Source organism: Nocardioides luteus (genome assembly GCF_015752315.1).
Classification (GTDB): Bacteria; Actinomycetota; Actinomycetes; order Propionibacteriales; family Nocardioidaceae; genus Nocardioides.
Window position 1 is genome coordinate 227,868 of record NZ_JADOVJ010000001.1, and the last position, 57,671, is coordinate 285,538.

At 69.5% G+C, this 57,671-nt stretch carries 50 protein-coding genes and 1 tRNA gene (2 of these 51 cut by a window edge); 34 read left to right on the top strand and 17 right to left on the bottom strand.

Annotation, left to right across the window (positions count from 1 at the left end):
• Positions 1–705, top strand: the 3' portion of a protein-coding gene (locus HD557_RS01080; protein ID WP_307785730.1) for a restriction endonuclease subunit S. It extends 420 nt beyond the left edge of the window; only the last 705 of its 1,125 coding nucleotides appear in the window; its start codon lies beyond the left edge, outside the window; its stop codon occupies positions 703–705.
• Positions 706–707: 2 nt separating this feature from the next.
• Positions 708–1,661, top strand: a complete 954-nt coding sequence (locus HD557_RS01085) for a restriction endonuclease (RefSeq protein ID WP_196872522.1) — start codon at positions 708–710, stop codon at positions 1,659–1,661.
• 7 nt (positions 1,662–1,668) lie between these two features.
• On the opposite strand, the gene HD557_RS01090 is transcribed toward HD557_RS01085, so the two are convergent.
• Positions 1,669–2,244 (bottom strand): PIN domain-containing protein, encoded by a 576-nt coding sequence (locus tag HD557_RS01090; RefSeq protein ID WP_196872523.1) that lies wholly within the window; start codon positions 2,242–2,244, stop codon positions 1,669–1,671.
• Between the two features lies 1 nt (position 2,245).
• Positions 2,246–2,728 carry a helix-turn-helix domain-containing protein gene (locus HD557_RS01095; RefSeq protein WP_196872524.1) on the bottom strand — a complete coding sequence of 161 codons (483 nt, stop codon included), beginning with the start codon at positions 2,726–2,728 and terminating at the stop codon, positions 2,246–2,248.
• A gap of 602 nt (positions 2,729–3,330) precedes the next feature.
• Here HD557_RS01095 and HD557_RS01100 point away from each other — a divergent pair.
• From HD557_RS01100 to HD557_RS01125, 6 genes are all read left to right on the top strand, one after another.
• Positions 3,331–6,699, top strand: a complete 3,369-nt coding sequence (locus HD557_RS01100) for a DEAD/DEAH box helicase family protein (protein WP_196872525.1) — start codon at positions 3,331–3,333, stop codon at positions 6,697–6,699.
• 41 nt (positions 6,700–6,740) lie between these two features.
• The gene (locus HD557_RS01105) at positions 6,741–7,979 is read left to right on the top strand and encodes an amidohydrolase (RefSeq protein WP_231380131.1); all 1,239 of its coding nucleotides are present in this window, start codon (positions 6,741–6,743) and stop codon (positions 7,977–7,979) included.
• A 2-nt stretch (positions 7,980–7,981) separates the two neighbouring features.
• The gene (locus tag HD557_RS01110) at positions 7,982–8,488 is read left to right on the top strand and encodes a hypothetical protein (RefSeq protein ID WP_196872527.1); all 507 of its coding nucleotides are present in this window, start codon (positions 7,982–7,984) and stop codon (positions 8,486–8,488) included.
• Positions 8,472–9,206 carry a VIT1/CCC1 transporter family protein gene (locus tag HD557_RS01115; RefSeq protein ID WP_196872528.1) on the top strand — a complete coding sequence of 245 codons (735 nt, stop codon included), beginning with the start codon at positions 8,472–8,474 and terminating at the stop codon, positions 9,204–9,206. Before HD557_RS01110 ends, HD557_RS01115 begins: the two co-directional genes overlap by 17 nt.
• Before the next feature lie 33 nt (positions 9,207–9,239).
• The gene (thpR, locus tag HD557_RS01120; protein ID WP_196872529.1) at positions 9,240–9,800 is read left to right on the top strand and encodes an RNA 2',3'-cyclic phosphodiesterase; all 561 of its coding nucleotides are present in this window, start codon (positions 9,240–9,242) and stop codon (positions 9,798–9,800) included.
• A gap of 86 nt (positions 9,801–9,886) precedes the next feature.
• On the top strand, positions 9,887–10,420 hold the full coding sequence (locus tag HD557_RS01125; RefSeq protein WP_196872530.1) for a DoxX family protein: 534 nt from the start codon (positions 9,887–9,889) through the stop codon (positions 10,418–10,420).
• 24 nt (positions 10,421–10,444) lie between these two features.
• On the opposite strand, the gene upp is transcribed toward HD557_RS01125, so the two are convergent.
• Positions 10,445–11,086, bottom strand: coding sequence for a uracil phosphoribosyltransferase (gene upp, locus HD557_RS01130; protein WP_008354663.1), 642 nt, complete (start codon positions 11,084–11,086; stop codon positions 10,445–10,447).
• 81 nt (positions 11,087–11,167) lie between these two features.
• Here upp and HD557_RS01135 point away from each other — a divergent pair, with 81 nt between their 5' ends.
• The 4 genes from HD557_RS01135 (at position 11,168) to HD557_RS01150 (ending at position 15,100) form a co-directional block, all read left to right on the top strand.
• Complete coding sequence (locus tag HD557_RS01135; RefSeq protein ID WP_008354661.1) at positions 11,168–11,680, top strand: tRNA adenosine deaminase-associated protein; 513 nt, start codon at positions 11,168–11,170, stop codon at positions 11,678–11,680.
• A 26-nt stretch (positions 11,681–11,706) separates the two neighbouring features.
• Complete coding sequence (locus HD557_RS01140) at positions 11,707–12,174, top strand: nucleoside deaminase (RefSeq protein WP_040754557.1); 468 nt, start codon at positions 11,707–11,709, stop codon at positions 12,172–12,174.
• Between the two features lie 10 nt (positions 12,175–12,184).
• Positions 12,185–12,272 (top strand) — tRNA-Ser (locus tag HD557_RS01145).
• A gap of 182 nt (positions 12,273–12,454) precedes the next feature.
• Entirely contained in the window at positions 12,455–15,100 is a 2,646-nt protein-coding gene (locus tag HD557_RS01150; RefSeq protein WP_196872531.1) for a VWA domain-containing protein, read from the top strand.
• An 8-nt stretch (positions 15,101–15,108) separates the two neighbouring features.
• On the opposite strand, the gene HD557_RS01155 is transcribed toward HD557_RS01150, so the two are convergent.
• The 4 genes from HD557_RS01155 to HD557_RS01170 form a co-directional block, all read right to left on the bottom strand.
• Positions 15,109–15,966 carry a fructosamine kinase family protein gene (locus HD557_RS01155; RefSeq protein WP_196872532.1) on the bottom strand — a complete coding sequence of 286 codons (858 nt, stop codon included), beginning with the start codon at positions 15,964–15,966 and terminating at the stop codon, positions 15,109–15,111.
• Positions 15,963–16,424 carry a low molecular weight protein-tyrosine-phosphatase gene (locus HD557_RS01160; RefSeq protein ID WP_008354653.1) on the bottom strand — a complete coding sequence of 154 codons (462 nt, stop codon included), beginning with the start codon at positions 16,422–16,424 and terminating at the stop codon, positions 15,963–15,965. The genes HD557_RS01155 and HD557_RS01160 overlap by 4 nt, the downstream gene beginning before the upstream one ends.
• Positions 16,425–16,487: 63 nt before the next feature.
• On the bottom strand, positions 16,488–16,880 hold the full coding sequence (locus tag HD557_RS01165; protein WP_008354652.1) for a phage holin family protein: 393 nt from the start codon (positions 16,878–16,880) through the stop codon (positions 16,488–16,490).
• Between the two features lie 90 nt (positions 16,881–16,970).
• Positions 16,971–17,642: a GntR family transcriptional regulator gene (locus tag HD557_RS01170; RefSeq protein ID WP_196872533.1), complete on the bottom strand. Its 672-nt coding sequence runs from the start codon at positions 17,640–17,642 to the stop codon at positions 16,971–16,973.
• A 125-nt stretch (positions 17,643–17,767) separates the two neighbouring features.
• Between HD557_RS01170 and HD557_RS01175 the strand changes: the two genes are divergently transcribed.
• The gene (locus HD557_RS01175; protein WP_196872534.1) at positions 17,768–18,658 is read left to right on the top strand and encodes a dimethylarginine dimethylaminohydrolase family protein; all 891 of its coding nucleotides are present in this window, start codon (positions 17,768–17,770) and stop codon (positions 18,656–18,658) included.
• 11 nt (positions 18,659–18,669) lie between these two features.
• Positions 18,670–19,749 carry a histidinol-phosphate transaminase gene (gene hisC, locus HD557_RS01180; RefSeq protein ID WP_196872535.1) on the top strand — a complete coding sequence of 360 codons (1,080 nt, stop codon included), beginning with the start codon at positions 18,670–18,672 and terminating at the stop codon, positions 19,747–19,749.
• Between the two features lie 88 nt (positions 19,750–19,837).
• On the opposite strand, the gene HD557_RS27945 is transcribed toward hisC, so the two are convergent.
• Positions 19,838–20,410: a hypothetical protein gene (locus HD557_RS27945; protein WP_231381682.1), complete on the bottom strand. Its 573-nt coding sequence runs from the start codon at positions 20,408–20,410 to the stop codon at positions 19,838–19,840.
• A gap of 672 nt (positions 20,411–21,082) precedes the next feature.
• Here HD557_RS27945 and HD557_RS01190 point away from each other — a divergent pair.
• From HD557_RS01190 to HD557_RS01230, 9 genes are read left to right on the top strand one after another with little or no spacing between them, the layout of a single operon-like run.
• The gene (locus HD557_RS01190) at positions 21,083–24,409 is read left to right on the top strand and encodes a transglutaminase family protein (RefSeq protein ID WP_196872537.1); all 3,327 of its coding nucleotides are present in this window, start codon (positions 21,083–21,085) and stop codon (positions 24,407–24,409) included.
• Positions 24,406–26,874 (top strand): circularly permuted type 2 ATP-grasp protein, encoded by a 2,469-nt coding sequence (locus tag HD557_RS01195; protein ID WP_196872538.1) that lies wholly within the window; start codon positions 24,406–24,408, stop codon positions 26,872–26,874. The genes HD557_RS01190 and HD557_RS01195 overlap by 4 nt, the downstream gene beginning before the upstream one ends.
• Before the next feature lie 15 nt (positions 26,875–26,889).
• Positions 26,890–27,465, top strand: a complete 576-nt coding sequence (locus HD557_RS01200) for a hypothetical protein (protein WP_008354635.1) — start codon at positions 26,890–26,892, stop codon at positions 27,463–27,465.
• A 10-nt stretch (positions 27,466–27,475) separates the two neighbouring features.
• Positions 27,476–28,375, top strand: coding sequence for a transglutaminase family protein (locus HD557_RS01205; protein WP_196872539.1), 900 nt, complete (start codon positions 27,476–27,478; stop codon positions 28,373–28,375).
• A gap of 16 nt (positions 28,376–28,391) precedes the next feature.
• Positions 28,392–28,874 carry a hypothetical protein gene (locus HD557_RS01210; protein WP_196872540.1) on the top strand — a complete coding sequence of 161 codons (483 nt, stop codon included), beginning with the start codon at positions 28,392–28,394 and terminating at the stop codon, positions 28,872–28,874.
• Positions 28,875–28,881: 7 nt separating this feature from the next.
• The gene (locus HD557_RS01215) at positions 28,882–29,883 is read left to right on the top strand and encodes a zinc-binding metallopeptidase family protein (protein ID WP_008354629.1); all 1,002 of its coding nucleotides are present in this window, start codon (positions 28,882–28,884) and stop codon (positions 29,881–29,883) included.
• Positions 29,884–29,937: 54 nt separating this feature from the next.
• Positions 29,938–30,549 carry a CDP-alcohol phosphatidyltransferase family protein gene (locus HD557_RS01220; protein WP_196872541.1) on the top strand — a complete coding sequence of 204 codons (612 nt, stop codon included), beginning with the start codon at positions 29,938–29,940 and terminating at the stop codon, positions 30,547–30,549.
• Positions 30,546–31,007, top strand: a complete 462-nt coding sequence (locus tag HD557_RS01225; protein WP_196872542.1) for a hypothetical protein — start codon at positions 30,546–30,548, stop codon at positions 31,005–31,007. The genes HD557_RS01220 and HD557_RS01225 overlap by 4 nt, the downstream gene beginning before the upstream one ends.
• Positions 31,008–31,043: 36 nt before the next feature.
• Positions 31,044–32,009 (top strand): glutathione S-transferase family protein, encoded by a 966-nt coding sequence (locus HD557_RS01230; protein WP_196872543.1) that lies wholly within the window; start codon positions 31,044–31,046, stop codon positions 32,007–32,009.
• A 14-nt stretch (positions 32,010–32,023) separates the two neighbouring features.
• Here HD557_RS01230 and HD557_RS01235 read toward each other — a convergent pair whose 3' ends face one another.
• Both HD557_RS01235 and HD557_RS01240 read right to left on the bottom strand, forming a co-directional pair.
• Positions 32,024–32,608 (bottom strand): hypothetical protein, encoded by a 585-nt coding sequence (locus HD557_RS01235; protein WP_196872544.1) that lies wholly within the window; start codon positions 32,606–32,608, stop codon positions 32,024–32,026.
• 107 nt (positions 32,609–32,715) lie between these two features.
• Positions 32,716–33,810 carry a DUF2855 family protein gene (locus HD557_RS01240; RefSeq protein WP_008354619.1) on the bottom strand — a complete coding sequence of 365 codons (1,095 nt, stop codon included), beginning with the start codon at positions 33,808–33,810 and terminating at the stop codon, positions 32,716–32,718.
• Between the two features lie 202 nt (positions 33,811–34,012).
• Here HD557_RS01240 and pdhA point away from each other — a divergent pair, with 202 nt between their 5' ends.
• The 4 genes from pdhA to HD557_RS01260 all read left to right on the top strand — a co-directional run bounded on the left by pdhA (position 34,013) and on the right by HD557_RS01260 (position 39,139).
• Positions 34,013–35,149, top strand: coding sequence for a pyruvate dehydrogenase (acetyl-transferring) E1 component subunit alpha (gene pdhA, locus HD557_RS01245; RefSeq protein WP_050800455.1), 1,137 nt, complete (start codon positions 34,013–34,015; stop codon positions 35,147–35,149).
• Entirely contained in the window at positions 35,146–36,129 is a 984-nt protein-coding gene (locus HD557_RS01250) for an alpha-ketoacid dehydrogenase subunit beta (RefSeq protein ID WP_008354615.1), read from the top strand. The genes pdhA and HD557_RS01250 overlap by 4 nt, the downstream gene beginning before the upstream one ends.
• A complete protein-coding gene (locus tag HD557_RS01255) occupies positions 36,123–37,442 on the top strand; it encodes a dihydrolipoamide acetyltransferase family protein (protein ID WP_196872545.1) in 1,320 nt (439 codons plus the stop codon). Before HD557_RS01250 ends, HD557_RS01255 begins: the two co-directional genes overlap by 7 nt.
• A 113-nt stretch (positions 37,443–37,555) precedes the next feature.
• Positions 37,556–39,139 (top strand): calcium-binding protein, encoded by a 1,584-nt coding sequence (locus HD557_RS01260; protein ID WP_196872546.1) that lies wholly within the window; start codon positions 37,556–37,558, stop codon positions 39,137–39,139.
• A gap of 80 nt (positions 39,140–39,219) precedes the next feature.
• Here HD557_RS01260 and HD557_RS01265 read toward each other — a convergent pair whose 3' ends face one another.
• The 4 genes from HD557_RS01265 to HD557_RS01280 form a co-directional block, all read right to left on the bottom strand.
• A complete protein-coding gene (locus HD557_RS01265) occupies positions 39,220–40,878 on the bottom strand; it encodes an ABC transporter permease (protein ID WP_196872547.1) in 1,659 nt (552 codons plus the stop codon).
• Positions 40,875–41,822, bottom strand: a complete 948-nt coding sequence (locus tag HD557_RS01270; protein ID WP_196872548.1) for an ABC transporter ATP-binding protein — start codon at positions 41,820–41,822, stop codon at positions 40,875–40,877. Before HD557_RS01270 ends, HD557_RS01265 begins: the two co-directional genes overlap by 4 nt.
• Positions 41,823–41,878: 56 nt before the next feature.
• Entirely contained in the window at positions 41,879–42,550 is a 672-nt protein-coding gene (locus HD557_RS01275) for a TetR/AcrR family transcriptional regulator (RefSeq protein ID WP_196872549.1), read from the bottom strand.
• 88 nt (positions 42,551–42,638) lie between these two features.
• A complete protein-coding gene (locus HD557_RS01280) occupies positions 42,639–44,171 on the bottom strand; it encodes a carboxyl transferase domain-containing protein (protein ID WP_196872550.1) in 1,533 nt (510 codons plus the stop codon).
• Between the two features lie 120 nt (positions 44,172–44,291).
• On the opposite strand from HD557_RS01280, the gene HD557_RS01285 reads away from it, so the two are divergent.
• From HD557_RS01285 to nagB, 6 genes are all read left to right on the top strand, one after another.
• A complete protein-coding gene (locus HD557_RS01285; protein WP_231380133.1) occupies positions 44,292–45,419 on the top strand; it encodes an LLM class flavin-dependent oxidoreductase in 1,128 nt (375 codons plus the stop codon).
• Positions 45,420–45,782: 363 nt separating this feature from the next.
• Positions 45,783–46,238, top strand: a complete 456-nt coding sequence (locus tag HD557_RS01290; RefSeq protein WP_231380134.1) for an HNH endonuclease — start codon at positions 45,783–45,785, stop codon at positions 46,236–46,238.
• Positions 46,239–46,326: 88 nt separating this feature from the next.
• On the top strand, positions 46,327–47,445 hold the full coding sequence (locus tag HD557_RS01295) for an ROK family transcriptional regulator (protein WP_008354598.1): 1,119 nt from the start codon (positions 46,327–46,329) through the stop codon (positions 47,443–47,445).
• The gene (locus HD557_RS01300; RefSeq protein ID WP_196872552.1) at positions 47,445–48,914 is read left to right on the top strand and encodes a glycoside hydrolase family 3 N-terminal domain-containing protein; all 1,470 of its coding nucleotides are present in this window, start codon (positions 47,445–47,447) and stop codon (positions 48,912–48,914) included. The genes HD557_RS01295 and HD557_RS01300 overlap by 1 nt, the downstream gene beginning before the upstream one ends.
• Entirely contained in the window at positions 48,911–49,861 is a 951-nt protein-coding gene (locus HD557_RS01305; protein WP_196872553.1) for an ROK family protein, read from the top strand. The genes HD557_RS01300 and HD557_RS01305 overlap by 4 nt, the downstream gene beginning before the upstream one ends.
• A 1-nt stretch (position 49,862) precedes the next feature.
• A complete protein-coding gene (nagB, locus tag HD557_RS01310; RefSeq protein ID WP_196872554.1) occupies positions 49,863–50,660 on the top strand; it encodes a glucosamine-6-phosphate deaminase in 798 nt (265 codons plus the stop codon).
• A gap of 22 nt (positions 50,661–50,682) precedes the next feature.
• Here the strand turns inward: nagB and HD557_RS01315 are convergent, their stop codons facing one another.
• Genes HD557_RS01315 through HD557_RS01325 form a run of 3 tightly spaced genes read right to left on the bottom strand, consistent with a single transcriptional unit; the run spans position 50,683 to position 54,423 of the window.
• On the bottom strand, positions 50,683–52,251 hold the full coding sequence (locus HD557_RS01315) for a serine/threonine-protein kinase (protein WP_196872555.1): 1,569 nt from the start codon (positions 52,249–52,251) through the stop codon (positions 50,683–50,685).
• Positions 52,248–53,603 (bottom strand): FHA domain-containing protein, encoded by a 1,356-nt coding sequence (locus HD557_RS01320; protein ID WP_196872556.1) that lies wholly within the window; start codon positions 53,601–53,603, stop codon positions 52,248–52,250. The genes HD557_RS01315 and HD557_RS01320 overlap by 4 nt, the downstream gene beginning before the upstream one ends.
• On the bottom strand, positions 53,596–54,423 hold the full coding sequence (locus HD557_RS01325; protein ID WP_008354585.1) for a PP2C family protein-serine/threonine phosphatase: 828 nt from the start codon (positions 54,421–54,423) through the stop codon (positions 53,596–53,598). Before HD557_RS01325 ends, HD557_RS01320 begins: the two co-directional genes overlap by 8 nt.
• Before the next feature lie 217 nt (positions 54,424–54,640).
• On the opposite strand from HD557_RS01325, the gene HD557_RS01330 reads away from it, so the two are divergent.
• Positions 54,641–57,671 carry the 5' portion of an Ig-like domain-containing protein gene (locus HD557_RS01330; RefSeq protein WP_196872557.1) on the top strand. The gene runs 3,275 nt beyond the window's last position, so 3,031 of the gene's 6,306 nt are visible here — the first part of the coding sequence; it begins with the start codon at positions 54,641–54,643; its stop codon lies off the right edge, out of view.

Consider the following 57,671-nt stretch of genomic DNA (forward strand, 5'->3'; position numbering starts at 1 on the left):
CGCCGCATCGCCACGATCCTCGACCAAGCCGACGCGATCCGCATCAAGCGCCGCCAGGTCCTCACCCATCTCGACACCCTCACCCAGTCGACCTTCCACGACATGTTCGCTGGTCATGAGGAGGAGATGGCTCCCCTGGCTGATCTGGCCGTCGTGACGTCTGGCATCACGAAGGGTCGCCGGACGGCGGAGCCAACATTCCCGACGCCGTACCTCGCGGTCTCGAATGTTCAAGCAGGTCATCTGAAGATGGACGTCGTGAAGGAAATCGAGGCAACCACCGCTGAGATCGATCGGTACGCCCTGAAGGATGGGGATCTCGTGCTCACGGAGGGCGGCGACCCGGACAAACTGGGTCGCGGCACGGTTTGGCGTAGCGAGTTGCCACTCTGCCTTCACCAGAACCACGTCTTTCGGGTCCGCAGCCGTTCGGTGGAGCCGGACTATCTCGCGGCGTTCATGGCCAGCCGGTCAGCTCGGTCGTACTTCCTTCGAGCGGCAAAGCAAACCACGGGGATTGCGTCGATCAATATGACGCAACTCAAGGCTCTTCCAGTCCTGGTGCCGTCGGGGTCGGATCAGTCGGCCTTCGTAGAGCGGATGAAGGGAGTAGAAAGTCAACGAGTCGCCATGAAGCGGGCCATCGCGGCTAACGATGAACTCTTCGCCTCGCTCCAGGCCAGGGCTTTCAACGGGAGCCTCTGACCGTGACTGATGTGAATCCGACCGAACTCGGCATCCCGCAGTGGTGGCAGTTCATGTACCCCCTGCTCCAAGTCACTTCCGACGGCAGTGACTGGGCGCGCCGGGACCTGTACCCGGCTGTCGTCGAGCGAGCTGGCGTGCCGGATGACCTGCGCAAGCTCCAGCACAAGTCGGGCAAATACATCGCCGAGCATCGTGCGAGCTGGGCGAAGTCGGGTCTTGTGCGTGCTCGTCTGTTGCTGGCCGTCAGGCGCGGCCTGTTCCGAATCACCGACGCCGGGCGCGAGTTTCTCTCTGCACACCCCGACGGCTTCACGCTGGCCGATGTGAAGGCGTTGCCGGCCTGGGCCGAGTACGAACCTGAGCGACGACAGTCGAGTCAGTCCGCTGATGCTCCTGGTGGGGAGAGAAGCAGTGCGGAGCGTGCCCCCGACGAGCTGCTCGACCCGGTCGAGCAAATCGAGGACGGAATCGCCCGGATCGAGGCCGAGGTCGCAGCCGAGCTGCTCATGCGTCTGCACGCCAACGCGCCCGCCTTCTTCGAACAGGCGGTCCTGGACCTGATCGTGGCGATGGGTTACGGCGGCGCCGACGGCACCGCGACGCGTACCCAGCTCTCCAATGACAACGGGATTGACGGCATCGTCGACCAGGATGCCCTGGGCCTGAGCCGCGTCTACATCCAGGCCAAACGCTACGCGCTCGATGCGAGCGTCGGCCGTCCCGATATCCAGGGCTTCGTCGGCGCCCTCCACGGCGCCCAGGCCAACCAGGGCGTCTTCATCACGACGGGCCGCTTCAGCACGGGCGCGAAGGTGTACGCCGACTCAGTCGCCACCCGTGTCGTCCTCATTGACGGCGCCCGTCTCGCCCGGCTGATGATCCGCTACGGCGTCGGTGTCCAGGTCAAGCGCACCGTCCACATTGTCGAGATCGACGAGGACTTCTTCGAGTAGGCGTCCGCTACCAGCGACCAGACGCAAGGTTGGGCCATCTGCGGCGGAGCTCGGCCGCGAAATCGCTCAACTGGAGCTTCTCCAACGACGCGATGAGCCGGAGCGGAGTGAGGTGCGGCCGGGCTGACTCCGCGGACTGGCGCCAGAGGGCATGAACGACCTCCTCTGGATACAGGTCGAGCTGGTCCACGAGGAACGCGTCTGGATGTACCGCCTCGAGTTGGTGCTTCTCCATCGCTGGCTTGGGGAAGTCTTTGAGGTTGTAGGTCACCACGATCTGACAGTCGGATGCGATCGCAGCTGCCATGACGTGCCGGTCCTTCTCGTCGCACTCCATCCCGGAGACAAGATCTTCGTAGCCCGTGACCATCGCGTCGGGGAAGGCCCGGTTCATCGCGTTGACGCGGGACTCGGCCAGACTCTTTGACACCGACGGCACCTTGACCAGGTTTCTCTCCAACTCAGTCATGACATCCGCGGACCAGTGTGGGCGGAAGACCGACTGCTCAGCGATTCGGAGCAGCGTGTCAGTGAGCACGATGGGGTAGAGGACGCAGGTGTCCAGGAAGGCCGGGAAGTGCATGTCACCTCATCGGCGGAGGAGGTGCGTCGAGAACGTCGTAGAGCCCCGCCTCGTCGGCTTCCTTGGCCATCTCGTCCAACGTCGACGCACGGGTTTGCCGCACGCGTTCTGCGTACTCGATGAGATCCACCAGGCGCACGTAGCGATGCCGGTTGGGCCGGCTCATCGGGATCTCGCCGGCGTCGAGGAGACGAACCAAGGTAGGCCGCGAGACGCCCAGGTAGTCGGCAGCCTCCTGAGTCGTCAGTGATGCGTTGAGCGGCGCGACGTTGACCCCCATCCCCGCCTGAAGTGCCTGGGCGACCTGGAGTAGGACGTCATGGAGCTCTTGCGGAAGCGGAACCTCGGTGCCGTCTTCGGCAACCAGGCAAGGACCTGCGTGCGTCGGTCGAGCGAGTGCCTCGGCGAACGCACGATAGACCGCCTCGTCGGCATCGACCGCGAGGTAGGTCCGTGCATCTGTGCTTGCTGCTGAGCGTGCCATCGCGAGCTCCTCTCGAAATGCCCCGCTGTCTGGATCTCCTGTAAACGAACAAATCGAAAATCAGGATACGCGTTCATCATGACAGATGTGTCGCGAACTTCAATGATCGGAGTCGGTCGACCTGATCGTGTCGATCTGCTACGGCGTCGATGTTCAGGTCGACGGTCAGGCTGAGGCCCCGCGACCAGCCTCAGTGAGCCGCTGGCTCAGCCAATCGGGGACGTTGTCGGCTTCACGCGGAAGGTCGCGAATGTTGATGGCGTAGTTGAACACGCGGACGGGCATGCTCCAGCGGGGCTCGTCGTAGTTGAACGTTGCGCGCGTCGGCCTGGCCGTCGCCGAGGTCGGTGATGGTCCACCGGGCTGACATCCTGGTGCCGGCACCGGGTGTGTACATGACCGTGTGGAGTTCGTTGAGGAGGTCATCGACCTCGAAGGGGACGCCTTCGGGTTCGTCGATGGTGCCGTCGGGTGGCGGTCGGGCCGGGCCAACCGTTCTCCGGTACCGCCAATTGGCGAAGGACAGACCTGCGGATCCCATTTACCCCGCAGCTGTCGGTGGACTCGGGCAGTATGAAGGGACGACCTGCCCCGGGAGCTGAATGAGCAACTTCGCCTTCATCAAGGCCGAATGGCCGGCGATCCATGCTGACTGCGCGCTCGCGGAGTCCTATCTCGCAGATGACCCCAGGTCTGCTTGCTTCTACGGTCGCAGGGCCGCAGAGGTGCTGGTGGCGCACCTCTATGACGTCTTGGCGTTGCCGCGACCTTATCGCGACGACCTGTCGGCGCGAATCAACGACGCTGGCTTCAAGGCGGTGGCCGGTGTCGGAATCGCGCAGAAGCTCAACCTGATCCGCAAGGTCGGCAACACCGCTGTGCACGGCGCCAAGCCAATCGCCCGGCGCGATGCGGAGGGTGTGCTTCGCGAGCTTTTCCACGTCGTGGTGTGGGCGGCGTTCAACTACTCGACGAGCCCGTCAGCGGTGCCGACGAGGTCGCAGTTCGATCCGAAGCTGGCGACCAAGGCGAATCCTCTTTCGCATGCCGAAGTCGTGAAGCTTGCCGCGAAGTTCAAAGCGCAGGACGAAGACCTTGCGAAAGCGCTGGCCGAGAAGGACGAGCTTGCCGCTGCCAAGGACGCCGAGCTCGCGGAACTGCGGAAGCGTTTGGCCGAAGCGCAGGCAGCCAAGACGGAGCGGGACGATCACGACTACTCCGAGGCCGAGACTCGTGATCTTTTCATCGATGTGCTGCTCAGAGAGGCCGGCTGGCCGCTGGGTCATGCACGCGACCGCGAGTACGAGGTCAGCGGGATGCCGAATGCGGACGGCAAAGGCTTCGTTGACTACGTCCTGTGGGGCGATGACGGCCGCCCATTGGCGGTCGTCGAGGCCAAGCGGACCTCGAAAAGCTCCCAGGTCGGGCAGAACCAAGCCGAGCTGTATGCCTCGCGCCTGGAGGCCGAGTTCCAGCGTCGCCCGGTCATCTTCTTCACCAACGGATACGAGCACTGGATATGGGATGACGCGGCGGGATACCCACCGCGTCAGATTCAGGGCTTCTACACCCGCGAGGAACTGGAACTGATGATCCAGCGTCGGCAGACGCGCCGACCGCTGGCGCATGCCGAGGTCAACGCGGCTATTGCGGGCCGCCCGTATCAGGCGAAGGCCATCAAGGCGATCGGGGCGGCTTTAGACAGCAAGCAGCGCGAGGCCCTGCTCGTGATGGCGACAGGCGCAGGAAAGACCCGCACCGCGATCGCGCTTGTGGAACAACTGATGGCGGCCAACTGGGTCAAGCGCGTCCTCTTTCTCGCGGACCGAACGGCACTGGTGAAGCAGTCAGCGGAGTCGTTCAAGGAGCACCTCCCAGCGGCGACTACGGTCAACCTACTGAATGAGAAGTCCATTGACGGGCGGGTCTATGTCTCGACGTACCCGACGATCATGAACCTCATCAACGAGGTCGACGACCGTGGCCGACGGTTCGGACCGGGATACTTCGACTTGATCGTGATCGACGAGGCGCACCGGTCCGTATACGCGAAGTACGGTGCCATCTTCGAGTACTTCGACGCGTTGCTGGTTGGGCTCACCGCGACGCCGAAGAACGAGGTCGACCACAACACGTACCGGCTCTTTCACCTCGAGGACGGCGTCCCGACGGACGCATACGAGATCAGTGACGCCGTGAAGGACGGCTACCTGGTGCCGCCAAAGGGCGTATCGGTTGGCACCAAGTTTCTGAGGCAGGGAATCAAGTACGACGACCTGAGCCAGGACGAGAAGGACGAGTGGGACACGCTCGAGTGGGGCGAGGACGGGCCACCGCTGGAGGTCGGTGCAGAGGATCTCAACAAGTTCCTGTTCAACGAGGACACCGTCGACAAGGTCCTCGCCACTGTCATGACCGAGGGTTACAAGGTCGACAGCGGCGACCGGCTTGGCAAGACGATCATCTTTGCGAAGAATCAGGCGCACGCCGAGTTCATCCAGAAACGATTCGACATCGGTTGGCCGGAGCACGCAGGGCACTTTGCCCGCACCATCACGAACCGGACACCGTACGCACAGAACCTGATTGATGACTTCGGACAGACGCGCGAGGCGCCGCACATCGCCGTCAGCGTCGACATGCTCGACACCGGCATCGACGTCCCAGACGTTGTGAATCTGGTCTTCTTCAAGACGATCCACTCGAAGACGAAGTTCTGGCAGATGATCGGACGTGGTACGCGGCTCCGGCCCGACCTGTTCGGTCCCGGCGAGGACAAGCAGGACTTCTATGTCTTCGACTTCTGCGGCAACTTTGAGTATTTCAATGAGGATCTTCCTGGGGTCGAGGGTTCGAACCAGAAGTCGCTGATCGAGCGGATCTTCGAAGCAAGGATCGGGCTCGTTGCCGGTCTCGATGCTGCGCAGACCGAACCTGATCTGAGGCGCAAGACAGCGAAGCTCCTCCACGAGTTCGTGGCTGGAATGACTCTCGACAACGTCCTCGTGCGCCCCCACCGCAGGGCCGTCGAGCACTTCGGTGAGTCGAGAGCATGGGAGAGGCTCTCGAAGGAGGATGCGGGGATAGCGCTCGGGCTGGCGGGACTGCCGACCGCGGTCTCGTCCGCAGACGCCGACGTCGATGCGAAGCGTTTTGACCTTTTGATCCTGAGACGTCAGTTGGCGCAGCTTGAAGGTGACCTGGTGGCTGCCGAGAGGCTTCGGGAGACGACTCAGGTCATCGCGGAGGCGCTCCTCTCTAAGGCCTCGATCCCTTCCGTGGCCGAACAGATCAAGTTGCTGGAGCACGTGGCCGGGGAGGAATGGTGGGTCGACGTCACGCTGCCGATGCTCGAGCTCGCCCGGCTGAGGATTCGGGGTCTCGTACGGTTCGTCGACAAGGCGAAGAAGAAGCCGGTCTACTCCGACTTTGAGGACCAACTCGGAGAGGCGAAGGAGATCGTACTTCCGGTCGTCACACCGGGAACGAACTTCGAGCGGTTCCGTGCCAAGGCAGCGGCGTACCTCCGGGATCATGAGGACCATGTCGCTCTGCAGCGGCTTCGACGCAACAAGCAGTTGACGCCTGAGGACCTCGATTCGCTCGAAGATATGCTGCTGGCATCCGGGGTCGGACAGCGCGCCGACATCTTGTTCGCTGCTGAAGAGTCGAATGGGCTGGGACTCTTCATCCGCTCGCTCGTCGGCCTCGATCGGGCTGCGGCGACGGAGGCTTTCGCGGACTACCTGGATGGCTCCAAGTTCGATGTCGATCAAATCCGCTTCGTCGATCTAATCATCGATGAACTCACCGCCAACGGCGTGATGGAACCAGGTCGGCTCTTCGAGCCGCCCTACACCGACCATGCGCCAACAGGACCGGATGTGTTCTTCCCAGACGCTCAGGTGGACGACATCGTCGGCATCCTTCGTGCCGTGAAGAGTCACGCCTCGCCAACAGAAGTGGCTTAGCCGGCAGAAATCGGCCGTTCGATCCCGGCATGATGACGGCCATGACTCAGCGTTCCTCCGTCGCCATCACCCATGCGTACGTCGTCCCGATCTCGGGCGAGCCGATCGAGAACGGCACGGTCGTGATCGAGGACGGTGTGATCACGGCGGTGGGCGCCGACGTCGTCGTGCCCGACGGCATCGACACCGTCGACGCGGCGGGCAAGTGGCTGCTCCCGGGGTTCATCGAGGGACACGGCCACATCGGCACCCACGAGCAGGGCGAGGGCTGGGCCGGGGACGACACCAACGAGATGACCGACCCGGACGGCGCGTCCCTCCGGGCGATCGACGCGATCAACATCGAGGACGAGGGCTTCCGCGACGCCCTCGCCGGCGGGGTGACCACCGCGGTGATCAAGCCCGGGTCCGGCAACCCGATCGGCGGCCAGACGGTCGCGATCAAGACCTGGGGCGGCCGGACCATCGACGAGCAGGTCGTCTCCGACGCGGTCTCGGTCAAGAGCGCCCTCGGCGAGAACCCCAAGCGTGTCTACGGCAATCAGAACAAGACCCCGTCGACCCGGCTCGGCGTCGCCAACATCATCCGGAAGGCCTTCGTCGAGGCCCAGAACTACGCCGCCAAGAAGGCCTCCGCCGAGGAGAAGGGCGAGCCGTTCGACCGCGACCTGGGCAAGGAGACGCTCGCCCGCGTCCTCTCCGGCGAGCTCGCCTGGGACCAGCACACCCACCGCGCCGACGACATCGCCACCGCCATCCGGCTGAGCGAGGAGTTCGGCTACCGCCTCGTGGTCAACCACGGCACCGAGGGCCACCTCCTCGCCGACGTGCTCGCCGAGAAGGACATCCCGGTCATCTACGGCCCCATGTTCGTGAGCCGCTCGAAGGTCGAGGTGCGCAACCGCGCCAACCGCAACATCGCCGCCATGGCCGCCGCCGGCGTGCGGGTGGCGATCACCACCGACCACCCGGTCATCCCGATCAACTTCCTGGTCCACCAGGCCTCCTTCGCCGTACGCGACGGCCTCCCGCGCGACACCGCCCTGGCCGCGATCACCACGAACCCGGCGAGCTTCCTGGGTCTCGACGACCGCGTCGGCGCGATCGCGCCCGGGCTCGACGGTGACGTGGTGATCTGGTCCGGCGACCCGCTCGACACCGACCACCGCGCCGAGCGCGTCTTCATCACCGGGACCGAGGTCTACAGCTGGGACGGCGAGGCCGATGCGGGGCGCGGCGGCGGGAGCACGCGTGAGCGCGCGACGCGGTTCGGGATCTGAGGATGCGCAACGAACCCCGGACGGAGCACGTACTCGAGGTCATGACCCCCACCCAGAACAGCACCGGCACCGACAAGCGCACCCTCCGCCCCGCGGCGTACCTGCTGCCCGTCCTGGCGCTGACGCTGGCCCCGATGATCGCCGGATGTGGCTCCGAGGCGACCGACCCAGGCGCTAACGTGTCTGACGTGCCGACAACGTCTGACCCGACCCCCGCCGAGGATCCGAAGGTCGCCGCCGCGATCGCCGACCTGGCCAAGCGCCAGGGGGTGAAGAGCGAGGAGATCACCGTCGTCTCGAACGACAAGGTGACCTGGCGCGACGCCAGCCTCGGCTGCCCCGAGCCCGGGAAGATGTACGCGATGGTCCTGACCGACGGCGTGCGCGTCGTGCTCGAGGCGGCCGGGAAGACCTACGAGTACCACGGCGGCGAGAGCGGCCCGGTGAGCTTCTGCGAGAACCCGCAGGAGCCGGTCCCCGGTGGGGGAAGCAGTGACGCTCCCCAGTGAGGGTGCCCACGCGGGGCACGGCGACGCCGAGGAGCGGGCAGAAGGCCTGAACAACCGGCTCAACTGGCTGCGTGCGGGCGTCCTCGGAGCCAACGACGGCATCGTCTCCACCGCAGGTGTGGTGATGGGCGTCGCGGGCGCGACCACCGATGACAGCACGATCCTCATCGCCGGCGTCGCCGCCCTGGTGGCCGGCGCGATCAGCATGGCGGCGGGGGAGTACGTCTCCGTCTCGACCCAGCGCGACACCGAGGAGTCGCTGATCGCCAAGGAGCGTCGCGAGCTGCGGGAGATGCCCGAGGAGGAGCTCCACGAGCTCGAGGGCTTCCTGCGCGACCGCGGACTCGAGCCCGACACCGCCGTCGACGTCGCCAAGCAGCTCACCGAGCGCGACGCGCTGCGCGCCCACGCGGCCCTGGAGCTCGGCATCGACGTCGACGACCTCACCTCGCCGTGGGCCGCGGCTGGTGCGTCGATGATCTCGTTCACGCTCGGGGCGCTGCTGCCGCTGCTGGCGATCACGCTCCTCCCCGACGGAGCCCGCATCTGGGCGACGATCCTCACGGTCACCGCCGCGCTCGCCGTCACCGGCTGGACCAGCGCACGCCTCGGCTACGCGCCGCCCGGCCGGGCGGCGCTGCGCAACGTCGCCGGCGGCCTGCTCGCGATGCTGGTCACCTACGTCCTCGGCGACCTCCTCGGCACACAACTCGGGTGACCCGGCCCCTGCCGCCGGGCACAATGGGCATCGATGAATCGAATGTTCGTGGCGGTGATCCCGCCGGAGTCGGTGATCGAGGATCTCGACGAGTTCTTGTCCGTACGCCGCGACGCGGCCGCCTTCCGCTGGTCGGCGCCCGACCAGCTCCACCTGACGCTCGCCTTCGCCGAGCACGTCCCGGACAGGTCCCTCGATGACGCGATCGAGCGGCTGGAGACGGCCGCGGGGCGGCGTACGCCCTTCGAGCTGACCATCACGGGCGGCGGCGCCTTCCCCAACGTGGCCGAGGGCAAGGTCCTCTACGCCGACGTCGAGACCGATGCCGCCGAGGAGCTCGACCGGGTCGCCGCTGGGACCAGGAATGCCCTGGTCAAGGCCGGGGTCGAGGTCGACGGCGGACGGTTCCGACCCCACCTGACGGTCGCCCGGACCGGCACGCCGGTGGAGCTCAGCAACTGGGTGCGGCTGCTCGATGCGTACCGTGGCCCGACCTGGACGGTCTCCTCCTTCGCGCTGGTCCACTCCCGGCTCGGCGAGGACCCGCGGAAGCGTCCGGTCTACGACGTCGTAGCAGAGTTTCCCTTCGGCTGAAGCGGAAGCCCCGGGCGGTAACGGGCAGGATCCGGGGTCGCTACCGTGTGCGGCTCGTTCTGACCTGACCCAGAGGAGAACCGGACATGAGTCGTCGAGTGGGGCGCAACGCCTACACCGGACTTTTCAACGACGTCGTGCTGCTGGCCGCCCGTGTGGTGGTCGGCGGGATCTTCGTCGCGCACGGCTGGCAGAAGTACGACCAGGGCTTCGCCGGCACCGAGCAGTTCCTGGGCGGACTGGGGGTGCCGGAGCCCGCTCTCGCCGCTCAGGTGGCGACGTATGTCGAGCTCGTCGGCGGGGCGCTGCTGGTCGTCGGCCTCGTCGCCCCGATCGCCGGGGTGCTGCTCGCGGGCCAGATGGCCGGCGCGATCTGGTACGCCCACCGCACCACGGAGGTCTTTGTCGACCAGGGCGGCTGGGAGCTCCCCGCCGCGCTCGGCGCCGCCGCTCTCGTGCTCGGCCTGGTCGCCCCCGGCCGGATCACCCTCGACCAGCTCCTCACCTGGCCCTTCAAGGCCGTCGCCGCCAAGCGGCGCGCCCGGAACGCCGAGGCGGCCGAGGCCGAGACCGTCGAGGCCCAGCCGTACGTCGAGGAGAAGGTCACCATCAAGGCCTGACCCTCCGCCTCCCGGCGGGGCGGCTCAGCCCGCGACGCCGTAGAGCCGGTCGCCGGCGTCACCGAGGCCGGGGACGATGTAGCCCTTCTCGTTGAGCTTCTCGTCCATGGCCGCGGTGACGACCCGGACCGGGGCCTCGATGCCGTCGAGGGCCTTCTCCAGGGCGGCGACGCCCTCGGGGGCGGCCAGGAGGGTGACGGCGGTGATGTCGTCGGCGCCGCGCGAGACCAGGAAGTCGATCGCCGCGGCGAGGGTGCCGCCGGTGGCCAGCATCGGGTCGACCACGTAGCACTGCCGCCCGGAGAGATCGGCGGGGAGACGCTCGGCGTACGTCGTCGCCTCCAGCGTCTCCTCGTTGCGGACCATGCCGAGGAAGCCGACCTCGGCGGTCGGCAGCAGTCGGATCATCCCGTCGAGCATCCCGAGACCGGCCCGGAGGATCGGGACGATCAGCGGCTGCGGGTCGGTGAGGCGTACGCCCTGGGTCGGCGCCACCGGGGTCACGATGTCGACCGGAGCGACCCGCACGCCGCGGGTCGCCTCGTAGGCGAGCAGCGTGACGAGCTCATCGGCGAGACGACGGAAAGTCGACGAGTCGGTCTCTTTGTTGCGCAGCGTGGTGAGCTTGTGGGCGACGAGGGGGTGGTCCACAACGAGGGTCTCCATGGGCTGAACCCTACGATCGGTTCGCCCTCCGGTCACCAATTCCCCCTAGACCCGGGGCGGTTTCGGTGTCACTCTGGTCGTGTGTCTGATCAGCTGGAGCAGATCGAGGGTGTTGACTTCGCCGTCGCGATGTATCGCGAGGACGGCGCCTGGGTTGTGCGCGAGCTCGCTCACGACCTGCTGACCGACGTCGAGACTCTGACGCACGCGCTCCACCGCTTCCCAGGCGATGGTGGCGCGATCGCGATGGCGGCGATCGACGAGGACTTCTTCGTGATCGTCCGGGTCACCGGCGCCGCGACCAGGGTGCTGCTCTCCGACGTGACGGCCGCCGACGAGTGGGAGCTGGCGGCGTCGGCTCTCGACGTGCTCGGACTTCCGCTGCCGGAAGAGGTCGAGGACGAGGAGGAGGCCGACCCTGCCGGTGACCTCAGCATCCTCGCCGACTTCGGGATGAGCGCGGTCGACATGGGCATCCTGATCGACGACATGTTCGAGGAAGACCTCTACCCCGACGAGACGCTCTCCGAGATCGCCCGGGCGATCGGCTGCGGCGAGGCCTTCGACGACGCCGTCGGCCTCATGCCGGCGTGACACCTGCCAACCGATGGGAAGCCCCGATGCGGGCAGCCCTGGAGGAGGGCCGTGCTGCCCTGGCGACCGGTGACGTGCCGATCGGCGCGGTCGTGGTCGATCCTTCCGGTGCGGTGATCGGACGCGGGAGGAACGTACGCGAGGCCGAGGCCGACCCGACCGGACATGCCGAGGTGGTGGCGCTGCGTGAGGCGGCCAAGGCGCGGGGCGAGTGGCGGCTGGAGGGCTGCACACTCGTGGTGACCCTGGAGCCGTGCACGATGTGCGCCGGGGCCGCGGTCCTGGCCAGGGTCGAGCGGATCGTCTTCGGCGCCTTCGACGACAAGGCCGGGGCCGTGGGCTCGCTCTGGGACGTCGTACGCGACCGCCGGCTCAACCACCGCCCCGAGGTCGTCGCGGGGCTGTTGGCCGAGGAGCAGCGCGCGTTGCTGGAGGATTTCTTCGGAGCCCAGCGAGGCGCCCCCGATTTCGGCGAAGACCCCCCGAGGTTGTAACTTATTCGGCGGTGACGTGTCCGAGCGGCCGATGGTGCAACACTCGAAATGTTGTGTAGGGAGACCTACCGTGGGTTCAAATCCCACCGTCACCGCCAGTCAGACAAGGGCGCTTGACCTGCGACAACGCAGATCAAGCGCCCTTGCTGCGTTTCGGAGCATCCAGCCGAGCCAGAGGCGGGCCGGGTCGGCCACTTGAAACGTTTGCGGCTCACCGCGGCTCGGCGCCCCCTATAGTCCGGACGGACATCCTGCCCGCGACCCCCACTGGAGCTCCGGCGTGCCCCTGTTTCCCTTCCCCCGCGCGGTCGTGTCGATGGTCGCGATGGTGGCGATCTTCCTGGGCGGGTGGGCGGTCCAGCAGACCCCGGGCAACCTCGCCGACATGGTCCGGTCGCCGTTCACCTGGGTGGCGCTGATGTTCCTGGGGATCGGGATCGCGACCGAACTGCCGGTCTCCCGTCACCAGCGCTGGGGCCGCGCACTCGTCACGGTCCTCGACCAGGCGGGGGAGCCGGCCGGCTACGGGTTCGTCGTCTCGCCGAAGCGGATCCTGACCACCCGGCGGGTGGCCGAGGCCGCGGTCGGCGCCGGCGACCTCGACCGCGACACGATCCGGGTGCGGTTCCCGCACGTACGCACCGCGACCGGCGACGTCAGCGTCGAGGTGCGTCTGGCCGACCACGAGGGCGGTGTCGTCGCGCTCGACGTGGTCGGTGTGGAGCGGCTGCCCCGCCGCGTACTCCCGTTCCGGTTCGCCTCGCCGGTCGTCAACACCAGGGTGCTGCTGCACGACCCGACCGCGCTCAACGGTGCCGGGGTGTGGGTGGAGTCGGAGATCCGGGCCGCCGGGGTGGCGCACGTCCAGGTCAAGACGGTGCTCAACGAGGCCCCGCTCGAGGTCGGCGACTGCGAGGGCGTGCCGATGGTGCACGCCCGGACGGGCCGCCTGCTCGGCATGTGCGACGGCTCGGTCAGCGACGACGACCGGGTCACGCTGGTCCTGATCTCCTCGGCCTTCGCCCGGCTCAACGCGCGGATCAGCCTGCCGCGGCGCTTCGCCCGCGCGCTGACCGAGATCGTCGCCGCGGTGGTCGCCTGGCTCGCCAACTGGGTGCGCGGCCACGCGATCATGGCGGTGGTCGGCGCGGTGGTGCTCGCGGTCGTCGGGACCGTCCTGGTGATCCGCTGGATCGACGGGCCCGGACCGACGGGCGAGTGCGTCGTCCTCGAGGTCACCTCCTCCACGGAGAAGGACGACCTGGTCCGGGATCTCGCCACCGAGTTCGAGACCGGCCGCGAGGTGGACGGACGATGCGTCGATGTCAACGTCCTGGGCCTGACCTCGGGCGCTGCGATGGAGGCGCTCGCCTCCGACTGGGACATCGAGATCGTCGAGCCGATGTTCGAGCGCAGCCAGACCGGCCGCAGCCGCCCCGACGTCTGGCTGCCCACCTCCTCGATGTGGACCGAGCTCCTCGAGCTCGACACCGAGAAGACGTACGAGACGCTGGGCCCCACCACCGAGAGCGTGATGGTCATCGCGGTGCCGGAGGGCACGGCGGACGGCGAGGACGTGTCGATGGAGTGGCTCAAGGCCAAGGCGGTCGCCGGGAAGACCGAGGGCACCGGGTTCGTCCTCGGCCGTGACGAGCCGCTGTGGTCGACCTCGGGCCTGGGCGCGAGCATGCTGACCTACAACGCCGCGGTCCGGGCCAACGCCGCCGCCGGCGCGAGCGTGGACATCACTCCGCAGACGCCGGAGGACGAGGCGGTGAACGCCTGGGTGCGTGAGCTCGAGTCCTCGGTCGGCAGCTATGGCGACGAGGCGACGACGTACGTCCAGGACCTCTACTGCGGCATCGTCGAGCCCGTCGACGCGCTGGTGATCCAGAAGCAGCTGGTCGAGCTCTACAACAGCGGCCGTCCCTCCGGTGCCGAGCCCGACTGCGACCAGCTGCCGGGCTACGGCGAGAAGAGCCATCCGCGGGTGAAGCGGTTCGAGTCGCACATCCCGCCCGAGGGGACGCTGGCGATGGACCATCCGTACGTCCTGATGCCAGGCCTTGCCGAGGCCCAGCGCGAGGTCGCCGAGGAGTTCTACGAGTTCCTCGGCGAGGACGAGGCGCAGGCCGCCTTCGTCGAGGGCGGCTTCGAGAGGATCGGCTCCGTCGACGAGGACGACACCTTCTCCCAGCCGGAGGCCGAGGCGATCCAGCGGATCCGCGCCGAGTGGGACGGCGTACGCAAGAACTCCCAGGTCATCCTGCTGATCGACAACTCGGGGTCGATGAACGACGAGGTCGCACCGGGGGCCGCCAAGATCGACCGGGTCCAGAGCGCTGCCAACGCCGCGATCGGGCTGCTGGCGCCCAAGGACGAGCTCGCGGTGTGGACGTTCGGGAGCTCAGTGCACAAGACCGCCCTGGCGCCGATAGGCAACCGGATCTCGCAGGTCAGGGCTGAGATCGGGGCCATCGAGGCCGGCGGGACGACGACCCAGCTGCCGGCCGCGGTCCAGGCCGCGCACGACGCCCTCACGCAGACGAATGATCCCGACAACCCCAAGACGAAGGCCGTGGTGCTGCTCACCGACGGCGCGACCAACCTGACTCCCGACGGCGCCGACGAGGAGGAGAACAAGGCCGCCAACGACGCGCTGGTCGCCGACATCCGGGGCAGCGAGTCGCACGTCCGGATCTACACCATCCCCTACGGCAACTCCGCCGACAAGTGCCTCCTCGAGAAGGTCGCCGCCGCCTCGGGCGCCCGCTACTACGGTGCCGGCGCGCGCGAGAGCCTGATCAACGACGTCATGCTCGCGGTCTTCGGCAACTTCGGCACCCAGGCGGCGGCCGCCAACCTCCCCAGCATCGAGGCGAAGGCGAGGATCCCGGCGGGCGACTGCGACGCCTCCGTCGACTAGTCGACCAGTCAGACGTAGCGGGCCGCCACGGTGGCCGCCCGGGCGCCGTAGCCGCCGCCGAACATGGCCGCATGGACGAGCAGCGGGAAGAGCTGGTGGAGGCCCTGGCGGTCCTCCCAGCCCTCGGCGAGAGGAGTCTGCTCCTCGTAGGCGGACATCATCCGCTCCAGGTGGGGGAGGCCGAACAGGGCGAGCATGGCGAGGTCGACCTCACGATGACCGGCGTACGCCGCGGGGTCGATCAGCCAGGCGTCGCTGCTCCGGTCCCAGAGCACGTTGCCGTTCCAGAGGTCGCCGTGGAGCAGGGCGGGCGGCTCCTCCGGGATGAGCGAGGTCAGCTTCCCGACGATCTGCTCGACGCACTCGGCGCCGGCGGCGTCGATGGCGCCGCGGTCACGGGCGGCCTTGAGATAGGGGAGCAGGCGGCGTACGGCATAGAACTCGGCCCAGGTGTCGGCGGGCTTGTTGGGCATCGGCAGCCGGCCGATGAACCCGTCCTTGTCCGCGCCGAAGCCCGTGACCGGGGTGCTGTGCATGCGGGCGAGGGCGCGGCCGAGGTCCTCGGCGGTCTCGGCGGTGGGGCGGCCCGGCTCGATCCAGCGGAGCACCAGGCAGTCGGGCTCGGCGGCGAGCACCTCGGGGACCTTCACGGCCCCCGACTCCTCCAGCCAGCGGAGGCCGCGGGCCTCGGCGGCCACGAAGTCGTCGCGCGCCGGCGAGAGCGCCTTCATCAGCACCAGCGAGCCGTCGCTGAGACGGATCTTGGTAGCGGTCGAGATGTCACCGCCCGCGACCGGAGACGTGCTCACCACCGCCGCCCCGAGCAGCTGCTCGGCGCGACGGGCGACCGCGGGCTGGCGGGTCACGAACCGGGCCTCGACGCGGCCAGGGACGCGACGATCGCATCACTCGTACGCTCCACCATCGCCAGCACCTCCCGGAATCCTTCGGCACCACCGTAATAGGGATCGGGCACGTCGCCGGGGCCTTCGGGATCGAAATCACGGAACATCCGCAGCCCGCCCTCCGGCGCCTGACCAGCCAGATCGGCCAGGTTGTCGGCATCCATGGCGAGCACCAGGTCGTACGTCTCGGGGTCCCCGACCGGCCACTGCTGGGCCCGGTGGCGCTCGGGGTCGTAGCCCGCCTCGAGCAGCGTCGCGGCCGCCCGGCGGTCCATCTTCTCGCCGGCGTGCCAGCCGCCGGTGCCGGCCGAGACCAGCTCCACGTCGTCGAGCCCGGCACCGTCGAGACGGTCGCGCAGGACCACCTCCGCCATCGGAGAACGGCAGATGTTGCCCAGGCAGACGACCGCGATCTTCATGGCCCGAGTTTTACATTTCCGCCAAGAACGCGCGGGGGATGCCGAATCTCGGGCCCCGATCTGCTACTCGTCGCTGTCGGGCCAGACCCGGTCGAGGCCCCAGCCGACGATCGAGATGATGATGCCGCCGAGCACCGCCGCCCAGAACCCGTCGACGTGAAAACCGACCCCGGTCGGGCCGAGGATCCACGCGGTCAGGCCGAGCATCGCCGCGTTGATCACCAGCAGGAGCAGGCCCAGGGTGAGCAGGATGAACGGGAACGCGAGGAACTTCAGGATCGGCTTCACGAAGGCCGAGACGATGCCGAGCACCAGGGCGACGATCAGCAGCGGCAGCAGCTTCTGCTTGATCTCCTCCATGCCGCTGGTCGGGCCGTCGAAGTAGATCCCGCCGACGAGCCAGGTCGCCACGGCCAGGGCGATGGCGTTGGTGATGAGCCAGGTCACGATGCGCATGCCGGTGAGTCTGGCAGGGCTCCGCATCTCCGCGTAAGGGACGCGCGGGAGGTGTGGCGAGTGTGTTACCCCGGGTCGGGGGCACCCGGGTCAGCGCTCCAGACGGAGCGCCTTGCAGATGTCGTGGGCGGCGTCGGAGAGGTGCTTCTGCAGGAACCGCTCGGCCTCGTGGATGCGGTCGGCGTCGAGGAGGCGGACGAGGGCGGCGTGGTCCTCGGCCTGGTCGTGGGCGTTGCGGCGGATGCGGTCGACCTGCGCGAGCGCGAGCTTGAGCTCGAGGACCAGGTGCTCCTGCATCGCGACCAGCCGCGGTGAGTCGGTCAGGGCCACGAGCGAGAGATGGAAGGCGAGATGGCGCTCGTTGAGCTCGCGGTAGGACGCCTTCTCCGAGTGCACGGCCGTGATGTACGCATCCAGCGACTCGTGCACGGCCCGGCGGGTCTCGGCGGAGGCCTGGAGCCAGTTGCGGACACCCGCCCCCTCGAGCACCCAGCGGGCGGCGCACACGTCGCGGACCGAGGCGGCCTCGGGCGTGGCGACGGCGACCCCCTTGTTGGGCGCGCGGGTGGCCAGGCCCTCGGCGACGAGGATGGTCAGCGCCTCGCGGACGGTGGAGCGCCCGACGCCCAGCGACTCGGCGAGACCGTGCTCGCGGAGCGGGGTGCCGGACTCGAGCTCGCCCTCGAACACCGCCCGGCGGAGCTCGTCGGCGACGCGGTCGACCGTCGATGCGGGTTCGTCCAGGGTGAGCGACTCGAACATGGGCCCCATTGTCCTACCTGCGTCGGCTTCCGGTGATGACCGTTCGTGCTCTAACCTAACCGCACAGGATTGTCTGACAATCAGTCAATCAGGCAATCCGTCGATCAGACCTGAGAGGGGTACGAGTGAGCACATCGCTGAGCTGGGGCCGTCACTACCTGATGACCGAGCCGACGCACTACCGCATCGACTACGCCATCAACCCGTTCATGGACACCGAGATCCAGCCGGATCCGGTCCGTGCTCGCGCGCAGTGGGACACCCTGAAGGCGACCATCGAGGAGCTCGGCGGCCGCGTCGACGTCATCGCGCCGCGCGAGGACAGCCCCGACATGGTCTACGCGATGAACCTCGGCTTCGCGGCCACCCTCGCGGACGGCCGCCGACACGTGCTCCTCTCCCACATGCGCTTCCCCGAGCGCCGCAACGAGACCCTCTCGGCCGTCGAGTGGTTCGCCGCGAACGAGTGGGGGACGGCGTACGTCGGCAAGGACGGTGTCGGGCCCACCTTCGAGGCGGGCGACGTCTTCCCGTTCGCCGGCCACCTGGTCGCCGGCACCGGGCCGCGCACCGACGAGATGGCGCTGAAGACCCTCGCGAACGAGATGGGCGTGCGGGTGCTGGGCGTGCGGACGACCCACTCCGGGATGTACCACCTCGACCTGGCCTTCTGCCCGCTCGACGAGCGTCGCGCGATCATCTGCCCGGACGCGCTCGCGCCCGAGTCGGCACAGGCGCTCCTCGACCTGGTCCCCGAGCCGCTGGTCATCACCGAGGAGGAGGCGCTCAGCACCTTCGCCGCCAACTCGATCGTGGTCGGCCGCACCATCGTGATGCCGTCCTGCCCGGACCGCATCCGCCCGATCCTCGAGGGCTGGGGCTTCACGATCCGGATCGTCGACATGAGCGAGCTCCACCTCGGTGGCGGGTCCGTGCGCTGCGTCACCAACCCGCTCGACATCGTGGTCGGCCGTGACGTGCCCGTGGTTTACGGCGGCGAGGTCATCCCGACCTAGGATCTCACGATATGAGCACCCCGCAGCCCCGTCCCAGTGTCGCCGCCATGCCTGCGTACGTCGCGGGCAAGCCGCCGGTCGAGCGGCCCGGTCTGGTGACCTACAAGCTCTCCTCCAACGAGAACCCCTACCCGCCGCTCGACGGCGTGGTGGAGATCGCCGCGGAGGCGGCCGGGCGGGTCAACCGCTACCCCGACGCGGGCAGCACCGAGCTCTACGACGCGCTCGCCAAGGCCTACGGGGTGCACGCCGAGGAGCTCGCGCTCTCGACCGGGGCCGTGGCGCTGATCTTCCAGCTGGTCTCGGCCTACTGCGGCCCCGAGGACGAGGTCGTCTTCGCCTGGCGCAGCTTCGAGGCCTACCCGATCGCGGTCCTCGCCGCCGGGGCGACGGCTGTGAAGGTGCCGGTCACCGGCGACGGGCGCCACGACCTCGACGCGATGGCCGCGGCCGTCACGGAGCGTACGAAGGTCGTGTTCGTCTGCACTCCCAACAACCCGACCGGCACCTCGGTCACCCAGACCGAGCTCGACGCCTTCCTGGAGAAGGTGCCCGAGCACGTGCTGGTCGTGGTCGACGAGGCCTATGCCGAGTTCGTACGCATGGACGACGCGATCGACGGGGTTGCCACCTACCGTGGCCGGTCGAACGTGGTCGTGCTGCGTACGTTCTCCAAGGCCTACGGGCTGGCCGGCTTCCGGGTCGGCTACGCCTTCGCGCCCGCGCCGATCGCTGCCACGCTGCGGGCGATGGCGCTGCCGTTCGGGGTCAACGTCGTCGCGCAGGCGGCCGGCGTCGCCTCGCTCGAGCGGCAGGCCGAGCTGCTCGAGCGCGTCGATGACCTGGTGTCCGAGCGGGCCCGGGTGGTCGAGGGCGTCCGAGCCGCCGGCTGGGACATCCCCGACGCCCAGGGCAACTTCGTCTGGTTCGCCTTCGGGTCGGCCGAGCGCTGCGCCGACTTCGCCGCGGCTGCGGACGAGATCGGCCTGATGGTCCGCCCCTACCCGCCCGAGGGCGTGCGCGTCTCGATCGGCGAGGCCGAGGCCAACACCCGTCTCATCGAGCTCGCGGGTTCCTTCCCGAGGAACTGAGAACGCTCCGCCCACAGCAGAGGTCCAGCAGCGTGAACGCCGCTGGACCTCTGCTATGTGGTTGCTGAGTGTTGAAGGGTGCGTGCCTCTACGGCAGCGGGAGCTTCCCGAGGATCGAGCTGAGCAGGTCGGTCAGGATCGGACCGACCACCGGGAGGCTGTTGACGATGCCCAGCAGACTGTCCGTCACGCTGGGGAGCCCAGGAATGCCCGGGACCGGCAAGTCCGGGACGGGAACGTCCGGAATCGGAACATCCGGCACGGGAACGTCCGGCACCGGAACATCCGGGGCGGGAACATCCGCGGCAGGCTTCTCCGCGGAGTCGCTGCCCGGAAGGGGAACGTCCGGCACCGGGTTGTCCGGGACGGGAACGTCCGGAACCTCCGGGGTGTCCGGAACCTCGGGAACGTCCGGGGTGTCCGGGACCTCAGGAGCATCCGGAACGTCCGGGGTCTCGGGGGTGTCCGGGACTTCGGGTACGTCCGGGGTGCCCGGGGCGTCGGGAACGTCCGGGGTCTCGGGGGTATCCGGGACCTCGGGTACGTCCGGGGTGCCCGGGGCGTCGGGAACGTCCGGGACCTCGGGGCTGTCCGGAACATCCGGAACGTCCGGAGGCGGACAGTCAGTGGCCGGGCTGGCCGGGGCAGGAGATTCCGGCACCGGGCAGTCAGGAACTGGAGGAGGAACGGGGCTCGCCACAGCTGGTGCGGCGGCCGTGGCCAGTGCGAATCCAGCGGCGACAGCGGCGATTCGAGTCCGAGAATTCACGAAATCTCCTTTGTTTGCTGTGATGTCGTGACGGATGCATCCTGAAGCGAATTGAAGCATAAAGTCAAGAACTTTCTTGAACTTATTGATTCCTATTCCTTCGGCCGATTTCGTGGCGTAAACTCATCCGACCGCTTTCGACAAGGGTGAAAGTCAGGTTCCCCTTACAAGCGGGGCCTTCCAGGATCGTCCCAGGTGAAACCGCCGGTTCGTCTGAGGCTCATCGTCCGGCGGCCGTGCCGTTACAGGGCCTGGCGGCCCGGGAGATAACTCCTCGCGATATCGGTTCTCGACACCGATTGGGCGGCCCCATTACCGGACACCCCATGGGGTAATCGGATGATTCGTAGAAGCAGCACCTGGTGTTTAGTCGGGATGAAATGCGTTTACCAACGCGGGGATTCCGGGCCCGTTGGATCGTCGTCGTGGTAACCGACTTCGAGGCCGGATAGGCCGTTAATACACGTCGTCGATCGGTGAGGCTGTCGAGCTCACGTCCGGACGGCCGGTGCGAACCCGGCGGTTCGTTACCGCCGTGCAACCTGGATCGGTCAGGCTTGCCCCATGTCGATCAAGGTTGCGCTCGAGCATCGGACCACCTACGAGTTCGCGCAGCCGGTCCGGGTCAGCCCGCACGTCGTACGCCTGCGCCCGGCGCCGCACACCCGGACCCCGATCGATGCCTACTCCCTCTCGGTGACGCCCTCGGCGCACTTCATCAACTGGCAGCAGGACCCGTTCGGCAACTGGCTGGCGCGGCTGGTCTTCCCGGAGAAGACCGACAAGCTCGAGATCACGGTCGGGCTGGTCGCCGACATGGTGGTGATCAACCCGTTCGACTTCTTCGTGGAGGAGTACGCCGAGAGCTTCCCGTTCGACTACGAACCGGAGCTGAAGGCGGACCTGGCTCCTTACCTCCGCGACGTGGAGTCGGCGGTGGAGGCCGATGCCTGGCGACGGCGTCTCCCGGCTCTGCCCGAGGACGGCGTCCGCACGGTCGACTTCCTGGCCGGCCTCAACCGGGCGGTCAACGCCGACATCGCCTACTCGGTGCGGATGGAGCCGGGCGTACAGACTCCCGACGAGACCCTCCGGATCGGCATCGGGTCGTGCCGCGACTCGGCGTGGTTGCTGGTGTCTCTGCTGCGTCAGTACGGTCTCGCGGCCCGCTTCGTCTCCGGCTATCTGGTGCAGCTGGCCGCCGACCAGGAGTCGCTCGACGGCCCGTCCGGCCCGACCGAGGACTTCACCGACCTGCACGCGTGGTGCGAGGTGTTCGTCCCGGGCGCCGGCTGGATCGGCCTCGACCCGACCTCGGCCCTGTTCGCGGGGGAGGGACACATCCCCCTCTCGGCGACCCCGCACCCGTCCTCCGCGGCCCCGATCGAGGGCGCCACCGACCCGGTCGAGGTCACCTTCTCCTTCGCCAACGAGGTCACCCGGATCCACGAGGACCCCCGGGTGACGCTGCCCTACACCGACCAGGAGTGGGCCCGCATCGACGCCCTCGGCGAGGCGGTCGACCGCCGGCTTCAGGCCGAAGGCGTCGAGCTGACGATGGGCGGCGAGCCGACCTTCGTCTCTCTCGACGACCAGACCTCCGCGCAGTGGAACACCGACGCCGACGGGCCCCACAAGCGAGAGCTCGCGGCCGACCTGGCCGAACGCCTGCGTCAGGTCTACGGCCATGGCGGCATCGTCCACCGCGGTCAGGGCAAGTGGTACCCCGGCGAACCCCTCCCGCGCTGGAACATCGACCTGCAGTGGCGTACGGACGGCGAGCCGCTGTGGTCCGACCCCACCCTCTTCGCCGACCCCTGGGCCCCCGCCGAGTCGGTAGAAGCGGAGGCCGAGTCGGTCGAAATGGGCGACGAAAGTCGAGTTTCGTCGCCCACAAGTGCAGATTCGGCCGCCACAACTGCGGATTCGGCGAGTGCTGTGGCCGACGCCATCGCCAGGATCCTCGGGCTCCCGGAGGAGCAGGTGTTCGCGGCGTACGAGGATCCGCTGGCGAAGATCGCCCAGGAGGTACGTCAGCCCGACGGGCCGAAGCCGGACGACGCGGCCAACCGGGGCGACCTCAACGTCACGGAGCTCGACAAGGAGGTCACCGAGCCGGTCGGGTGGGTGATCCCGATCAACACCAACGACGGGGAGTGGACGAGCCCGCAGTGGCGGTTCCGGCGGGGGCGGCTGGTGCTGGCGCCGGGCACCTCGGCGGTCGGGCTGCGACTGCCGCTGGACTCGATCTCCTGGCACGACCCCGAGTTCCAGGGTGAGCCGTCCTACCTGGCCGCTGAGGAGCCGCTGGACCCGGAGATCCCGCAGGTGACCGTCACCGACCCCGACGAGGCGCCGACCACCGCGCTGGCGATCGAGGAGCGTGACGGGCTGGTCCACGTCTTCCTGCCGCCGACCGACCGCCTCGACGACTACGCGGCCCTGCTCCGGGTGATCGAGCGGGCCGTCACCGAGCAGGGCACGCAGGTCGTGCTCGAGGGCTACGGCCCGCCGCCCGACGCGCGCCTGGCCCGGCTGACGGTGACTCCGGACCCTGGGGTGATCGAGGTCAACGTCCAGCCGACCGGGACCTGGGCCGAGCAGCGCGAGCTGATCACGACGCTCTACGAGCAGGCGCGGCAGGCCCGGCTCTCCACCGAGAAGTTCGATCTCGACGGACTCCACACCGGCACCGGCGGCGGCAACCATCTCACCCTGGGCGGACGGAGCCCCGAGCGCAGCCCCCTGCTTCGCCGACCCGACCTGCTGGCCAGCCTGATCCGCTACTGGCAGCGCCATCCCTCCCTCTCCTACCTCTTCTCCGGCAGGTTCATCGGGCCCACGAGCCAGGCGCCGAGGTTCGACGAGGGCCGGCCGGAGGCGGTCTACGAGATGGAGATCGCGCTCCAGGAGGTCGCCCGGATCACCCGCGAGCAGCCCGAACCCCGCCCGTGGATGATCGACCGCGCGCTGCGCCACCTGCTCACCGACCTGACCGGCAACACCCACCGCGCCGAGTTCTGCATCGACAAGCTCTACTCCCCGGACTCGTCGAGGGGCCGCCTCGGCCTCCTCGAGCTCCGCGGCTTCGAGATGCCGCCCCACCCGCAGATGGCCCTCCTCCAGTCGCTCCTGGTCAGGAGCCTGGTCGCGTGGTTCTGGGAGGAGCCGTACGAGGCGCCCCTCATCCGCCACGGAAGTGCCCTCCACGAGGACTTCCTGCTCCCGCAGGGCTGCCTACGCGACATCGAGGAGGTCGTCGCGGACCTGCGCCGCCACGGGATCCCGTTCGAGTCGCAGTGGCTGGGGGCGTACGCGGAGTTCCGTTTTCCACGGATCGGGTTCGCGCGCGTGGGAGAGATCGAGCTGGAGCTGCGCCAGGCGATCGAGCCGTGGAACGTGCTCGGTGAGGAGGCGACCGGGTCGGGGACGGCCCGCTACGTCGACTCGTCGGTCGAGCGGGTCCAGATCTCGGCGAGAGGGATCGACCTCGACCGGCACCTGGTGACGTGTCAGGGTGTTCCGGTGCCGCTCACCCCCACCTCCGTCCCGGACACCCACTATGCGGGTGTCCGGTTCAAGGCCTGGAGCCCGTGGTCCAGCCTGCACCCGAGCATCGACGTCCAGGCCCCGCTCCACTTCGACGTCGTCGACATCGCCTCCGAGACCAGCATCGGCGGCGCGACCTACCACGTCGTGCACCCGGGCGGCCGCAACTACGACCACCCGCCTGTGAACGCCAACGAGGCCGAGGCGCGGCGCGCGAGCAGGTTCGAGGCGCGCGGTCACACCTCCGGCCGCCTGGACGTCGCGGAGATGCGCGAGCGCGCGGCCCGCGCGACGACGCCGGACAACCCGCACACCCTGGATCTGCGACGGGCGGTGCGGTGACCGTCCTCCGCGGGTACGCCGACGCCCTCGGCCTCCTCGACGCGACCGATCAGCCCTACGACGAGGTCGTCGGGCCCGACGGCACCCTGCGCCCCGCGTGGAAGCCGATGGCGGAGACGGCTGTGTCCATCACGCCGGCCACGCTGAGCCGGATCGGCCACGACGTCGAGCGCTTCCTCGCCGACGACGGGGTGACCTACCTGCGCCCCGGCGCGAAGCCCGAGCCCTGGCGGCTCGACCCGGTGCCGCTCGTCATCGACCCCGCGCAGTGGCGCGTCCTGGAGGTCGGCCTCGCCCAGCGCGCCGAGCTGCTCAACGCGATCCTGGTCGACCTCTACGGCCCGCAGCGCCTCCTCGCGGACGGGATCGTCCCGGCGGCGGTGGTCTTCGGTCACCAGGGATTCCACCGCGTCGCCGCCCGCGCCAGCAACCACGACCCGCGCCCGCTCGTCCTGGCCGCCACCGACCTCGGCCGCACCCCCGACGGCGAGTGGCGGGTGCTCGCCGACCGCACCCAGGCCCCCTCCGGGATCGGCTACGCGATGGAGAACCGGCGGGTGATCAGCCGGGTGCTCCCCGAGCTCCACCGCGACGCCGGGCTGCACCGCATGGAGCCCTACTTCGCCGCCCTCCGCTCGGCCCTCCTCGAGTCCGCGCCCGGCGACCAGGCCGACCCCCGGGTCGTCGTCCTCTCCCCGGGAACCCACTCGGAGACCGCCTACGACCAGGCATTCCTCGCCTCGACGCTCGGCTTCCCGCTGGTCCAGGGTGCCGACCTGACCGTACGCAACGGCGAGGTCCTCATGCGTGGCCACGGCGACCGGCTGGAGCGGGTCGACGTGATCCTGCGCCGGGTCGACGCGACCTGGTCGGACCCGCTCGAGCTCCGCGGCGACAGCCAGCTCGGCGTCGCCGGCCTGATCGAGGCCGTACGCCGCGGCAACGTGCGCGTCGTCAACGGGTTCGGCGCCGGCGTGCTCGAGAACCCCGGGCTCGTTCCCTACCTTCCCGCTGCCAGCGAGGCGCTGCTCGGGGAGCCGCTGCGGCTCGGCTCGATCGGCACCTGGTGGTGCGGCGACCAGGCCCAGCGTGCGGAGGTCGAGCGGCGGCTGGACGCCGAGACCCTGGTCGTGCGGACGCTCGAGGGCGCCATCGTCACCGGGACCCCCGAGGAGCTGCGCGCAAAGATCGCCGCCGACCCCTACCGCTACGTCGGCCAGGAGCAGATCACCCTCTCCCAGGCCCCGACCTGGGCCGAGGGACACGGCGCGGTCGGCCGGCCGCTGACGCTGCGTACGTTCTCCTTGAGATACGGCTCGGCCTACCGCCCGCTGGTCGGCGGCCTGGCCTCGGTCCGGGCCGACGAGACCGGGCTGCCGCCGTGCAGCAAGGACGTCTGGGTGCTCAAGGAGTCGCCGCAGGACGCCGACCAGGGCCTGGCCGACGTGCTCCCGATGACCCACACCCGCTCGGTCACGGTGCTCGTCCCGCGAGCGCTCGAGGACATGTTCTGGTCGGGTCGCTACGCCGAGCGCGCCGAGGACCTCATCCGGCTCATCCTGGCCACGCACGTGCTGGCCGAGGACTTCAGGACCAGGCCGCGTACGTCCGGCGGCATCAGCCTCGAGGTCATGCTGAGCGCGCTCGACCGGCTGGCCGGGCACGGCCGGGCCGATGCCGACATCGACGCCGAGTTCCGCTCGATGCTGCTCGACGCCGACCGGCCGGGGTCGGCGGCGCAGTCGCTGGCCGGGATGCGGCAGGCCTTCAGCGGCGTACGCGACCAGCTCAGCCCCGACATGTGGCGGATCTTCTCCTCCACCGACCGTGCGGCCGAGGAGCTCCGGGTCAACCCGCACTCCCTGCAGATCGCCGAGTCGGGCGCCGAGATGCTGCACGGCATCCTGGCGATGCAGGGGATCGTGGCGAGCATGATCCGCGACGAGGGCTACCACTCGATCCGGCTCGGCCGATTCCTCGAGCGCGCGATGCAGATCTGCCAGCTCCTGCGCGCCACCACGACCGTACGCCGCGGCCTCGAGGTCGACCGCGCGGTGCTCAACGCGGTGCTCGCCTCGGCCGAGTCCGCCGTCACCCACCGCCGCCGCTACCGCGGTTACGTACGCACCGGGGGAGTCCTCGACCTGCTGATCATGGACCGCGACAACCCCCGCTCGCTGGCCTTCTGCCTCGACGAGCTGCGGATCCACCTCACCAAGCTCCCCGGCTCGACCGGCTCGTCCCGCCCCGAGCGGCTCCTCGACGACATCACCGACATGCTCGACCGCACCGAGGTCGCCGGCCTCGTCGCCATCGGCGGCGTCGGCCGCCCCAACCTGGAGTCCTTCCTCGACCAGGTCCACGCCCAGCTCGTCCGCCTCGCCGACGCCATCACCGACGTCCACTTCGCCACCGGCCCCGCCCCGCAGCCCCTCAACGCCCTCCCGGCGCAATCGCTCACTTGAGCATAGGTTGGTGGCATGGACAGTACGTCTGATCGCGAGCACGAGAAGATCTCGCCCGATCCGCCGCGCGGTCGACGTGTCGTCTGGGTGGGGAAACGACCTCCTGTCGAAGGTGGTCCGCTGGCGCTGCCTGGGGTTGTCATGGATGACCTGCCAGACGGCTGGACGTTCGTCTCGTGGCTCGACAAGGACGGTTGGTACAGCCCTGATGCGGTCTACGAGCTGAAAAGTCTTCGGGTGGTCTCAGATGCGGAGTTCGACGACCTCGTCCGGGCTGTCCGCGAAAGTCCTGGCTGGCAGGGGATCACCCACGGAATCGTGGACGATCCGGAACCGTCGCCGTACGTCGTCGGTGCCCCGGTCATTTGGCTGGGGCCGGTGCTCGGGGACAAGGACTGGGACCCGTCCAACAATTCCTGGAGGCTGGCGGTGTTTGGCAGCGCATCTGGGCCGCCGACTCGTGGACATCGGGGTCGAATCGTCGAGGTCTCGGAGAGCGGGGCGCTTCGTGTGCGGTGGATCGACGAGGATGGCGAGTTCGAAGGACGAGGCTTCGTCGACCCCGGCGACGTGGCGGTTGGATCGGGATAGCATCCCGCGGGTGAGATACCGGGTCAGCCACACGACGACCTACTCCTACGACGAGGACGTGACGAACTCGTTCGGGATCGCCAACGTGACCCCGCGAGAACTGCCTCACCAGCATGTCGAGAAGGCCGAGGTGCGGATCGCGCCCGCGCCCGCGGACCAGTCGACCGACATCGACTTCTACGGCAACACGGTGACGTACTTCCAGGTCCTCGAGCCGCATCAGCTGCTCGAGATCACGGCGGCCTCCGAGGTCGAGGTCACCGCCCCGGTCTATGACGAGACGAGCTTCGACCAGCCGTGGGAGCGGGCGCGGCCGCTGGTCGACCCGAACCTCCCCGGCGCCTGGCGGGCGGCAGACCTGGCGGTGGCGTCGCCGCTCGTGGAGCACACCCGGGAGGCGTACGACTTCGGGGCCGTCTCCCTGACGGAGGGGCGCGGGATCGTGGAGGCGGCAGAGGATCTGATGCACCGGATCCACGCCGGCTTCGACTACGACGACACCGCCACGACGGTCACCTCGACGATCCCGGAGATCTTCGAGGCCCAGGGTGGCGTCTGTCAGGATTTCGCCCACCTGATGTTGGCCTGTTTTCGAGCGCACGGGCTCGCGGCCCGCTATGTTTCCGGCTACCTCGCCACCACCCCTCCGCCGGGGAAGCCGCGGCTCGTCGGAGCCGACGCCTCCCATGCCTGGGTGGAGGTGTGGGTCCCGCACCTCAGCGGCGCGGGGACGGGCCAGTGGCTCGCCCTCGACCCGACGAACGACACCAGGGCCGACGATCGCTACGTGAGCGTCGCCTGGGGTCGCGACTATGCCGATGTGCCTCCTGTGAAGGGGGTCATCTACACCGAAGCCACCACATCGACCCTGACCGTCTCGGTCGATGTGGCCCCCGACCAGCAGGAGTGAAGTTACGGTGTTGCTCGTGGGACAGCCTCCGCGGCGGGCGAGCATCGTGACCCGCGGCAGCCGCTGGCGTCGAGGAGTACGTATCTCCGGAGTGCTGGTGGTGGTCGCGGCTGTCACCGCGCTCACGCTCTGGCTGCTGGCACGCGGCTCGACCCCGGCCGAGGTCACCCGCGAGTTCATGGAGACCACCTCGGTGACCACCCTCTACGAGCTCGCCTCCGATGACGGGGACGAGCTCCTCGACGGAGGTGGTGCGCGGGCGATGATCGACGCCGCGGAGGGGAAGCGCACCTACGCCGACCCCAACCCGCGCACGGTGACCCGGTCGATGGTCTTCGGCGAACCCGAGATAGAGGGTGGTGGCGCCCAAGTCACCGTCAGGGTCTCCTACACCGCCGAGGACGGTCCCGTTCCAGACGAGTCGATGGTCGTCGTCCTCGTCCGGGAGGACGGCGAGTGGCGCGTCGGGAGCTGGGGGACGGCCTCGGACGGCCGATGATGAAGACATGGAAGCGTTCACCTGTCGGGAGTGCGGCAACCGTCTCTACTTCGAGAACTCGGCGTGCGTCTCGTGCGGCACCCGGCTCGCCTACTCCCGCGAGGAGCGCGAGATCGTCCCGGTCTCACCCGAGGGCAGGTACGTCGACAGCGACGGCTACGTCTGGTGGGTCTGCGCCAACACGCTCGAGACGGGGTGCACCTGGCTGGCCCGGCTCGAAGGTGGGATCTGCTTCTCCTGCGAGCTGACCCGGACCCGGCCCAACGACGCCGCACCCGAGTTCGTCCAGCAGCAGTACTCCCTCGCCGAGCAGGCCAAACGTCACCTCGTGGTCGAGCTGGACACGCTCGGGCTGGAGGTCCGCACCAAGGCCGAGGACCCAGTCGACGGGCTCGCCTTCGACCTGCTCGCCAGCGACGGCATCGCGTCCACCGCCGACGTGGTCATCGGACACGACAGCGGCGTGATCACGATCGATCTGGCCGAGTCCGACGACGCCTATCGCGAGCACGTCCGGGCGACGCTCGACGAGCCCTACCGCACCCTGCTGGGCCACTTCCGGCACGAGGTCGGCCACTACTACGAGTGGCAGCTGGTCCGCGGGCCGGAGCTGATGCAGCGGTGCACCGAGGTCTTCGGTGACGAGTCGGTCTCCTACGAGGAGTCGCTGCAGCGCCACTACTCCGAAGGACCGCCCGACGGCTGGACGGAGAACTACATCTCCACCTACGCCACCATGCACCCCTTCGAGGACTTCGCCGAGACCTGGGCCCACTACCTGCACATCCGTGACACGCTCGGGTCCGCGGCGGCGTACGGCCTCGCCGACCCGGTGCCCGCCGACATGCCGTTCCGGCAGGTCGTCACCGACATCTGGGTGCCGCTCTCGGCCGCCCTGAACGTGATCAACCGGTCCATGGGCCACGACGACCTCTACCCCTTCGTCATCCCGCCCGCGGTCCTGGACAAGCTCGACTTCGTCGCCTCCCTGGTACGCGACGCGGGCTGACCTGCGGGGCGATTCCGCCGGGGCGGCGTCCATCGGCACTCTATGCTCCGAACCATGACCCAAACCGCCGTCGTGCCAGGCGCCAAGGAGCGTGCCCGCCCCGAGTCGGAACGGCTGTGGACGTCTGCGACGGTGATCACCTTCGTACGCACCGCCGCGGCGGTGGTGCTGGCGGCGAGCGCGGCCTACCAGGGGAGCCTGAAGCTCCTCGTCATCGCACTGGTCGTCTACTGGGTCGGGGACAGCCTCGACGGGGCGGTCGCCCGGTGGCGCGACGAGGAGACCCGGATCGGTGGGGTTCTCGACATCTTCTCCGACCGTCTCTGCGCGGCGGCGTTCTACGTCGGGCTGGCGTTCCTGCAGCCGGACCTGTCGCCGGCGATCTTCGTCTACCTGGCGGAGTTCATGGTGATCGACTGCTTCCTGTCGATCTCCTACCTGGCCTGGCCGATCAAGAGCCCGAACTACTTCTACGTCATCGACCGGACGCTGTGGCGGTGGAACTGGTCCCATCCGGGCAAGGCGGTCAACTCGGGGCTGTTCGCGATCCTGCTGCTCGTCACCGGCTGGATGTGGGTGGGGCTGGCGATCGCCACGGCACTGCTGGTCATGAAGTGCGTCTCGCTGGGACGGCTTCTCAGGATCGGCCTGCCTGTGCCTCGATGAGACTTCTGATCGGCACGCTCCTCTTCTGTCTCGGCTCGGCGCTCATCCCGGTGATGAACGCCGAGGCGTACCTCTCCGTCGTCGCCCAGAAATCCGACTGGTGGCCGGCGCTGCTCGGGCTCGTCGCCGGGCTCGGCCAGACCGGCGGCAAGGTGATCTGGTACTACGCCGGTCGTGGGTCCACCAGGATCCCCTGGATCAGGAAGAAGCTCGAGTCGCCCAAGTGGCAGGAGTCCTACGACCGTTGGTATGCCCGGACGTCGGGTCGCCCGGCTCTGGCCACCGCACTCCTGGCCGCGTCGGGTCTCTCCGGCTTTCCGCCGCTCGCCGTGATGGCGGTGCTCTTCGGCGCGCTGCGGTTCAACCTGCCACTCTTCACGCTCACGGTGCTCGTCTCGCGTGCGCTGCGCTTCTGGGCGATCCTGGAGGCCGCCGGCCTTGCCTGGAGGTTCCTTTGAGCCGTTCACTTTTCAACCACAACGTAGGGTGACCACATGCAGGAGAAGGCGACGTACGTACAACCGGGCACCGAGTTCAACCGGGACATGAACTACATCCCGGACCGGATCACGCGGGATGCACGGACACCGGAGTTCGGGCCGAGCGACGTGCCGTTGTGGCCGGTCGAGCCGGGGCGCTACCGGCTGGTCGCGGCCGCGGCGTGCCCGTGGGCCAACCGGGCGATCATCGTGCGCAACCTGCTCGGGCTCCAGGACGTCATCTCCCTCGGTCTCGCCGGCCCGACGCACGACGCCCGGTCGTGGACCTTCGACCTCGACCCCGGCGGTGTCGACCCCGTGCTCGGTATCGAGCGGCTGCAGGAGGCCTACTTCAAGCGCTACCCCGACTATCCGCGCGGCATCACGGTGCCGGCGATCGTCGAGGAGGCCTCCGGCAAGGTCGTCACCAACGACTTCCCGTGGATCACCCACGACTTCTTCCACGAGTGGACCGACTTCTTCGCCGACGACGCGCCCGACCTGTGGCCGCGCGCGCTGCGCGAGGAGATGGACGAGGTCGACCAGCGGGTCTTCACCGAGGTCAACAACGGGGTCTACCGGTGTGGCTTCGCCGGCTCCCAGGAGGCGTACGACGCTGCGTACGAGCGGCTCTTCACGGCTCTCGACTGGCTCGAGGAGCGGCTCTCCGGGCAGCGCTACCTGGTCGGCGACCAGCTCACCGAGTCCGACATCCGGCTGTTCACGACGCTGGCCCGCTTCGACGCGGTCTACCACGGTCACTTCAAGTGCAACCGGCAGAAGCTGGTCGAGTTCCCCGCGTTGTGGGCCTACGCGCGCGACCTCTACCAGACCCCTGGGATCGGCGAGACGCTCGACTTCGACCAGATCAAGCAGCACTACTACGTCGTCCACACCGACCTGAACCCGACACAGATCGTCCCCGCCGGCCCCGATCTCTCCGGCTGGGACGAGCCGCACGGGCGCGAGTCGCTCGGCTGAACGAAGGATTCCCGTCAGCCGGTGTAGTAGCCGGGGTGCTGCCCCTGTCGTTGGCGCTGCCTCGCGGCGCCGACCGCGCTGAAGTACGCCGAGGACGGCCGCAGCCACAGCAGCACCAGGATCGCGATCACCAGCAGCGGGTCGAGGACGGCGAGCACGACGTTGCCGGCCGACATCGGCATGGTCGCGCCGCCGAGCGCGGCGTTGCCGGCGAGGTTGCCCACGCTCGACAAGCTGGTGGCCAGCGAGAGCGCGCCGAGGACGGTGGCGGTGATCCGGGCCCAGTTGCGGCCCCTTCCGTTCATGACCGCCATCCAGATCCACACCCCGAGCGTGATCACCCCGAAGACCGCGCCGCCGATCTGGATGATGGGGACGATCACGTCGACCATCTCCCGCGCGTCGAAGACCGAGGGGTCGTACGTCGGCTGCTTCTCCATCTCCGTAACCATCAGCGACTTCATCTCGGCGGTGTCCATGGTGAAGAGGAACGCCGTCGAGACGATGGTCAGCAGGCCACCGAGCCCCATCCCGTAGACCGCGTACGTCAGCGTCTTGGGCCGTTCGATGGGCTGGTTGTAGCCGTACGGATCGGACATGGTGCGCCTCCGGTGGTGTGGGAGGCGCGACTCTAGCGACGCCCCACGGTTGCGACCACAGAAATTCCGACCCTCGGCAGCGGTCGCCGAGTGGCGTGGTCGTGCGGTCAGTCCGCGTCGGGGATGAAGATGTGGCCCACGGCGGGGTCCGTCGATCCGTCGTGGAAGCCGGCGATCACCGTCGGGGCGTCCGCGAGGCCGGCGTGCTCGAGCAGCTTGATCGATGGCTGCTCCGTACCTCCCACCTGCTCGAGGAAGTCCCGCTCGTCGCGTCGATAGCGCTGCATGAACGCGCGCGACTGGCCTTCGGCCTTGTAGGCGTCGAGCTGGAGGGCTGCGAAGAAGAAGACCGGAGCCGGTCCCACGAGGCTGTCGTCGTCCTCGGGAAAGCCGTCGGCTCGGGTCGACCCGATGAGGCAGTCGAAGGCGAGCCGGTCACCGAAGTGCTCGTGAACCCGGCGGCGCAGGTCACCGTCGCCCGACAGGTCGACGTAGACGGTCCGTCTGGTGCTGTCGATGGCTTTCAGGTCGGCGTACTCATGTGTCGCGGTGTAGTGGCCGAGGCCCTCCACGAACTCGATGTTGCGGGCCGAGGTGAGCGCGATCCTCTGTGCCGGTGAGTCGGCGAGGCAGTAGGCGGCGCCGTACGCCGTCTTGCTCGAGGCGCTCGAGATCACGAACTGCTCGGCGTCGAAGAAGCCGCGGTCGCGGAGGTAGTCCGCGGCGGTGTAGGAGGTGATGAACAGAGGGCGGTAGATGGCCGTGAGGCTGTCCTGCCGGGGATCGGTGTCCCGAGGCTGGAGCTCGTAGAGGTTGTAGACGTCGGGCGTGCCGGTGCGGTGGGCGGCACCGTCGACGAAGCTTCGGGCGGTGACCTTCGTGGGTCGCATCGTCAGGTGGGTCGCGATGGGGAAGTAGCCGAAGACCCGCGTCCCCACGGGAACGTCGGCAGCTCTCGACTCGATGATCTCCGCGAACCCCCATGCCGGCATGCAGCCGTATCCGTCCTGCTCCGCGGGGAAGAGATTCCAGTAGCCCAGGGTGTCGCCGTAGACCGCGTAGGTCATGTTGTTCGTGGTGAGAGCGATGCGTTCGATCCGCGCCAGCACCTCACCCTCGGCGAGCTGCGGCGCCGGAAGGTCCACCAGGTCAGCCACTCCAAGGTCGCTCTTGAGCGACTCCACTCGGGCAAATCGAGTCATCGGTTCCTCATCTCCTGGGCCGGGGCGACATCGCTTCTCGTAGAACTTACTAAGCGCTTGCTTAGTTGTCTATGTTCATCTCGCTCCGGCCTCTTCTCTCCCTGGGGCGGGTACCGTTTGCCTATGCCGATGTGCCACGGATCACAAGCCCGTGATCGGCGTAGCCAGCGGTGGCAACCCCACCCCGTGTGAAGGAAGCGTGATGACTGAATTTCTGGATCCCAGTCCCAGCCACACCGACATGGTGCAGCTGCTGAACCCCGAGGGAGAGCGGGTCTCGCACCCGGACTTCGAGTTCTCACCCGACCGACCTGAGGACGAGGCCGTACGCGGCTTCTACCGCGACATGGTGCTGACCCGTCGCCTCGACGTCGAGGCCACCGCGCTGCAGCGCCACGGCGAGCTGGGCCTGTGGGCACAGCTGCTGGGCCAGGAGGCGGCGCAGATCGGCGCAGCCCGCGCGCTCGCGCCCCAGGACTTCGTCTTCCCGACCTACCGCGAGCACGGCGTGGCCTGGTGCCGCGACGTCGACCCGATGCAGCTGCTCGGGCTCTTCCGGGGCACCGACCAGGGTGGCTGGGACCCCGACGAGCACAACTTCGGGCTCTACACGATCGTGATCGGCGCCCAGACGCTGCACGCGACCGGCTATGCGATGGGCGTGCAGATGGACGGCCTCGTCGGCACCGGCGACCCGACCCGCGACACGGCCGTCGTGGCCCACTTCGGCGACGGCGCCTCCTCCCAGGGCGACGTCAACGAGGCGATGGTCTTCGCCGCCTCCTACAACGCCCCGGTCGTCTTCTTCTGCCAGAACAACCAGTGGGCCATCTCCGAACCGGTCGAGCAGATGGTCAAGGTGCCGCTCTACAAGCGCGCCCAGGGCTTCGGCTTCCCGGGCATCCGGGTCGACGGCAACGACGTGCTGGCGACGTACGAGGTGATGAAGTCGGCGCTCAAGCGGGCCCGGGAGGGTGGCGGGCCGACGATGATCGAGGCCTACACCTACCGGATGGGCGCCCACACCACCACCGACGACCCGACCCGCTACCGGCTCTCCGACGAGGTCGAGGCGTGGAAGCTCAAGGACCCGATCGCCCGGGTGGAGGCCTACCTCCGCCGCGGCGGCGGTGCCTCGAGCTCCTTCTTCGCCAAGGTGGAGGCCGAGGCCGAGGAGCTCGGCGAGCGGCTGCGCGCCGGCATCCACGCCCTGCCCGAGCCCGATCCCGTACGCCTCTTCGACAACGTCTACACCGAGCTGCCCGACGAGCTGCGCGAGCAGCGTGACGGCTACGCGGCGTACCTTTCCTCCTTCGACCTCGAGGGGGCTTCGCGATGACTGGGACGAAGATGACGCTGGCGAAGGCGCTCAACGCGGGGTTGCGCCGGGCGATGGAGGACGACGACAAGGTCGTCCTGATGGGTGAGGACATCGGTCGGCTCGGCGGTGTCTTCCGGATCACCGACGGGCTGCAGAAGGACTTCGGTGAGGCGCGCGTCGTCGACACCCCGCTGGCCGAGTCGGGGATCGTCGGCACGGCGGTCGGGCTCGCGCTGCGGGGCTACCGGCCGGTGGTGGAGATCCAGTTCGACGGGTTCGTCTACCCGGCCTACGACCAGATCGTGTCGCAGGTGGCCAAGCTCCACTACCGGAGCGGCGGGCGGGTCGCGATGCCGATGGTCATCCGGATCCCGTTCGGCGGCGGTATCGGCGCCGTGGAGCACCACAGCGAGTCGCCGGAGGCTCAGTTCGCGCACACGCCCGGACTCAAGGTCGTGGCCTGCGCCGACCCGGTCGACGCCTACTGGATGATCCAGCAGGCGATCTCGCATCCCGACCCGGTCATCTTCTTGGAGCCGAAGCGGCTCTACCACTCGACCAAGGCCGAGGTCGACGTCGACGCCACGCCCGGTCCCCTGTTCGCCTCGCGGGTGGCGCGGTCGGGCTCCGACGTGACCGTGCTGGCCTACGGTCCCACCGTCAAGACCGCGCTCACCGCCGCCGAGGCGGCCGCGGGGGAGGGCAAGTCGGTCGAGGTGATCGACCTGCGTACGCTCTCGCCGCTCGACATGGCTCCGGTCTACGAGTCGGTGCGGCGTACGGGGCGTGCGGTCGTCGTCCACGAGGCCCACGTCAACCTCGGCCTCGGCGCCGAGCTCGCCGCCCGGATCACCGAGCAGTGCTTCCACTCCCTGGAGGCGCCGGTGCTCCGCGTGGGTGGGTTCGACACGCCCTACCCGCCGGCGCGGGCGGAGGAGTACTTCCTCCCCGACCTCGACCGGGTCCTCGACGCCGTCGACAGGAGTCTCGCGTGGTGACCTCCGAGTTCAAGCTGCCCGATGTCGGTGAGGGTCTCACCGAGGCCGAGATCGTCGAGTGGCACGTCGCCGTCGGCGACGTCATCAAGGTCAACGACCCCGTCTGCGACATCGAGACCGCCAAGTCGGTCGTCGAGCTGCCGTCGCCCTATGCCGGGGTGGTCCAGGAGCTCCTCGTCGAGGTCGGCACCGAGGTCCAGGTCGGCACCCCGATCATCCGCATCGGCGACTCCGTCGAGGCGTCGCCCCCGCCGGCCGAGGCGTCGCCCCCGCCGGCCGAGGCGTCGGCTCCGCCGGCCGAGGCGTCAGCTCCGGCGCCTGAGACGTCAGCGCCAGAGCCTGAGGCCGAGAAGCCGCTCACGCTGGTCGGCTACGGCTCCAAGGAAGACGCGGTCGTACGCCGCAACCGCACCGTCTCCGCACCGGCCGCCGCCGCGGGCACGGGTGTGCTCGCCAAGCCGACCGCCCGGAAGCTGGCACGGGACCTGGGCGTGGACCTGGCGACCGTGACGCCGGAGCGCGACGACGGCGTGATCACCACGGCCGACCTGGAGGCGCTGACGAACGCTCCAGCATCGTCGCGTGAGCCGGCCGCACCGGTCGGCGGTGAGCGTCGTGAGCCGATCAAAGGCCTGCGCAAGCAGATGGGCCAGGCGATGGTCGACTCGGCGTTCACGCTGCCGCACGTGACCATCTGGACGACGATCGACGTGACCCGTACCTCCGAGCTGGTCGCCGGCCTCAAGACCAACCGCGACTTCGCCGAAGTTCGGGTCAGCCCGCTGCTGATCGTGGCCAAGGCGACGCTCCTGGCGATGCGACGTACGCCCATCATCAACTCCTGGTGGGACGAGGCCGCGCAGGAGATCGTCTTCAAGGAGTACGTCAACCTCGGCATCGCCGCGGCCACCCCACGAGGCCTCCAGGTGCCGAACGTGAAGGGCGCCGACCGGATGTCCCTGGTCGAGCTGGGTGCAGCGATCAACGAGCTCACCGACGTCGCCCGCACCGGGAAGACCCCGCCGGCCGACCAGACCGGCGGGACGTTCACGATCACCAACATCGGCCCGTTCGGCATCGACGGTGGCGCCCCGATCATCAACCCGGGCGAGTCCGCGATCCTCTCCGTCGGCGCGGTCAAGCGTCAGCCCTGGGTCGTCGGCACGGGTGACGACGAGCGCATCGAGCCGCGCGACGTCTGCACCCTCGCGCTCAGCTTCGACCACCGCCACATCGACGGCGAGGCCGGCTCCCGCTTCCTCGCCGACGTGGCGAGGATCGTCGGCGACCCGAGCACGGCCCTGTTGTTCTGACCCGTTCGACAATCGCTCCACAGAACGCCAATTCGCTACCTCGAGGGGTATGGGATCTGGCACGATCCTCAGGCCCGCGCTGACGCGGGCCTGAGGATCTTCTGGAGGCAGGAATGGTGCTCCTGACGGGGCGCACGCTGCTTGCCGGGATCGTCGCGATGGCCGCCTCGGCGACCGTTCTCGTGGCGACCCCCGCGAGCGCGGCGACAACATCCACCGGCGTACGCTGCACGATCGTCGGTACGTCCGGCGGTGATGTCCTGAAGGGCACATCGCGCCGGGACGTCATCTGCGGTCGCGGTGGCGGCGACATCATCTACGCCAAGGGCGGCGACGACCTGGTCGATGCCGGTTCGGGCGGCGATCACATCTATGCCAGCTACGGCGCCGACCGGGTGCTCGCCGGGAGCGGCGAGGACTGGATCCACGGTGGTGGCGGCGCGGACAGCCTCAACGGAGGCACCGGGCAGGACAACATCTGGGGCGAGGACGGCAATGACGTCATCTCCGGCGGCGACCACTTCGACGTGATCTCCGGCGGAGCAGGCGCCGATCGCATCTACGGGGGTGCTGCCGGCGACAGCATCAACGGCGGGACGAGCGGAGACGCCATCTCGGGAGGCGCAGGGTCTGACTCCGTCAACGGAGGCGACGGCAACGACTCGATCTCCGGCGGCGATGGCAACGACCGGATCGCCGGAAGCTACGGCGACGACCAGCTCCACGGGAACAACCATCTGGACACCGTCAACGGTGGCCCGGGCCACGACCGGCTCTGGGGCGAGAGCGGCGACGACACCCTCAACGGTGGCGACGGCAACGACAAGCTGTCCGGTGGGTCCGGGTTGGACGACGTCCACGGCAACGCCGGCACCAACACCTGCTACTACGACATCTACGACTACCTCTACGGATGCTTCCGCGACGCCAGCGCGCCGGTGATCGTCGAGGCTTCCCTGTCCCCGACGACGGTCAACTCCGACTCCGGCGACACGAAGGTCCGGGTGCGGATCCACGTGAAGGACGACCTTCGCGTCGCCCGGGTCCAGGGATGGGTCTCCGGACTCGCCGACGACAACCCGACCCAGCTCTACACTCACTTCATTCCCATGGTCTCGGGCGGCGTGCGCGACGGCTGGTGGCAGGGATACGTCACCGTGCCCAGGTGGACGCCCGGGGGGAGACTGACGTTGGAAGCCTCCGCGATCGATACGGCGGATCGCATGTCGGACTCCAAGGCCGCATCGATGCAGGTGACCAGCACCAACCCGGACACCGCGCCGCCGGTGGTGAAGCTCAAGAGCCTGAGCGCGACGTCCCTCGACGTGCGCACCGGCGCGAAGACCATCAAGGCGGTGTTGTCGGTGACGGACCGGATCGGCGTAACCGAGATGAACGGGTTGAGAACCCTGAGCATGTGCATCGCCCGCACGATGGACGACGACGCGATCTGTGGGTCTGTCGCGTCGCGTACGGCTGGGAGCATCTACTCCGGTGAGTGGACGGTGAGCCTGACGGTCCCGAAGGGAACCCCGAGCGGCGTCTATGACCTGCAGGTCAGTGCGGAAGATCGCATCTTGGTCGGTGAGGACTATTACGGTCCGCACCTCTACCAGGAGTGGGTCGACAAGTATCCGAGCTCGATGCATCCAGAGCAGGAGCTGCCGGGCGCGACCTTCAAGGTCACCGGTTCCTGACCGCCGAGACGTCAGCAACGCCGGTCGAGTGGGCACCTCGGTGCCCACCCGACCGGCGTACGTGACTTCTCGGCAGGTCCTCAGCCGTGGATGTCGCGGCGGCGGAAGCCGACCATCGCCATCAGGAGCAGAGCGAGCGCCACGGCGCTGAGGCCGAGGGTGTGGCTGAGGGGCTGCGACTCGATCATGGTGTTCTTGATCCACCAGAACGGGGACAGGCCGCGGACCCCGTCGGGGAGGTCGAGCACGTCGGCCAGGATGAGCACCAGGAACATCCAGCCGAAGACCGCCCAGCACACCGCGCTGGCCGCTTGCGGCGCCCAGGCGTAGACGGCCAGTGCCAACGCGACGATCACCAGGACCGCAGGGACGTAGGTGAGGGCGAGCACGGTGAAGTCCCCGAATCCGATCTCGTCGACGCCGGTGGCAGCAGCACCCAGACCCATCGCCCAGATCCCGGTGACCAGCACGACCAGCGATCCGAGTGCGGCGACGAGGGTGTTCGACAGCAGCCAGCGAAGCCTTCCGAGAGGCTTGGCCAGCACCAGGGCCGCCCGGGTGGCGTCCTCCTCCGCCTTGACCCGCAGGGTCATGATGATCGCGTACGCGGCCGCGCCGAAGGCGGAGTAGCCGCCGATGAACGCGGCGAAGGTCTTGATCATGTCCTCCGCGCCGCCCTTGACGAGCTCGGCGTAGATCGGGTTGTCGCCGACGGCCTTCAGCATGTTGGGGACCTCGCTCAGGATCGAGCCCGTCGCGAACCACATCAGTCCGAGTCCGACGGCGGTCCAGAACAGGCCGGTACGCTGCCGCACCCACGCCAGGGCGATCGGCCCGTCGAGCAGCGGCGATGCGTCGGCCCGCCCGCGGCGTACCTTCACCATGCCGGCCCCGAAGTCACGGTGGGAGCCGAGGAAGGCGGCGACCGCGAGGAGGGCCAGCGCGACGACCGCGGCGATCCCCAGGGGCCAGATCCGGGTGTCGACGAACACCCTGGTCTGGTGCACCCAGGCGATGGGGGAGAGCCAGGACAGCGGGCTGCCCAAGGGCTCCTGGATGTCGCCGACCACGCGTGCGACATAGGTGGCGCCGACGACGGCGAAGGCCATTCCCATCGCACCGCCGCCGCTCTCCGAGAGCTGGGAGGTCACCAGCGCGACGGCTCCGTAGACCAGCGCCGCCAGGGCGATCCCGAAGGACATCACGGCCGAGTCGACCGGGGCGAGCCCCATCGCGACCAGGGCCAGCATGCCGGCGACGGCGACGATGAGGTTGGTCAGCGCGACCTCGACGATGACCGCGAGGGAGGGCGCGTGCCGACCGAGTACGCCGGCGCGCATCAGCTCCGAGCGGCCCGACTCCTCCTCGGAGCGGGTGTGGCGGACGACCTGCAGGATCGTCATGACGGCCAGCGCGACGACCATCCAGAGGATGAGCTCGTTGGCGACCGCTGCACCCATCGTGTAGTCGTCGAGGCCGTAGCCGGGACCGCCCATCGCGATCATCGCGGGGCTGCTCAGGGTCAGCGCGCGTGCGGCTCGCGCCTCCGGGTCGTCGTTCAGCACCGCGTACTCGCCGCCGGGCGCCAGCGAGACCAGGTAGAGGATCGCGATGACCAGGGTCCACACCGCGATCCGGACCCGGTCGCGGCGGAGCATGAAGCCGATCAGGTGCCCGGTTCCGGTGAAGGAGTCCAGGAGCCCGGCCTTCGGGGTTGTGACCGCAGTTGCCGCGCTCATTTCGCGACCTCGGTCTCGGTCTCGGAGATCACGTCACCGTAGTGCCGCATGAACAGCTCCTCCAGCGAGGGAGGCGTGATGGTCAGGCCGTGGACGTCGAGCGTGGTGAGCGTCTTGAGCACGTCGCCGACCGAGGCGTTGTCGACGTCGAAGGCCACCCGGGATCCGGCGCCGTTGGGGGTGACGACCAGGTCGTTGACCCCCGAGATCGTACGCAGCGTCGAAGCGTCCCCGCCGACGGTGGCGACGACGGAGGAGCGGGTCAGGTGGCGCAGCTCCTCGAGCGTGCCGGACTCGACGGCGACCCCCGCACGGATGATCGTGACGGTGTCGCAGACCTTCTCGACCTCGCTGAGGATGTGGCTCGAGAGCAGGACCGAAGAGCCCGCCGCCTTGGCCTCCCGGGCGTACTCGGTGAAGACGGCCTCCATCAGCGGGTCGAGACCCGAGGTGGGCTCGTCGAAGATGTAGAGGTCGGACTCGTCGAGGAAGGCGGCGACCAGCGCGACCTTCTGCCGGTTGCCCTTGGAGTAGGTACGTGCCTTCTTGGTCGGGTCGAGGTCGAACCGCTCCAGCAGCTCGGCCTTCCGTGCCTTGCGCTTGGCCTTGTCGCCGCTCGGCTTGAGCCGGGTGAGGTAGTCGATGCACTCGCCGCCCGAGAGGTTCGGCCACAGGTTGACGTCGCCGGGGACGTACGAGATCCGCTTGTGCAGCGCGACCGCGTCACGCCAGACGTCGCCGCCGAAGAGGCGGGCGGTGCCGGCGTCGGCGCGGAGCAGGCCGAGCAGGATCTTGATGGTGGTGGACTTGCCGGCGCCGTTGGGGCCGAGGACGCCGGCCACCTGGCCGTGCTGGACGGTCAGGTCGAGGCCGTCGAGGGCCTTGAAGGAGCCGAAGGACTTGTGCAGGCCCGCGATCTCGACCGCGGGGATGTTGTCGGACATGGAAACTCGCTTCCGCGTTGGGAGGGTAGGAGGACGTACGCCGACGGGGCGGGGCGTCATTCGGACGCAGGCTCCGTGGCGGCGTCCTGCGGCGGGTCCGGGACGTAGAGCAGGTATTCGTCGAGCATCCGGCGAGTGGTGAAGAAGCCCTCGGAGTAGAGCTCGATCATCGGCAGGTAGGTGGTGGCCAGGAAGCCGCGCACCAGGCCGCTGATGTCGCTCGGGTCCTCGGGCGGGTTGAGGGTGATCTCCAGCATGAGCGTGCCGAGTGCGGAGAGGACGAGGTAGCGGGCACGGGCCGCCTCGTCCCGGCTGGGCTTGACCAAGCCGGCCTCGATGCCGTGCTTGGTGTAGCCGACGGCGTCCTCGATCATCTGCTCGATGAAGGTGCGCCCGACGGGCCCGCCGTCCTGCAGCGAGCGCAGCACGTAGCCGAGCATCGGTGCGTACTCGTCCGCGGCGGCGAACCGGTGCAGGATGCTCTGGCCCGAGGCGAGCTCGTCGATCGTCTCGTTCTTCGCCCCCCGGATCTCGGCCAGCACCGCCTCGTCGCACTCGGCGTGGAGCTCGTCCTTGGAGCCGAAGTGGTGGATCACCAGCGCGGGGCTGACCCCGGCGTCGGTGGCGATCGAGCGGACCGAGGCGCCGAAGCCGTCACGGGCGAACCGCAGCACCGCCGCGTCGCGGATTCGCTCGCGGGTGGTCGGATCGGCAGGGGCTGAACGCATGTTCAATGCTAAACACGTGTTCAGTCGGAGCGCAAGAGAAAACCCTGCGTTCCAGTGGACGCAGGGTTTTTCAGTCGCCTACGGCGCCTCAGCCGGCGTAGCGAGCTGCCCGGGCCGTCGGTTCGCCCGGGCCGGAGGCGAGCAGCGCGAGCAGCTCGTCCTCCAGGACGGCGCCGACGCGGCGGCAGAACGTCTCCGGCTCGTCGGCGGCGTCGGGGGACTCTGCGACGATCCGGTCGACGACCCCGATCTGCTGCAGGTCGACGGCCAGCACCCGCTGAGCCTCGGCCATCTCGGCCGCGTGGTCGGAGTCGCCGTGCACGATCGCGCTCGCGCCCTCGGGCGGGAGCGGGGAGAGCCAGGCGTGCTGCGCCGCGACCACCCGATCGGCTGGGAGGAAGGCGAGCGCGCCGCCGCCGTTGCCCTCGCCCAGCATCAGGCTGAGCGTCGGGGTCTCGACGTTGACGAGCGCTCCCAACGTACGCGCGATCTCGCCGGCGATGCCGCCGTTCTCGGCCTCGGGGGAGAGAGCGGCGCCGGGGGTGTCGATGACGGTGACGACCGGGAGCCCGAGGCCGGCGGCGAGCTTCATCCCGCGCTGGGCCTCGCGCAGCCCCTCCGGTCCGAGCGGCTGGTGGGCCTGCTCGCGCCGGTCCTGCGCCAGCACCAGGCACGGCGCCGACCCGAAGCGCGCGAGCGCGATGATCAGACCGGGATCGCGCTCGCCCTGCCCGGTGCCGTTGAGAGGTACGACGTCCGAAGCCGCGATCCGGAGCAGCGCCCGTGCCCCCGGTCGGTCCGTACGCCGCGACCGCATGATCGCGTCCCAGGTGTCGACCGCCGAGAAGTCGCCCCCGTCGGCCGAGGCGTCACTCCGGTCGGTCGAAGCGGCACCCGGCGACCTTTCGGCCGACGCGAGCGACGTCTCGCCCGACGCCGCTGACTTCTCGGGCCGGAGGTCGAGGATGGTGAGCACTCGGTCGACGAGCCCGGCGAGCTCGTCGGGAGGTACGACGCCGTCGACGAGGCCGTGCGCGAAGAGGTTCTCCGAGACCTGGACGCCGGCCGGGAACGGGCGGCCGTTGAGCACCTCGTAGACCTTCGGCCCCAGGAAGCCGAGGAGTGCGGCGGGCTCGGCGACGGTGACGTGGCCCAGCGATCCCCAGGAGGCCATCACGCCGCCGGTGGTGGGGTGGCGCAGGTAGACGAGGTAGGGGAGACCGGCTGCCTTGTGGCGGGTGACCGCCTCGGCGATACGCACCATCTGCACGAACGCGGGCGTGCCCTCCTGCATCCGGGTGCCACCCGAGGCCGGCCCGGCGAGCAGCGACAGCCCCTCGCGGGTGGCCCGCTCCACGGCCGCGATCAGCCGCTCGGCCGACGCGCGCCCGATCGAGCCGGCGAGGAAGCGGAACTCGGAGAGCACCACGGCCACCCGGCGTCCGGCGATCCGGGCCTCGCCGGTGACCACCGACTCATCCGTGCCCGCGCGCTCGCGCGCGCGAGCCAGGTCGGCGGCGTACGCCTCGGGGAGATCGCCGTACGTCGGCGGAGTGTCCCAGGACGTCCATGTCCCGGCATCGAGGACGAGATCGATCAGCTCGGCAGAGGTCAGGCCCATATCGGGACCATACCCCGAGTTGGCTCATTGGCTGAGCCTCTGTCCAGCTATGGATACATCGGGCCAATAGTCGACAAAGCCAATTAACATTCATGAGTACATCTCATGAAGGAGTCCGGAATGACCGCCCCACACGCCCCCGAGTTCCTCTGGTACCTCCCCAACTTCGTCGAGACCGGCCACCGCGGCGACACCGCCTCGGCGGAGGAGGGCTACGGCACCCTCGACTACCAGGTCGGTCTGGCCGAGGCGGTCGAGGAAGCAGGCTGGGCCGGCGCCCTGCTCGGCACCAGCTGGGGGAGGCCCGACACCTTCACGGTCGCGACCGCCCTGGCCGCGCGGACCACGACCTTCGAGCCGCTCATCGCGATCCGGCCGGGCTACTGGCGACCCGCCAACTTCGCCACCGCGGCCGCGACCCTCGACCAGCTCAGCCGCGGCCGGGTGCGGGTCAACATCGTCTCCGGGCAGGACGACCTCGCGGCCTACGGCGACCGTGAGGACTCCCGTGCCGCCCGCTACGCGCGGACCAAGGAGTTCATGCGGTTGGTGCGGCGGCTGTGGACCGAGGAGGACGTCGCCTTCGAGGGCGACCACTTCCAGGTCGCGGGCTCGACGATCACCCCGCGCCCGTACGCCACCATGGCCCGCCCGCACCCGAGGCTCTACTTCGGCGGCGCCTCCCCGGAGGCCGAGGCGGTGGCCGCGACCGAGGCGGACGTACAGCTCTTCTGGGGTGAGCCGCTGGACGGCATCGCCGAGCGGGTCGAGCGCCTGCGCGGGCTGGAGCAGTCGCTGGGCCGTGACCTGGCGCCGCTCGAGTTCGGGCTCAGGATCACCACGCTGATCCGCGACACCCGCGAGGAGGCCTGGCGCGACGCCGAGGAGAAGGTGCGCCGGATGGCCGAGAACGTCGGTGACCGCGAGTTCCGGCGCGCGGGCCGGTCGGCGGTCGGGCAGAGCCGGCTCCTCGACCTCGCCGACCGCGGTGACGTGCTCGACGACTGCCTCTACACCGCCCCGGGGCGCTACGGCGGTGGCGGCGCCGGCACCACCTGGCTCGTCGGCTCCGCGGACGACGTCGCCGCCGCGCTCGCTCGCTATCGGGAGCTCGGCGTGACCCACTTCGTCCTCTCGGACACGCCCTACCGGACCGAGGTCGCCCGGGTCGGCGAGGCGCTGATCCCGAGGCTCCGAGATGCGAGCCGGGTCGCGCTAACGGCCCCAAACGGCGTACGTCGGGCGTAGTTAACCGGAAAGACACGCTCCTGACCTGCGAAAACCGTTGGTAGGTGGAGGGTGTTCGCTCTATCCTGGTATCACCCGGTGTCACCACCGGGCAAAACACACCTGACCTTTGAAGGGCCCACGCATGAGCACGCAGCACTCGACCACCGCCCCGGCGGCCTGGTCGCTGACCGCTGCGCACGAGCGCGACCCTCATGCCCGCGGGAGCCGACAGTGACCTGGGTGCATAGCTGCACCGGATCACTCCGGGCCGCTCCTGCGAGACATCTCTGTCTCGTCGGGGCGGCCCTTTTTGTTTCGGCCCAGCGTTTCCACCCGATCTGCAAGCGATCTCTATCCGACTCTCCTGGGAGGTAACCGAGTATGACCACGACCATGGGCGCCGTGACCCTGTATAACGCCTCCTTCGAGCCGCTCGGGAGGGTCTCTTTCAAGCACGCCGTGCGGATGCTGTTCCGTGAGGTGGCGGTGGTTCACGAGCAGCAGGGCGACAAGATGATCGGGCCGCATCCATGGCCCAAGGCGGTGCGGCTGGTCCGCTACATCGCCATGCACTGGATGTACCGCCCGGCCGGCTACTCCCGCGAGGGAGTGCTCAAGCGCGACCAGCATCGTTGCGCCTATTGTGGCGGCCATGCCCGCACCATCGACCACCTGCTGCCACAGTCACGCGGCGGGAGATGGACGTGGATGAACACCGTGGCGGCATGCGGCAGGTGCAACGGCCGCAAGGGCAATCGCACCCCCGAGGAGGCCCACATGGTTCTTCGGATCCAGCCCTACATCCCGACCCGTGCGCAGCTCGCGGCCATCGTCTGACGACGATGTGCCGTTTTCTGCCCGCGGGCTGGGCAATTTCGACGTGTCGACTTGACGCATCATTAATAAGTACGATGGACTAACAAACATGTCCAAGGCGAGACGACGTACGTTGCGGCCGATCGGAAAATTGCTGCAGGAGGATGCGCGGCGCCATCACCGTTCTCTGGTGCTCCAGCACCTGTTCGCGGTGGGTCCCGCAAGCCGTGCCGACCTGGCTCGGGCCTCCGGTCTGACCCGCGCGACGGTCTCCGATCTGGTCGGCAGCCTGCTCGAGGACGGGCTGGTCGAGGAGCTCGGGGCGCCGGTCGAGAGCCGGGTCGGGAAGCCGCCGATGCTGGTCGGGCTCGCCGCCGACTCCACGCACATCGTGGCCGTCGACGTCTCCGGCGACGACCAGGTCGCCGGAGCCGTGCTCAACCTGACCGGCGACGTCATCCGCCACACCACCAGGTGTCGCGAGGGGCGCACCGGAAGCGACGCGGTCCGTCTGGTGAAGGAGCTGGTCACCGAGCTGATCGCGAGCACCGACCGGCCCATCCTGGGCATCGGGATCGGCAGCCCCGGTGTCGTCTCGGCCGACGGCACCGTCATCGCCGCACCCAACCTCGGCTGGACCGATGTCGCCCTGGCCGAGCAGGTGCGCCGCGAGACCGGCCGGCCGACGTACGTCGCCAACGACGCCAACACGGCAGTGCTGGGGGAGTACACCTTCGGGCAGTCCGGCGACGGCGGCCTGATGCTCGTCCGGGTCGGCACCGGTGTGGGTGCGGGGCTCGTGCTCGAGGGGGCGCTGCTCCACGGCTTCGTCGACGCGGCCGGTGAGGTCGGGCACGTGACCGTCGACCCCGACGGCCCGCTGTGCGCGTGCGGCCGCACCGGCTGCCTGGAGACCTTCCTGGCGGTGCCGCGCCTGCGGGAACGTCTGGAAACGGCCCACGACGATGCGCTCGTGGAAGCCGGAGAACACCTTGGAAAGGCATTGGCGCCTGTGGTCGGAACGCTCAACCTTCACGAGCTGGTCCTCTCCGGACCGGCCGATCTTCTCGACGGGACGCTGCGCGAGACCGCCGACCGGATCATCCGCGAGCGGACGATGCCGGTCAGCGGCGAGCCGCTGGAGTTCCGTACCTCGACGCTCGGCGAGGACGTCGTCATCGTCGGCGCCGCCGTGCTCGTCCTCGCCGGTGAGCTGGGGGTGTCGTGATGCCTGAGCTCCCCCTCGAGACGCTGGCGGTGCGCGTCCAGGTGCCGGCCTTCGCCGGGCCGACGCTGCCTGCCGACTACGCCGAGCTGCTCCGCGACGGACTGGGCGGGATCTGCCTGTTCGGCACCAACACCGCGGCCGGCGAGGAGTCCGTACGCAGCCTCGCGGCCGAGATCCGGTCCGCCTCCGCCGAGGGTGGCTGGACCCCGGTGATCACCATCGACGAGGAAGGCGGCGACGTCACCCGGCTGGAGGCGCTGACCGGGTCCTCGGTGCTCGGCGCCGCGGCCCTCGGCGCGGCCGACGACCTGGCGCTGACCGAGGAGACCGGCCGCGACATCGGGATGCGGCTGGCCAGGGCTGGCATCAACCTCGATCTCGCTCCCGTCGCCGACGTGAACTCCAACCCCGACAACCCGGTGATCGCGACCCGGTCGTTCTCCCGCGACGCCGGCGTCGCGGCCAAGCACGTGGCGGCGTGGGTGAAGGGCCTGGAGTCGACCGGGGTCGCCGCGTGCGTCAAGCACTTCCCCGGCCACGGCGACACCGGGCAGGACAGCCACGTCGACCTTCCCGTCCTCGACGCCACGATGGAGACCCTGCGTGAGCGTGAGCTGGTCCCGTTCCTGGCGGCCGCCGAGGCCGGAGCGGCCTCGGTGATGACCTCCCACATCATGGTTCCGGCGCTGGACCCGGAGCTTCCCGGCACGCTCTCGGCGCCGGTGCTGGGGCTGCTGCGCGAGCTCGGCTACGAGGGACTGATCGTCTCCGACGCCCTCGACATGGCCGGTGCCTCGGAGCCCCGCGGGATCCCAGCGGCGGCCGTGCTCTCGCTCGAGGCCGGCGCCGACCTGCTCCTCCTCGGCCCCGAGAAGCCCACCTCGCTCGTGCACGAGACGACCGCCGCGATCGTGGCCGCGGTCGAGTCCGGCGACCTCCCGCTGGCGCGGCTCCAGGACGCGGTCGCGCGCATCGACCGGCTGCTCACCGATCTCGCCACGGCGCAGCAGCGGCCCGACGGCGCGCTCGATCCGCGGTTCGAGGAACGCTCGGTCGAGGGTGCCCGGCGGGCGCTCGCCGCGGCCAGCGACCTCACCGCGCTCCCGGACCTGACCGGTGCCCGGGTGGTGACGGTCGACACCGAGGCCAACATCGCCGTCGGCGATGTGCCGTGGGGACTGCCCCCGGACGTCATCGTCCGGCCCGGCGAACCGCTCCCGGACCTCCCCGACGCACCCCTCATCGTGCAGGTACGTGACGCCCACCGGCGTCCCGAGGTCGGCCGGACCGTCGCCGAGCTCCGGGGTGCGGCGGTGCTGGTGGAGTGGGGGTGGCCCGGGGCGTACGACGATCCGGGGGTGCCACGACTGTGCCCGCAGGGTTACTCGCTGCCCGGTGTGGCGGCCGTGACCGAGGTCCTTCGACGAGCGGGCTGGAACCCGACGACCGGCTCAGGACACCGCCGGTGAACGGCGCACGGGTCGGCCTCGACATCGGAGGCACCAAGATCCACGGCATCGCGATCGGCCCGGACGGGGCGGTGCTGGCCGAGGACCGCGCCGCCACCACGCTCGGCGCCGAGGGCGTCGTGAAGAGCGCGGCCTCGGTGGTCGCGAGCCTGCGTGAAGCGCTCGACGGCGGCGAGATCAGCTCGATCGGGGTCGGCATCCCGGGCATCGTCGACACCCGCGCGGGCACCGTGAAGCATGCGGTCAACCTGGGTCTGGACGGCGACGCCTTCCCGCTCGCGGCGCTCCTCGGCGAGCGGACGGGAGCGGTCGTCACGCTCGAGAACGACACCAATGCGGCCACCCTCGGCGCGCACGCCGTCGAGGACGTCGACGACCTGGTCTACCTCTCGCTCGGCACCGGCCTGGCCGCCGGTCTCTACCTCAGCGGCGCGCTCCGCCGCGGCTTCCACGGGGCCGCCGGCGAGGTCGGACACCTTCCGGTCGACCCGGAGGGCCCGGTGTGCGGGTGCGGGCAGCGCGGCTGCCTCGAGCTGGTCGCCTCGGGTGCCGCGCTCGCGGCCGCCTGGCCGACGGCCTCCGGGCACCCCGCCGCGGCGCTCTTCGCGGCAGCGGCCGCGGGTGACCCGGCAGCCGTCGAGGTCCGGGACCGGTTCGCCAACGGCGTCGCCGCCGCCGTACGCGCCCTCGCCCTCGCCGTCGACCCCGAACGCGTCGTCATCGGCGGAGGCGTCGCGTCCGTCGGCGAGCCGCTGCGGGAGGCGGTCGCGGTCGCGCTCACCCGGCAGGCCGAGAGCTCACCGTTCCTCGCCTCCCTCGAGCTCGCCTCGCGCCTGCGGGTGGTCTCGGCCGCCCCCGTCGCCGCCATCGGCGCCGCTCTGATCACCCCGATCACCCCGGCGATCACGTCGACGATCACCCCGACGATCACCCCGACGAAGGACTGACATGGAAGTAGTTGTCCTCGACTCCGCCGCCGAGGTGGCCTCCCTCGCCGCGGACACCATCGAAGACGTCGTACGCCGCCGGGCGGCCGCCGGCACTCCCGCAGTGCTCGGCCTGGCCACCGGCTCGACGCCGCTGGCGACGTACGAGGAGCTCATCCGGCGTGCCCGGTCAGGGAAGGGGCCGTCCTACGAGGGCGTGCAGACGTTCAACCTGGACGAGTACGTCGGCCTGCCCGACGGCCACGAGCAGTCCTATCTGGCGACCATCCGGCGGGAGTTCACCGACGCGATCGGCATCCCGCCCGACCGGGTGCACGGCCCCGACCCGACCGAGGAGACGCTGCCGACGGCGGGGGAGCGCTACGAGGCGGCGATCGTGGCGGCGGGCGGGATCGAGGTGCAGATCCTCGGCATCGGCTCCGACGGCCACCTGGCCTTCAACGAGCCCGGCTCGTCGCTGGCCTCGCTGACCCGGATCAAGACGCTCACGGCCCGGACGCGGAAGGACAACGCGCGCTTCTTCGGCTCGCCCGACGCGGTGCCGCACCACGTGCTCACCCAGGGGCTCGGCACCATCACCCGAGCCGGTCACCTGCTGCTCCTGGCCACCGGTGAGGGCAAGGCCGAGGCGGTCGCCGCCGCGGTCGAGGGCCCGGTCTCGGCGACCTGCCCGGCCTCGGTCCTCCAGCTCCACGGCCACGTCTCCGTCCTCCTGGACGAGGCCGCCGCCTCCCGCCTCGTACGCCGCGACTACTACCGCGAGGTCTACGCCGGGAAGCCGGACTGGCAGGGGCTCTGAAGCCGGCTCAGTGGTGCGTCGGCTATTTGCTGACGCACGCCTGGGCGGCGCCCTGGGAGACGTTGCCGTTCTCGCCGAGGGAGCGGACCTGGATGCAGACCTTGGTGGCCCCGTCGAGGCGTACGACCGCCTTGGGGCGGCTCACGCTGCCGCTGGTGGAGTTGTCGCCGACCCACTTGTAGCCGGTCGCCCCGGGGACACCGGACCAGGTGAAGACGGCGCGGTTGCCCTCGAGGGTGCCCTTGACCTTGCCGGGGGCGGCGGGGCCGGTGACACCGGGAAGGTCGGTCTCGACGGGCGGGGGCGGGACCTCGTCGGGCTTCTCGTCCTCGCCGCCGCGGGAGAGCATGATGCCGATGACGGCGGCGATGAGGAAGAGGACGACGACACCGATGATCGCGGGCGTCTTGCTACGGGTCTCGGTCGGACGTGCGCCGGTGAGGACGGAGGGCCCCTCCTCCGCACGTGGATAGCTGAACCGGGTGCGTTCGGCGGAGGCCGAGCCCGGATCCGCCACCGGTGCCGACGCCAGGGACGCCGGGGGCTGGGTGATCGGTGCCTGCGCGATGACCTGGGAGGGCGGCTTGAGCTCGGTGGCCTTCTCCAGCTCCGGGTCGGCAGGCGGGGACGGGAGGTGGGCTCGGCCGGAGCCTGTCGTCGGCCCCTCGCCGCGGGAGGCCGGCACCATCGGGACGACCGGGATCGACCCGGTGCCGCCGGCGTCGCGGTCGAGGACCTGCACCTCGGTGCGGCCCAGCCGGAGCTCCTGCTCGATCCGCTGGAAGTGGCGGGCCAGGTCGAGGGCGGTCCGCGGCCGGTAGGCCGGGTCCTTCGCCATCGCCTGCTGCAGCACCCGGTCCAGCGACGGAGGTACGTCGGGCCGGCCAGTGGCCGGGGGAGGGGTGTGCAGGATGCGGGAGAAGACGGCGCGGTCGGAGTTGTTGCCCCGCTCCGCGAACGGCGAGCGCCCGACGAGCAGGTGCCAGACGGTCGCGGCCAGCGAGTAGACGTCGGAGGCGACCGAGCCGTTGGACGCCGAGGTGAGCACCTCGGGCGGCGACCACGGCAGCGAGACCCCGATGTCGCCCTCGTCGTCGCGCGGACGCCCGGCGATACCGAAGTCGGCCAGGCCCGGAACGTCGTAGCGGGAGAGCAGGATGTTGGACGGCTTGATGTCGCGGTGGATGATCCCGGCGCGGTGGGCGGTCTCGACGGCCGACGCCATCTGGATCCCGAAGCGCAGCGCGTCCTGCACCTTCATCGGGTTGTTGCGTACGCGGGCACCGAGGTCGGCGTTGGGGTAGTAGCCCATCACCAGGTAGGGGCGGCCGTCCGGCGTCTCGCCGGCGCTGTGCACCGGCACGATGAAGGGGTGCTCCGCCAGCTCGGCCATGACCGCCGCCTCCGCGGCGAACTGCGCCCGCTGCGCCTCGGCGAGGTCGGACGAGCGCATCAGCTTCACCGCGACCCGGACCTTCGGGTGGTGGCGCTCGTAGAGATAGACGTCGGCGAAGCCGCCCGAGCCGAGCCGGCCCAGGCAGGTCATCCCCGGGAGCTCAGGACCGAGCTCGGGGTGTGGTGTCTGCGTCACCCGAGAACCTCATAGGTCAGGTTGATCGAACCGGCGAGGCTGACCACGGCGCCGGGCTCCAGCGCGTACTCCTCCATCGGCCGCATCTGCTGAGGACGCCCGCCGGGCAGGGTCAGGTAGGACCCGTTGGCGGAGCCGAGGTCGCGTACGAGGACCTGCCACTCCTCCAGCCGCACCTCCGTGTGCAGCCGGCTGATGTCGGGCAGCATCACCTTCACCAGATGCGGAGGTACGCCACCAGCCCCCGTGTTGCCGCCGGCATCAGCGCGCGGCGACCGCCCGAAGATCGCACCCCGGTCCAGGACGACGACCCGGCCGTCGCCCAGCTTGAGCTGGCCCAGCGCGGGGCGCGGGACCGAGACCGGCTGCTGGTGCGGAGGGAGCGTCATCCGGCAGATCCGGCAGGTCGGGGAGTAGGGCGGTGACGCGTGGCCCTGCGGGCAGTAGACCGCCCACACCGTCGGTCCGCCCGCGGGCGGCACCGGGGTCGGCGTCGCGACGTCGCGGACCCGGGTGGCCATGTCGGCGGGCGGGATCGGCGCAGGAGCGGGCGCCGGCGCAGGCATCGGCGGCGGAGGCGCCACAGGCGGCCTCGAGGGCGGCATCGCGGGTGGCGGTGAGGCCTGCCGGTCCGGCGGACCCCACGCGTTCGGGTCGGGCTTCTTGGCACCCTTCTTGCGCCACGGAAGCCCGTCGATGATGCCCTTCTTCGACTCGGACGCAGGCTGGGAGGGCGCCACGGGCGGCGGCGGGACCTGGGCCGGGGGAGGGCTCTGGAACGACGGGACGCCCGGCATCGCCGACGGGGGCGCCGCGGGCGGCGGAGCGGCAGCCAGGTCCGAGCGCCGGATGGTGTGGTCCAGCGGCGGCGCCATGCTCGAGTCGACCTGCTGCTGCACCTGGACGTAGTAGTCGGGGTCGAAGACGACGTCGAGCGAGCGGGCGTGGGCGGTGTCGACCAGCGGCTGGTCCTCCTCCATCCCGCCCCAGGCGCCGTTGGCGAGCTCGGCTCGCTCCGGAACGGCGGCGAAGTGGCCGTCGGCCCACTTGCCGACGACGTCGATGCCGTCGATGAAGACCGGCACCTCGTTGACGACGGCGGTCACCTTGGCTGGCGAGCGCACGGCGTAGCGCACCCGCGGACCCTCGCGCCCGACCAGGGCGAAGCCTGGGGCTCGCGGCCCGTCGGCGGAGAGCAGTCCGGCGATCGCGTCGACCGGGTGGGGGTCGGTCAGTGCGGCCTGCACGCCGGCGACCCGGGGGTCACCCGGCCCGAGCTGGACCAGCGCCCAGCACCGGTCGCCCCTCAACGCCAGCCAGTGCCCAGCACAGTAGGTGGCGGTGTCACTCATGATGCGCCGAGACGTCCGCTTCAGATCGGGTGGAGGCCGACGTCGACACGTCGGTGTCCGCAGGGGCGGCGAAGAGCGAGGGCGGGGGTGTCACGAGTACCACGGTGACATTGTCGCGCCCACCCGAAGCGACCGCGGCGTCCACCAGCCTTTGAGCCAGGTTGTCGATGCTTCCGCCCACTCCGAGGGTCCGCGACACGATCTCGTGGATCTCGTGGTCCTCGAGCTCGCCGGTGAGGCCGTCGGAGCAGAGCAGGAACATGTCGTCGGGCGCGACGGCCATCAGCCAGGTGTCCGGCTCGGGCCCCGGGCGGGTGCCGAGCGACCGGGTGATGACGTTGCGCAGCGGGTGGACGCGAGCTTCGGCGGCGGTGATCATCCCGGCCTCGACCATGACCGCGACCTCCGAGTGGTCGATGGTGACCTGGGTGACGCCCGCGGGCGAGAGCCGGTAGACACGAGAGTCGCCGACGTTGAAGACCAGCCAGTGGGGCGCGCCCTCGGACTCGACCAGCGCGACCCCGGTCAGGGTCGTGCCCATGCCCTGCTTGTCGGAGTTGCGTGCCGCCTCCGAGGTGATCGCGGAGTTGGCGGCGTGCACGGCGTCGACGATGTCCTCGGGAACCGGGCAGATGGTCGCGAAGCGGCTCTGGAACGTCTCCACCGCGAGCGCGCTGGCGACGTCGCCACTGGCATGACCGCCCATCCCGTCGGCGACGACAGCCACCGCGGGCAGCATGACGAACGAGTCCTCGTTCACTTCGCGGACCCGGCCGACATCAGTCGCCCCCGCGGCACGCAGGGCTGGGTATGCGGTCATGCGGTTTCCTTTTATCGGACATCCCGGTCAGGATGGGAAATAGTGACGCTGGAAGCGGACACTTTAGAACATCACGTACGGTATCCGTGAGCGTGTTCACTGAGCCGTGTGCCACGTTTGGCTCATTCGTGTGGCTTCAATCCCGACGCCCGCTTAGAGTAAGCCCGGCCCATGTGTCGGCTGGCCATTTGCACGGAAGGACTTGGGGAGAGTCTTGGTGGCACGTTTCGGGATGGCGCCCGGTTGGATGCGGCGTCATCGGACCTCCATCGCGTCCTGGGCCGCTCTTGCCGTGGTCGCGGGCGGTTTGACCGTCTACGCGATCCAGTCGACGGGTTACCCCGTGCACAAGGCCGATCTCGACGACGGCGGCATCTGGGTGACCAACCAGTCCTGGGGCACCCTGGGCCGGCAGAACCGACCCGTCGCCCAGCTCGACGGCGTCGTCTGGGCCGGCAACGAGGCCGGGTCCAGGTCCGAGCGCGCCGGTCTCGACGTCGTGCAGAACGGCATCGCGGTGGCCTCCGTCGACCGCGACGCCCGCACGATCACGCCGGTCAACACCAAGCTCGCCGAGGGTCTCGACGACGACGCGGTGACCGTGAAGGACAGCCGCGTGGTGATGGGCGGCAACACCATCGGCGTCGCCGAGCAGAAGACCGGCAAGGTCTGGCTGACCTCGGTCGACCCGACCACCGGCGTCGGCGACCTCTCCGACCTCTCCGCCTCCACGAAGCCCACCGAGACGGTCGGCGCGGACACGGTCCTCACCGTCGGCACCGACGGGACCGCGTACGCCGTCTCCGCCGGCAAGCGCACGCTGACCGCGTTCGCGCCCGACGGTGACCGGTTCGCGGACCCCGAGGAGACCAAGCTCCCGAAGGCTCCCGAGTACGCGGAGACCCCGACCTCGGCGACCGTCGTCGGCGACCAGGTGATCACCCTCGACGGCGTCGGCTGGCTGCTCGGTGCCTCCAAGGGCTCCGACGTGGCGGCGGACTTCGGCGACACCGCGGAGAGCGCGGTGCTCCAGCAGCCCTCCGTCAAGGCCAAGGAGGTCCTCGTCGGCGACGGGGAGGGTCTCAAGGCCGTCAACCTGCGCAACGGCGAGATCCGCCGTATCGCCGAGTCGGCCGGCGACCCCGCGGCCCCGGTGCGGCTGCGCGACTGCGTCTTCGGTGCCTGGGCCAACGGCTCGACCGGCTCGGTGGTGACCCAGTGCGGCGAAGGCGAGCCGGTCCTCGGTGAGATCCCGACGCTCGGCCCGGCCGCCGAGCTGGAGTTCCGGGTCAACCGCGGCCAGCTGGTGCTCAACGACCTGCGCAACGGCGATGTCTGGGAGATCGACGGCGCCGACATCAAGAAGATCTCCAACTGGGAGGCGTTCCAGCCGCAGACCCAGAAGCAGAACCAGAAGAAGGACAAGCAACAGCAGCAGACCAAGGCCGCCCAGGCCCCGAAGGCCAAGGACGACCAGCTCGGCGCCCGGGCCGGACGCACCACGGTCCTGCACGTCCTCGACAACGACTCCTCGGCCAAGGACTCGATCCTGAGCGTGGTCTCGGTCGGCGAGGCCTCCGTCAAGGGCGTCGAGGCCACGATCGCCCCCGACCGGCAATCGATCCTGGTCACCACCCCGGAGTCGGCCGAGGGGAAGAAGACCAGCTTCAAGTACACCGTCGACGATGGGGTCAAGGGCAAGGCCGGCCAGGACGACGCCAGCGTCGAGCTCTCCATCGAGGGCTCCGGCGGCACCGGCAAGCCGACCCTGCGCGAGCACTACACACCGACCGACTACACCGTCGCCGCCGGCGGCACCGTGGAGATCCCGGTGGTCGGCGACTGGCGCGACGAGCGCTACGGCGACCCGATCACCGCGCAGTCGCCGACCGCGTCCAAGGGCAAGGCGAGCGTCACCCCGGACGGCCTGCTGCGCTACACCGCGGCCACGGACGCCAGCGGCAACGAGAGCCTCGGCTACCAGGTCAGCACAGGCGGCAAGCCGTCGAAGGACAAGGTACGCATCAACATCGTCGCCGGGGCCACCACCGCCTCCCCGGAGCCGAAGGACGACGTCGCCGAGGGCACGCAGGGCTCCTGGGTGACGATCCGCCCGCTCGACAACGACATCCCCGGTGCCGACCCGTCCAACCTCGACGCGACGCTCACCCTCGCCGGTGACGTCCCGCCGAAGGGCGGCCTCGAGGTGAGCACCGACCGGGAGACCGGTGTGGTGCGGGCCCGCGGCAGCTCGCCGGGCACCTACCAGCTCAGCTACAACGCCGGGTTCGGGGCGGCGAAGCCCGCCTCGGCGAAGATCCGCGTCGACGTCAAGCCTGCCGCTCAGGCGGCCGACGAGCCGATCGCGACACCCGACACGACCGCCGTGCTCGGCACCTCGACCCGCACGCTCGACGTCCTCGCCAACGACTACGACTCCCGGGGCCGGCTCCTCGCCGTGACCCACGCCGAGCCGGTCGGCGACAGCGACCTGACGGTCGCGGTGCTCGACGGCCGCTGGCTGCGTATCCAGGCGTCCAAGCCCGACATCGACCCGTCCACCCAGGCGATCCGCTACACGATCAGCAACGGCGCGGCCGAGGCCGAGGGGTCGGTCACGGTGAGCCAGCGACCGGCGCTGCGTGGCGCCGCGAACGCCCCGGAGGCGGTCGACGACGAGGCCACGGTGAGGGCCGCCGACTCCGTCTCCATCCCGGTCCTCGACAACGACTCGACGCCCTCGGGCGACCCGGTCGGCCTGGTGGTCGACCAGACCATCGAGACCAAGGGCCAGCTGCAGGTGCTGGGCCAGCCGACGGTCGGCGAGGCCTACATCGACGGCAACCGGGTGCGCTACGTCGCCCCCGACGACGTGAAGGGGCCGGTCGACGTCGACGTCCGCTACGTCGTGCAGAACACCGGCGACCCCTCCGCGGAGCACTCCTCGGGCAACATCCGCATCCACATCAAGCCGCTGCCGAAGAAGAAGGCCGACAACTCCGCGCCCGCGCCGAAGGCGCTGGAGTCGCGGGTGGTCCAGGGTGACGAGGTCACTCTGCGGCTGCCGACGGTCGGCACCGACCCCGACGGCGACTCGGTCTCGGTGACCAGGATCAACAGCGCGCCGTCCTTCGGCCGGGTCCTGGCCCACGGCGCGAACACGATCACCTACCAGGCCTTCCCGAACGCGGCCGGCACCGACGAGTTCACCTACGAGGTCAGCGACCCGTTCGGCGCCGTCGCGACCG

Coding starts and splice junctions, on each gene's coding strand:
- HD557_RS01090 (WP_196872523.1), bottom strand. CDS start 2,244: ATGCACTTCCCGGCCTTCCTGGACACCTGCGTCCTCTACCCCATCGTG.
- HD557_RS01095 (WP_196872524.1), bottom strand. CDS start 2,728: ATGGCACGCTCAGCAGCAAGCACAGATGCACGGACCTACCTCGCGGTC.
- HD557_RS01100 (WP_196872525.1), top strand. CDS start 3,331: ATGAGCAACTTCGCCTTCATCAAGGCCGAATGGCCGGCGATCCATGCT.
- HD557_RS01105 (WP_231380131.1), top strand. CDS start 6,741: ATGACTCAGCGTTCCTCCGTCGCCATCACCCATGCGTACGTCGTCCCG.
- HD557_RS01110 (WP_196872527.1), top strand. CDS start 7,982: ATGCGCAACGAACCCCGGACGGAGCACGTACTCGAGGTCATGACCCCC.
- thpR (WP_196872529.1), top strand. CDS start 9,240: ATGAATCGAATGTTCGTGGCGGTGATCCCGCCGGAGTCGGTGATCGAG.
- HD557_RS01125 (WP_196872530.1), top strand. CDS start 9,887: ATGAGTCGTCGAGTGGGGCGCAACGCCTACACCGGACTTTTCAACGAC.
- upp (WP_008354663.1), bottom strand. CDS start 11,086: ATGGAGACCCTCGTTGTGGACCACCCCCTCGTCGCCCACAAGCTCACC.
- HD557_RS01140 (WP_040754557.1), top strand. CDS start 11,707: ATGCGGGCAGCCCTGGAGGAGGGCCGTGCTGCCCTGGCGACCGGTGAC.
- HD557_RS01160 (WP_008354653.1), bottom strand. CDS start 16,424: ATGAAGATCGCGGTCGTCTGCCTGGGCAACATCTGCCGTTCTCCGATG.
- HD557_RS01165 (WP_008354652.1), bottom strand. CDS start 16,880: ATGCGCATCGTGACCTGGCTCATCACCAACGCCATCGCCCTGGCCGTG.
- HD557_RS01170 (WP_196872533.1), bottom strand. CDS start 17,642: ATGTTCGAGTCGCTCACCCTGGACGAACCCGCATCGACGGTCGACCGC.
- hisC (WP_196872535.1), top strand. CDS start 18,670: ATGAGCACCCCGCAGCCCCGTCCCAGTGTCGCCGCCATGCCTGCGTAC.
- HD557_RS01190 (WP_196872537.1), top strand. CDS start 21,083: ATGTCGATCAAGGTTGCGCTCGAGCATCGGACCACCTACGAGTTCGCG.
- HD557_RS01200 (WP_008354635.1), top strand. CDS start 26,890: ATGGACAGTACGTCTGATCGCGAGCACGAGAAGATCTCGCCCGATCCG.
- HD557_RS01215 (WP_008354629.1), top strand. CDS start 28,882: ATGGAAGCGTTCACCTGTCGGGAGTGCGGCAACCGTCTCTACTTCGAG.
- HD557_RS01220 (WP_196872541.1), top strand. CDS start 29,938: ATGACCCAAACCGCCGTCGTGCCAGGCGCCAAGGAGCGTGCCCGCCCC.
- HD557_RS01225 (WP_196872542.1), top strand. CDS start 30,546: ATGAGACTTCTGATCGGCACGCTCCTCTTCTGTCTCGGCTCGGCGCTC.
- HD557_RS01230 (WP_196872543.1), top strand. CDS start 31,044: ATGCAGGAGAAGGCGACGTACGTACAACCGGGCACCGAGTTCAACCGG.
- HD557_RS01235 (WP_196872544.1), bottom strand. CDS start 32,608: ATGTCCGATCCGTACGGCTACAACCAGCCCATCGAACGGCCCAAGACG.
- HD557_RS01240 (WP_008354619.1), bottom strand. CDS start 33,810: ATGACTCGATTTGCCCGAGTGGAGTCGCTCAAGAGCGACCTTGGAGTG.
- pdhA (WP_050800455.1), top strand. CDS start 34,013: ATGACTGAATTTCTGGATCCCAGTCCCAGCCACACCGACATGGTGCAG.
- HD557_RS01250 (WP_008354615.1), top strand. CDS start 35,146: ATGACTGGGACGAAGATGACGCTGGCGAAGGCGCTCAACGCGGGGTTG.
- HD557_RS01260 (WP_196872546.1), top strand. CDS start 37,556: ATGGTGCTCCTGACGGGGCGCACGCTGCTTGCCGGGATCGTCGCGATG.
- HD557_RS01265 (WP_196872547.1), bottom strand. CDS start 40,878: ATGAGCGCGGCAACTGCGGTCACAACCCCGAAGGCCGGGCTCCTGGAC.
- HD557_RS01270 (WP_196872548.1), bottom strand. CDS start 41,822: ATGTCCGACAACATCCCCGCGGTCGAGATCGCGGGCCTGCACAAGTCC.
- HD557_RS01275 (WP_196872549.1), bottom strand. CDS start 42,550: ATGCGTTCAGCCCCTGCCGATCCGACCACCCGCGAGCGAATCCGCGAC.
- HD557_RS01280 (WP_196872550.1), bottom strand. CDS start 44,171: ATGGGCCTGACCTCTGCCGAGCTGATCGATCTCGTCCTCGATGCCGGG.
- HD557_RS01285 (WP_231380133.1), top strand. CDS start 44,292: ATGACCGCCCCACACGCCCCCGAGTTCCTCTGGTACCTCCCCAACTTC.
- HD557_RS01290 (WP_231380134.1), top strand. CDS start 45,783: ATGACCACGACCATGGGCGCCGTGACCCTGTATAACGCCTCCTTCGAG.
- HD557_RS01295 (WP_008354598.1), top strand. CDS start 46,327: ATGTCCAAGGCGAGACGACGTACGTTGCGGCCGATCGGAAAATTGCTG.
- HD557_RS01300 (WP_196872552.1), top strand. CDS start 47,445: ATGCCTGAGCTCCCCCTCGAGACGCTGGCGGTGCGCGTCCAGGTGCCG.
- nagB (WP_196872554.1), top strand. CDS start 49,863: ATGGAAGTAGTTGTCCTCGACTCCGCCGCCGAGGTGGCCTCCCTCGCC.
- HD557_RS01320 (WP_196872556.1), bottom strand. CDS start 53,603: ATGAGTGACACCGCCACCTACTGTGCTGGGCACTGGCTGGCGTTGAGG.
- HD557_RS01325 (WP_008354585.1), bottom strand. CDS start 54,423: ATGACCGCATACCCAGCCCTGCGTGCCGCGGGGGCGACTGATGTCGGC.